Origin of the sequence: Cedecea selenatireducens (assembly GCF_042138895.1) — a bacterium.
Classification (GTDB): Bacteria; Pseudomonadota; Gammaproteobacteria; order Enterobacterales; family Enterobacteriaceae; genus Cedecea; species Cedecea selenatireducens.
The window spans coordinates 57672-115342 of record NZ_JBHIKW010000013.1; the positions used below are offsets into that span (position 1 = coordinate 57672).

At 56.4% G+C, this 57671-nt stretch carries 54 protein-coding genes (2 of these 54 cut by a window edge); 18 read left to right on the forward strand and 36 right to left on the reverse strand.

Features of this window, described 5'->3' with window-relative positions:
- The 4 genes from xylF to xylR form a co-directional block, all read left to right on the forward strand.
- Positions 1-145 carry the final stretch of a D-xylose ABC transporter substrate-binding protein gene (gene xylF, locus ACE38U_RS18570; protein WP_038477433.1) on the forward strand. The gene continues 848 nt to the left of window position 1, outside the view, so 145 of the gene's 993 nt are visible here — the last part of the coding sequence; the start codon falls outside the window, past its left edge; it ends in the stop codon at positions 143-145.
- A 51-nt stretch (positions 146-196) separates the two neighbouring features.
- Complete coding sequence (locus tag ACE38U_RS18575) at positions 197-1738, forward strand: xylose ABC transporter ATP-binding protein (protein ID WP_176981300.1); 1542 nt, start codon at positions 197-199, stop codon at positions 1736-1738.
- Positions 1716-2897, forward strand: a complete 1182-nt coding sequence (gene xylH / locus ACE38U_RS18580) for a xylose ABC transporter permease XylH (RefSeq protein ID WP_038477427.1) — start codon at positions 1716-1718, stop codon at positions 2895-2897. The genes ACE38U_RS18575 and xylH overlap by 23 nt, the downstream gene beginning before the upstream one ends.
- A 110-nt stretch (positions 2898-3007) precedes the next feature.
- Complete coding sequence (gene xylR, locus ACE38U_RS18585; protein ID WP_038477424.1) at positions 3008-4186, forward strand: D-xylose utilization transcriptional activator XylR; 1179 nt, start codon at positions 3008-3010, stop codon at positions 4184-4186.
- 61 nt (positions 4187-4247) lie between these two features.
- Here xylR and ACE38U_RS18590 read toward each other — a convergent pair whose 3' ends face one another.
- Positions 4248-5084: a protein bax gene (locus ACE38U_RS18590; protein ID WP_375530330.1), complete on the reverse strand. Its 837-nt coding sequence runs from the start codon at positions 5082-5084 to the stop codon at positions 4248-4250.
- 347 nt (positions 5085-5431) lie between these two features.
- Between ACE38U_RS18590 and ACE38U_RS18595 the strand changes: the two genes are divergently transcribed.
- From ACE38U_RS18595 to avtA, 3 genes are all read left to right on the forward strand, one after another.
- Positions 5432-6187, forward strand: coding sequence for a hypothetical protein (locus tag ACE38U_RS18595; protein WP_375530331.1), 756 nt, complete (start codon positions 5432-5434; stop codon positions 6185-6187).
- A gap of 118 nt (positions 6188-6305) precedes the next feature.
- Positions 6306-8336 (forward strand): alpha-amylase, encoded by a 2031-nt coding sequence (locus ACE38U_RS18600; protein WP_375530332.1) that lies wholly within the window; start codon positions 6306-6308, stop codon positions 8334-8336.
- A 797-nt stretch (positions 8337-9133) separates the two neighbouring features.
- On the forward strand, positions 9134-10387 hold the full coding sequence (gene avtA / locus ACE38U_RS18605) for a valine--pyruvate transaminase (RefSeq protein WP_038477409.1): 1254 nt from the start codon (positions 9134-9136) through the stop codon (positions 10385-10387).
- A 39-nt stretch (positions 10388-10426) separates the two neighbouring features.
- Here the strand turns inward: avtA and ACE38U_RS18610 are convergent, their stop codons facing one another.
- The 13 genes from ACE38U_RS18610 to hycA form a co-directional block, all read right to left on the reverse strand.
- Positions 10427-11449, reverse strand: a complete 1023-nt coding sequence (locus ACE38U_RS18610) for a HoxN/HupN/NixA family nickel/cobalt transporter (protein ID WP_375530333.1) — start codon at positions 11447-11449, stop codon at positions 10427-10429.
- Positions 11427-13685, reverse strand: a complete 2259-nt coding sequence (hypF, locus tag ACE38U_RS18615; protein WP_375530334.1) for a carbamoyltransferase HypF — start codon at positions 13683-13685, stop codon at positions 11427-11429. The genes ACE38U_RS18610 and hypF overlap by 23 nt, the downstream gene beginning before the upstream one ends.
- 137 nt (positions 13686-13822) lie before the next feature.
- On the reverse strand, positions 13823-15973 hold the full coding sequence (gene fdhF, locus ACE38U_RS18620) for a formate dehydrogenase subunit alpha (protein WP_176981304.1): 2151 nt from the start codon (positions 15971-15973) through the stop codon (positions 13823-13825).
- A 37-nt stretch (positions 15974-16010) separates the two neighbouring features.
- Entirely contained in the window at positions 16011-16556 is a 546-nt protein-coding gene (hydN, locus tag ACE38U_RS18625; RefSeq protein WP_008457677.1) for an electron transport protein HydN, read from the reverse strand.
- Positions 16557-16701: 145 nt separating this feature from the next.
- On the reverse strand, positions 16702-17181 hold the full coding sequence (hycI, locus tag ACE38U_RS18630; RefSeq protein ID WP_375530335.1) for a hydrogenase maturation peptidase HycI: 480 nt from the start codon (positions 17179-17181) through the stop codon (positions 16702-16704).
- The gene (locus tag ACE38U_RS18635) at positions 17174-17584 is read right to left on the reverse strand and encodes a formate hydrogenlyase maturation HycH family protein (RefSeq protein WP_038477394.1); all 411 of its coding nucleotides are present in this window, start codon (positions 17582-17584) and stop codon (positions 17174-17176) included. The genes hycI and ACE38U_RS18635 overlap by 8 nt, the downstream gene beginning before the upstream one ends.
- Positions 17584-18348: an NADH-quinone oxidoreductase subunit B family protein gene (locus ACE38U_RS18640; protein ID WP_038477391.1), complete on the reverse strand. Its 765-nt coding sequence runs from the start codon at positions 18346-18348 to the stop codon at positions 17584-17586. The genes ACE38U_RS18635 and ACE38U_RS18640 overlap by 1 nt, the downstream gene beginning before the upstream one ends.
- Complete coding sequence (locus ACE38U_RS18645) at positions 18348-18890, reverse strand: formate hydrogenlyase complex iron-sulfur subunit (protein WP_038477388.1); 543 nt, start codon at positions 18888-18890, stop codon at positions 18348-18350. Before ACE38U_RS18645 ends, ACE38U_RS18640 begins: the two co-directional genes overlap by 1 nt.
- Before the next feature lie 155 nt (positions 18891-19045).
- Entirely contained in the window at positions 19046-20755 is a 1710-nt protein-coding gene (locus ACE38U_RS18650; RefSeq protein WP_038477385.1) for a hydrogenase large subunit, read from the reverse strand.
- Between the two features lie 17 nt (positions 20756-20772).
- A complete protein-coding gene (locus ACE38U_RS18655; protein ID WP_375530336.1) occupies positions 20773-21699 on the reverse strand; it encodes a respiratory chain complex I subunit 1 family protein in 927 nt (308 codons plus the stop codon).
- 9 nt (positions 21700-21708) lie between these two features.
- On the reverse strand, positions 21709-23517 hold the full coding sequence (gene hycC, locus ACE38U_RS18660) for a formate hydrogenlyase subunit 3 (protein WP_375530337.1): 1809 nt from the start codon (positions 23515-23517) through the stop codon (positions 21709-21711).
- Positions 23514-24119: a 4Fe-4S dicluster domain-containing protein gene (locus ACE38U_RS18665; RefSeq protein ID WP_375530338.1), complete on the reverse strand. Its 606-nt coding sequence runs from the start codon at positions 24117-24119 to the stop codon at positions 23514-23516. The genes hycC and ACE38U_RS18665 overlap by 4 nt, the downstream gene beginning before the upstream one ends.
- A gap of 88 nt (positions 24120-24207) precedes the next feature.
- Positions 24208-24663 (reverse strand): formate hydrogenlyase regulator HycA, encoded by a 456-nt coding sequence (gene hycA, locus ACE38U_RS18670; protein ID WP_038477373.1) that lies wholly within the window; start codon positions 24661-24663, stop codon positions 24208-24210.
- Between the two features lie 367 nt (positions 24664-25030).
- On the opposite strand from hycA, the gene hypA reads away from it, so the two are divergent.
- The 10 genes from hypA (at position 25031) to yiiM (ending at position 33983) form a co-directional block, all read left to right on the forward strand.
- A complete protein-coding gene (gene hypA, locus ACE38U_RS18675) occupies positions 25031-25393 on the forward strand; it encodes a hydrogenase maturation nickel metallochaperone HypA (protein WP_038477370.1) in 363 nt (120 codons plus the stop codon).
- A complete protein-coding gene (hypB, locus tag ACE38U_RS18680; protein WP_176981309.1) occupies positions 25386-26249 on the forward strand; it encodes a hydrogenase nickel incorporation protein HypB in 864 nt (287 codons plus the stop codon). Before hypA ends, hypB begins: the two co-directional genes overlap by 8 nt.
- Positions 26240-26500 (forward strand): HypC/HybG/HupF family hydrogenase formation chaperone, encoded by a 261-nt coding sequence (locus ACE38U_RS18685; RefSeq protein WP_038477365.1) that lies wholly within the window; start codon positions 26240-26242, stop codon positions 26498-26500. Before hypB ends, ACE38U_RS18685 begins: the two co-directional genes overlap by 10 nt.
- Entirely contained in the window at positions 26500-27621 is a 1122-nt protein-coding gene (gene hypD / locus ACE38U_RS18690; RefSeq protein ID WP_375530339.1) for a hydrogenase formation protein HypD, read from the forward strand. Before ACE38U_RS18685 ends, hypD begins: the two co-directional genes overlap by 1 nt.
- Complete coding sequence (hypE, locus tag ACE38U_RS18695; RefSeq protein WP_375530340.1) at positions 27618-28628, forward strand: hydrogenase expression/formation protein HypE; 1011 nt, start codon at positions 27618-27620, stop codon at positions 28626-28628. Before hypD ends, hypE begins: the two co-directional genes overlap by 4 nt.
- Before the next feature lie 109 nt (positions 28629-28737).
- The gene (flhA, locus tag ACE38U_RS18700) at positions 28738-30822 is read left to right on the forward strand and encodes a formate hydrogenlyase transcriptional activator FlhA (RefSeq protein WP_375530341.1); all 2085 of its coding nucleotides are present in this window, start codon (positions 28738-28740) and stop codon (positions 30820-30822) included.
- 46 nt (positions 30823-30868) lie between these two features.
- The gene (gene yajD / locus ACE38U_RS18705) at positions 30869-31213 is read left to right on the forward strand and encodes an HNH nuclease YajD (RefSeq protein ID WP_038477355.1); all 345 of its coding nucleotides are present in this window, start codon (positions 30869-30871) and stop codon (positions 31211-31213) included.
- Between the two features lie 150 nt (positions 31214-31363).
- Positions 31364-32332, forward strand: a complete 969-nt coding sequence (locus tag ACE38U_RS18710; RefSeq protein WP_176981313.1) for a chemotaxis protein — start codon at positions 31364-31366, stop codon at positions 32330-32332.
- Between the two features lie 274 nt (positions 32333-32606).
- Positions 32607-33227 (forward strand): superoxide dismutase [Mn], encoded by a 621-nt coding sequence (gene sodA, locus ACE38U_RS18715; protein WP_038477349.1) that lies wholly within the window; start codon positions 32607-32609, stop codon positions 33225-33227.
- A 78-nt stretch (positions 33228-33305) separates the two neighbouring features.
- Positions 33306-33983, forward strand: a complete 678-nt coding sequence (gene yiiM, locus ACE38U_RS18720) for a 6-hydroxyaminopurine reductase (RefSeq protein ID WP_375530342.1) — start codon at positions 33306-33308, stop codon at positions 33981-33983.
- A 95-nt stretch (positions 33984-34078) separates the two neighbouring features.
- On the opposite strand, the gene phoU is transcribed toward yiiM, so the two are convergent.
- The 20 genes from phoU to asnC form a co-directional block, all read right to left on the reverse strand.
- The gene (phoU, locus tag ACE38U_RS18725; protein WP_008457720.1) at positions 34079-34804 is read right to left on the reverse strand and encodes a phosphate signaling complex protein PhoU; all 726 of its coding nucleotides are present in this window, start codon (positions 34802-34804) and stop codon (positions 34079-34081) included.
- A gap of 12 nt (positions 34805-34816) precedes the next feature.
- Complete coding sequence (gene pstB / locus ACE38U_RS18730) at positions 34817-35590, reverse strand: phosphate ABC transporter ATP-binding protein PstB (protein ID WP_008457722.1); 774 nt, start codon at positions 35588-35590, stop codon at positions 34817-34819.
- A 47-nt stretch (positions 35591-35637) separates the two neighbouring features.
- Entirely contained in the window at positions 35638-36528 is an 891-nt protein-coding gene (gene pstA / locus ACE38U_RS18735; RefSeq protein WP_038477343.1) for a phosphate ABC transporter permease PstA, read from the reverse strand.
- Complete coding sequence (gene pstC / locus ACE38U_RS18740; RefSeq protein WP_038477339.1) at positions 36525-37487, reverse strand: phosphate ABC transporter permease PstC; 963 nt, start codon at positions 37485-37487, stop codon at positions 36525-36527. The genes pstA and pstC overlap by 4 nt, the downstream gene beginning before the upstream one ends.
- A 64-nt stretch (positions 37488-37551) precedes the next feature.
- Positions 37552-38592: a phosphate ABC transporter substrate-binding protein PstS gene (gene pstS / locus ACE38U_RS18745; RefSeq protein ID WP_016538819.1), complete on the reverse strand. Its 1041-nt coding sequence runs from the start codon at positions 38590-38592 to the stop codon at positions 37552-37554.
- Between the two features lie 239 nt (positions 38593-38831).
- Positions 38832-40661, reverse strand: coding sequence for a glutamine--fructose-6-phosphate transaminase (isomerizing) (gene glmS, locus ACE38U_RS18750; protein WP_176981315.1), 1830 nt, complete (start codon positions 40659-40661; stop codon positions 38832-38834).
- A gap of 241 nt (positions 40662-40902) precedes the next feature.
- On the reverse strand, positions 40903-42273 hold the full coding sequence (glmU, locus tag ACE38U_RS18755; protein ID WP_375530343.1) for a bifunctional UDP-N-acetylglucosamine diphosphorylase/glucosamine-1-phosphate N-acetyltransferase GlmU: 1371 nt from the start codon (positions 42271-42273) through the stop codon (positions 40903-40905).
- A 297-nt stretch (positions 42274-42570) separates the two neighbouring features.
- Complete coding sequence (locus ACE38U_RS18760) at positions 42571-42990, reverse strand: F0F1 ATP synthase subunit epsilon (protein WP_038477328.1); 420 nt, start codon at positions 42988-42990, stop codon at positions 42571-42573.
- A gap of 19 nt (positions 42991-43009) precedes the next feature.
- Complete coding sequence (gene atpD / locus ACE38U_RS18765) at positions 43010-44392, reverse strand: F0F1 ATP synthase subunit beta (protein ID WP_038477325.1); 1383 nt, start codon at positions 44390-44392, stop codon at positions 43010-43012.
- 156 nt (positions 44393-44548) lie between these two features.
- Entirely contained in the window at positions 44549-45412 is an 864-nt protein-coding gene (gene atpG / locus ACE38U_RS18770) for a F0F1 ATP synthase subunit gamma (protein WP_038477322.1), read from the reverse strand.
- 51 nt (positions 45413-45463) lie between these two features.
- Positions 45464-47005 carry a F0F1 ATP synthase subunit alpha gene (gene atpA / locus ACE38U_RS18775; RefSeq protein WP_008457747.1) on the reverse strand — a complete coding sequence of 514 codons (1542 nt, stop codon included), beginning with the start codon at positions 47003-47005 and terminating at the stop codon, positions 45464-45466.
- Between the two features lie 12 nt (positions 47006-47017).
- A complete protein-coding gene (gene atpH / locus ACE38U_RS18780; protein ID WP_038477318.1) occupies positions 47018-47551 on the reverse strand; it encodes a F0F1 ATP synthase subunit delta in 534 nt (177 codons plus the stop codon).
- Positions 47552-47565: 14 nt separating this feature from the next.
- On the reverse strand, positions 47566-48036 hold the full coding sequence (atpF, locus tag ACE38U_RS18785) for a F0F1 ATP synthase subunit B (protein ID WP_038477317.1): 471 nt from the start codon (positions 48034-48036) through the stop codon (positions 47566-47568).
- Positions 48037-48097: 61 nt separating this feature from the next.
- A complete protein-coding gene (gene atpE, locus ACE38U_RS18790) occupies positions 48098-48337 on the reverse strand; it encodes a F0F1 ATP synthase subunit C (RefSeq protein WP_000429386.1) in 240 nt (79 codons plus the stop codon).
- A 47-nt stretch (positions 48338-48384) separates the two neighbouring features.
- A complete protein-coding gene (atpB, locus tag ACE38U_RS18795) occupies positions 48385-49203 on the reverse strand; it encodes a F0F1 ATP synthase subunit A (protein WP_038477314.1) in 819 nt (272 codons plus the stop codon).
- A gap of 8 nt (positions 49204-49211) precedes the next feature.
- On the reverse strand, positions 49212-49592 hold the full coding sequence (gene atpI / locus ACE38U_RS18800) for a F0F1 ATP synthase subunit I (RefSeq protein WP_038477311.1): 381 nt from the start codon (positions 49590-49592) through the stop codon (positions 49212-49214).
- A gap of 618 nt (positions 49593-50210) precedes the next feature.
- Complete coding sequence (rsmG, locus tag ACE38U_RS18805; protein WP_176981316.1) at positions 50211-50834, reverse strand: 16S rRNA (guanine(527)-N(7))-methyltransferase RsmG; 624 nt, start codon at positions 50832-50834, stop codon at positions 50211-50213.
- Between the two features lie 56 nt (positions 50835-50890).
- Positions 50891-52780, reverse strand: a complete 1890-nt coding sequence (mnmG, locus tag ACE38U_RS18810; protein WP_375530344.1) for a tRNA uridine-5-carboxymethylaminomethyl(34) synthesis enzyme MnmG — start codon at positions 52778-52780, stop codon at positions 50891-50893.
- Positions 52781-53150: 370 nt separating this feature from the next.
- The gene (gene mioC, locus ACE38U_RS18815) at positions 53151-53600 is read right to left on the reverse strand and encodes an FMN-binding protein MioC (RefSeq protein ID WP_038477302.1); all 450 of its coding nucleotides are present in this window, start codon (positions 53598-53600) and stop codon (positions 53151-53153) included.
- 89 nt (positions 53601-53689) lie between these two features.
- Positions 53690-54148 carry a transcriptional regulator AsnC gene (asnC, locus tag ACE38U_RS18820; protein WP_008457765.1) on the reverse strand — a complete coding sequence of 153 codons (459 nt, stop codon included), beginning with the start codon at positions 54146-54148 and terminating at the stop codon, positions 53690-53692.
- A 155-nt stretch (positions 54149-54303) separates the two neighbouring features.
- On the opposite strand from asnC, the gene asnA reads away from it, so the two are divergent.
- Positions 54304-55296, forward strand: coding sequence for an aspartate--ammonia ligase (gene asnA / locus ACE38U_RS18825; protein WP_375530345.1), 993 nt, complete (start codon positions 54304-54306; stop codon positions 55294-55296).
- Between the two features lie 3 nt (positions 55297-55299).
- On the opposite strand, the gene viaA is transcribed toward asnA, so the two are convergent.
- Both viaA and ravA read right to left on the reverse strand, forming a co-directional pair.
- Complete coding sequence (gene viaA, locus ACE38U_RS18830; RefSeq protein ID WP_176981318.1) at positions 55300-56751, reverse strand: ATPase RavA stimulator ViaA; 1452 nt, start codon at positions 56749-56751, stop codon at positions 55300-55302.
- Positions 56748-57671, reverse strand: the 3' portion of a protein-coding gene (ravA, locus tag ACE38U_RS18835; protein ID WP_375530346.1) for an ATPase RavA. The gene runs 570 nt beyond the window's last position; 924 of the gene's 1494 nt are visible here — the last part of the coding sequence; the start codon falls outside the window, past its right edge; its stop codon occupies positions 56748-56750. The genes viaA and ravA overlap by 4 nt, the downstream gene beginning before the upstream one ends.

Consider the following 57671-nt stretch of genomic DNA (forward strand, 5'->3'; position numbering starts at 1 on the left):
AGGCAAGCAGCCAGCCACGGATGCCAGCTTAAATAATGGCCTGAAGGATGTTCCATCCCGCCTCTTAACCCCTATTGAGGTGGAAAAAAACAATATCGACAGCACCGTTATCGCCGACGGTTTCCACAAAAAGAGCGACCTGTAGCCGCCGGGCCCGCGCGCTTGCGGGCCTTCTCGCTCAACCGGAGGAGAGCTTATGCCTCATTTGTTGGAAATGAAAAACATCACCAAAGCCTTTGGCACGGTGAAAGCCGTGGATAACGTGAGCCTGACGCTTGAAGCCGGGGAAGTGATGTCGCTGTGTGGCGAAAACGGCTCGGGCAAATCCACGCTAATGAAAGTGCTGTGCGGTATTTACCCCCACGGCAGTTACGACGGTGAAATCTGGTTTGCGGGAGAGCTGCTGCAGGCAGGCCATATTCGCGACACCGAGCGAAAAGGGATCGCCATCATTCATCAGGAACTGGCGCTGGTTAAGCATCTTACGGTTCTGGAAAACATTTTCCTGGGGGCAGAGATTACGCATCGCGGCCTGCTCGACTTCGACACCATGACGCTTCGCTGCCAGAAGCTGCTTGCCCAGGTGAACCTGTCTCTTTCCCCGGATACGCGCGTGGGGGATTTAGGTCTTGGTCAGCAGCAACTGGTGGAGATCGCCAAGGCGCTGAACAAGCAGGTCAGGCTGCTGATTCTGGACGAACCCACCGCTTCGCTCACCGAACAGGAAACCGCCGTGCTGCTCGGGATTATTCGCGACCTGCAGGCTCACGGCATCGCCTGTATTTATATTTCCCACAAGCTCAATGAAGTAAAAGCCATTTCAGACACCATCTGCGTTATTCGCGACGGGCAGCCCATCGGTACTCGTGAAGCTAAGCAGATGAGCGAGGACGACATCATTACGATGATGGTAGGGCGGGAACTGACGGCGCTTTACCCTAACGAGCCGCACCAAACCGGCGACGAGATCCTGCGCGTGGAGCACCTGACCGCATGGCACCCGGTCAACAAACACATTAAGCGGGTAAACGATGCCTCTTTTTCCCTGCGCAAAGGGGAAATTCTGGGTATTGCCGGGCTGGTCGGGGCCGGAAGAACCGAGGCGGTTCAGTGCCTGTTTGGCGTCTGGCCAGGCCGCTGGGAGGGCAGAGTCTATATCGACGGTCAGCAAGTGCATATCAATACCTGCCAGCAAGCGATTGCCCATGGCATTGCTATGGTGCCGGAAGATCGTAAAAAAGACGGCATCGTGCCGGTGATGGCCGTGGGGCAAAACATCACCCTTGCCGCATTAAGTCAGTTCTCTGGGGTATTGAGCAGCCTGGACGAGGCTCAGGAGCAAAACTGCATGCTGCAGTCGCTCAAGCGTCTGAAGGTTAAAACCTCATCGCCTGACCTGGCCATTGGCCGCCTCAGCGGTGGGAATCAGCAAAAAGCTATTCTTGCCCGCTGTCTGCTGCTTAATCCACGCATTCTGATACTCGATGAACCCACGCGAGGCATCGACATAGGCGCGAAGTACGAAATCTACAAACTTATTAATCAGCTGGTGCAGCAGGGGATTGCCGTCATTGTCATCTCCTCTGAATTACCGGAAGTGCTCGGCCTGAGCGACCGCGTGCTGGTCATGCATGAGGGCCGCATTAAAGCCGATTTGATTAACCACAATCTGACCCAGGAAAAGGTCATGGAAGCCGCCCTGAGGAGTGACCCCCATGTCGAAAAGCAATTTGTCTGAACTGAAACTGACGCCACCAGGCCGGGCCTTGCCTGGGGCGCTAAAATCGCTGAATCTGCAGGTTTTTGTCATGATTGCCGCTATTGCCGTCATCATGCTGTTCTTTACCTGGCAGACGGAGGGGGCTTATTTGAGCGCCCGCAACGTGTCTAACCTGCTGCGGCAAACGGCGATTACCGGCATCCTGGCCGTCGGCATGGTGTTTGTCATTATCTCGGCCGAAATCGACCTCTCGGTGGGCTCAATGATGGGGCTGCTCGGCGGCGTGGCGGCCATTTTTGACGTCTGGCTTGGCTGGCCATTGCCGCTCACGATTGTCGTCACGCTGGCCCTGGGTCTGGTCCTCGGAGCGTGGAACGGATGGTGGGTTGCCTATCGCAAGGTTCCGTCGTTTATCGTCACGCTCGCGGGCATGCTGGCGTTTCGCGGCATTCTTATCGGCATTACCAATGGCACCACGGTGTCGCCGACCAGCAGCGCAATGTCGCAAATCGGGCAAAGCTATCTGTCAGGCGGCATCGGCTTCACCGTGGGCGTGCTGGGGCTGATGGCCTTTATTGCCTGGCAGTGGCGGCTTCGCATACGCCGCCAGGCGCTCGGCCTTGCTGCGCCGGCATCGGGCGGCGTTGTTGGCCGTCAGGCGATCACCGCCGTGGTCGTGCTCGGTGCAATCTGGCTGCTGAACGATTATCGCGGCGTTCCGACGCCGGTGCTGCTCCTTGCTCTGCTGCTGCTCGCCGGGATGTTTATGGCCACCCGCACCGCGTTTGGTCGCCGTATTTACGCCATCGGCGGCAATATCGACGCGGCGCGGCTGTCGGGGATAAACGTTGAACGCACCAAGCTGGCGGTATTTGCGATAAACGGCCTGATGGTGGCGATTGCCGGGCTGATCCTAAGCTCACGCCTCGGCGCGGGTTCACCTTCCGCCGGTAATATCGCCGAACTGGATGCCATTGCCGCCTGCGTCATCGGTGGAACCAGCCTGGCGGGCGGCATCGGCAGCGTCGCCGGGGCGGTCATGGGGGCGTTTATTATGGCCTCTTTGGACAACGGCATGAGCATGATGGACGTGCCCACCTTCTGGCAGTACATCGTGAAAGGGGCCATTTTGCTGCTGGCGGTATGGATGGATTCCGCGACCAAACGCCGGGCCTGATGCGCAAGCGGCGCAAAACGTGCAAACGGTCACAATGCCGGGGCGACGTTCCCCGGCTGGCTCGCAGCTGTGGTATTCAGGTATCTGGCTAGCTACGGGAAACTTTCAGCATGTTTGAGAAACGTCATCGCATCACGCTGTTATTCAACGCCAATAAAGTCTATGACCGGCAGGTGGTCGAAGGCGTGGGGGAATATTTGCAGGCGTCTCAATCGGAGTGGGACATTTTTATCGAAGAAGACTTTCGCGCCCGCATCGATAACATCAAAGAGTGGCTGGGCGACGGCGTGATTGCCGATTTTGACGATCGGGAAATTGAACGCCTTCTGGAAGGCGCCGAAGTCCCGATTGTGGGCGTTGGTGGCTCCTACCACTCGCCGGAGCATTATCCGCCGGTCCACTATATCGCCACCGACAACCATGCGCTGGTAGAAAGCGCTTTTCTGCACCTGAAAGAGAAAGGCGTCCAGCGCTTTGCTTTCTATGGGCTTCCCGGCTCGAGCGGCAAGCGTTGGGCCACAGAGCGCGAGCACGCTTTTCGACAGCTGGTTGCGAAGGAGAAGTACCGGGGCGTGGTTTATCAGGGCATCGAAACGGCGCCAGAGAACTGGCAGCACGCACAGAATCGCCTCGCCGACTGGGTACAAACGCTGCCGCCGCAAACCGGTATTATTGCGGTAACGGACGCTCGAGCCCGCCACCTGCTGCAGGTCTGCGAGCATCTGCATATTCCCGTCCCGGAAAAGCTGTGCGTGATCGGCATCGATAACGAGGAACTGACCCGCTATTTATCGCGGGTGGCGCTTTCGTCGGTGGCGCAGGGCACGCGCCAGATGGGCTATCAGGCCGCCAAACTGCTGCACCGCCTGCTGGACCACGAAAACCTGCCGCTGCAGCGCGTGCTGGTGCCGCCGGTCAGGGTTGTGGAGCGCAGCTCTACGGATTATCGCTCGCTGCATGACCCGGCGGTGATCCAGGCCATGCACTACATTCGCAATCACGCCTGCAAAGGCATAAAAGTCGAACAGGTGCTGGATGCGGTGGGGATCTCGCGCTCAAACCTGGAGAAACGTTTTAAGGAAGAAGTGGGAGAGACGATTCACGCGGTGATTCATGCGGAGAAACTGGAAAAGGCAAGAAGCCTGCTTATCTCAACGTCTTTATCTATCAATGAAATATCACAGATGTGTGGCTACCCGTCTTTGCAATATTTCTATTCGGTATTTAAAAAAGAGTACGACGCCACGCCAAAAGAGCATCGCGATAGATTTAGCGAAATTTTAGTTTAAAGCCATAAATAACAATGCCCTCCGAAGAGGGCATTGTTTAATTTCATTCAGACAATGAAAATTAATTCGGCAGCATGAAACGCTGGTTACTCTGATACATCGCGAACAGGAAATTATTATAGCTGGAGCCTCGGGTTGAATACCCTTTCAGCTTATGGATCATATTGTTGGCCGTCACTTCCTGATCCGCTTTACGCAGCTTAGCGCGCTCTTTACGGAATGAAGAATAGGCCGGATGGGTATTCAGATTCGCCACGTACGCATTAACGCCTTCATTCACAGAACCGTAATGCAGGTAGCCTTTGACCTTGCCCGGCTCGCTGTTGCAGTGGCGCCTGGTACACTTCATGCCAAACAGGTTGTTGTTGCTGCGGGCAAGCTTAGAAGTCCCCCAGCCGCTTTCCGCCGCCGCCATCGTCGCCACCATATTGGTAGGGATAATGTCGACTTTCTCCAGCAGGGTGTTCCACGGCACGCGGTTGGTGTTGCCGCGCCATGCTACCTTATACCGCTGGGTGATTTCTTTCAGGCGTGTGCGCTCACTCGGCGACCAACGCTTCTCGTACTGTTTTGAAATCAACCAGTTACGATCGGCAGTTATCACTGCATTTTGGCGGGTAATATATGGCATGACCGTCCGGAGAAACGCTTTTTTCCTTGGTGTCCCGGAAGGGTATTTTCGCAAATCAGGAAGCGAACCATTTTCACTATTGCGAGAATACTCTTTTTTACTACTTGCCAGCTTACTACTTACCGCTTTTTTACTGCTTATTTTCGTTATATGGGCCTTGCTGTGCGATTTAGGCTCATGTTTACTGGCGAACGCGTGACTTGAAAAGCCCACGGTCAGCAGCATGAGTATCGCGGCCCCGAATCGTCGGAATGGGGGTGATATCATTAGCTCTCCTGGTCGGATCGATCGTTTCCAGTGCCTTATTTTTTAAAAGGTTTTAGAAAAATAGGTGCGAATTATATCAAAATTAACCGCTCAGAGCACCTTTAGAAATAGTACTATTCCGAAACAATGTCACCTATGAACTTCTTATAGTGATAAAAAGTATTGTAAAATTCGGGAGTTAATCACAGTTCATGATGCAGGAAAAAAATGAACTGCTGAGGGCTGTTCCCGCGTTTAGAGAGTGAGATTATTGGTTATATTTTTAAGGTGGCGGCGGCAATAACCTGGCAGAGGTGCAACCGGGGTTAAGGCGCTCAGATAACATTTGATACAGGAAAACTGGCAACATGAGCCTGGTGCAGAACCTGATAAAAAAAGCCTTTGCGACGGCGAATGCCAACGAAGCCGCCAGCTTCCTGGCCAGCGCATGCAACCGCATGAAATCGCATAACAAAGAGCAGATTCAGGCCGAGGTTAGCGCGGCATTAGTCAACGTTAATCTTGTTCGCATCAGTGAAAAACCGCCGCAGACCAAAACGGTTTACCAGGACTCGCCGGAAACCCTCCGTCGCTTGAAAGACGCAGAATCTCTCTCTGCCAGCCTGCTTGCCCAGTTGCGTGAAGCCCAGCAGCGTTCCGCTCAGGGCGACACCGCAGAAACCACCACCCGCCTGCAAAGATATGAAAAACAGGTCGCAGAGCTCCAGAAAGCGCTGAATATCAGCCAGGAAATGCACCTCAAAGAATCAGCCCTGGTACGCAGCGTGATGCAGCGGGAAATTGACGAGCTTAAAAGCCTGCTAAACCGCCAGAAAGAGTCCGGGTCCGGGCTGGCGGAGACTCACCAACGCGAAAAAAACGAGCTGTATCAGCGCCTGGAAGCCGCGGACGAGCTGATAAAAACCCAGCAGGAGGCGCGCTACAAAGCGGAAGAGGAAGTCACCCAGCTACACGAAAAGCTGGCAAACCTGCAGGCAGATAACCACTACAGTTTTGAGCAGTGTGAAACCCTGAACGCCAGGCTCACCAAAACGATCGATGAGCTACTGGCCACCCGCAATACGCTGACCGCGCACTTCGGCCACTGGCTGACGAATAAATAAAAACGTTAACGCCGTCACTCACCCTTGCGGCTCCACCCTGCATAACGTAGGCGCAGGATGAGCGCCCCCCGTCTGAACGGTGGCAAACTGCGCAATAAATCCCCACAGGATGATGCGTATGAAACGGTTCTCCCTCTGTCTTTTACTCACGCCTTACCTCGCTTACGCAGGCTGGACCGCACCGGGACTTCCTGCTTTTCAGGAAACGGGTCCGGGCCAGTTCATCAGCACCGCTCATCTGGCCAAAGGCTCGCTGCCGCTTAATCTGAAGCTAGATAACCAATGCTGGCAGCCTGCAGAAACCATCAAGCTTAATCAGGCTCTTTCACTCAGGCCGTGCTCAGGCGATGCGCCTGCGTGGCGACTTTTCCGAGCCGGAGAATACCAGGCACAGATAGATACCCGCAGCGGTACCCCCACGCTGATGCTCAGCATTAAGCCCGAGGCCAGCAGCCAGCCTCAACAGACGGTGGCGCAGTGCCCTAAATGGGATGGAAAGCCACTCACCGTCGACGTTAGCAGTACTTTCCCGGAAGGTTCACTGGTGCGTGATTTCTACAGCGGAGGCACGGCAAAAGTTGAGCAAGGCCATATCACGCTGATGCCTGCCGCCGGAAGCGACGGTTTATTGCTGCTGGAATCCGCAGCCGTAGAAAAACCAGCGCCGTTTAGCTGGCACAATGCGACGGTCTACTTCGTTCTGACCGATCGTTTTGAAAACGGCAACCCTGCAAACGATAGCAGCTATGGCCGCCACAAAGACGGAATGCAGGAGATAGGCACCTTCCACGGAGGCGACCTCGCGGGGCTCACCAACAGGCTGGATTACCTGCAGCAGCTTGGTGTTAACACGCTCTGGATAAGCTCCCCGCTGGAGCAAATTCACGGCTGGGTGGGCGGCGGCACCAAAGGCGACTTCCCACACTACGCCTACCACGGTTACTACACCCTGGACTGGACGAAGCTTGACGCCAACATGGGTAACGAAGCCGAGCTCCGCAAACTGGTGGATGAAGCCCACAGGCGCGGGATCCGCATTCTGTTTGACGTTGTCATGAACCACACAGGCTATGCGACGCTCGCCGACATGCAGGAGTACCAGTTTGGCGCGCTGTATCTCAAAGGGGATGAACTCAGGAAAACGCTCGACGAGCGCTGGACTGACTGGCAGCCAGCGGCGGGCCAAAGCTGGCACAGCTTTAACGACTACATCAACTTTAGCGACAAAGCCGCGTGGGATAAGTGGTGGGGCAAGGCCTGGATCAGAACGGACATTGGCGATTACGACAACCCTGGCTTCGACGACTTAACTATGTCGCTCGCCTTCTTGCCCGATTTGAAAACCGAAGCGACCGCTCCGGCAGAACTCCCGATATTTTACCGGCACAAGCCCGATACCGCCGCGAAGGTGATACCTGGCTACACCGTTCGCGACTACCTGAGCCACTGGCTTAGCCAATGGGTACGTGACTATGGCATTGATGGTTTCAGGGTAGATACCGCAAAACACGTTGAAAAAGCGGCCTGGCAGCAATTAAAAACGCAGTCCAGCGCGGCATTAGCCGAATGGAAGCAGGCCAACCCGGACAAAAAAATCGATGATGCACCGTTCTGGATGACGGGCGAAGCCTGGGGCCACGGCGTGATGAAAAGCGATTACTACGCGAACGGCTTCGACGCGATGATCAACTTCGACTACCAGGAGCAGGCGGCCAAAGCGGTGGAATGCCTGGCCACGATTGCCCCTACATGGCAACAAATGTCGGACAAACTCCAGCAATTTAACGTGCTGAGCTACCTGTCCTCCCACGACACCCGCCTGTTCCGGGAAGGCGGACAAAAAGCGGCGGAGCTGCTGTTGCTCACGCCAGGCGCGGTACAGATTTTCTACGGCGATGAAACGCAAAGACCATTTGGCCCAACGGGGTCTGACCCGCTGCAGGGCACCCGCTCGGACATGAACTGGCCGGACGCCACAAGCAAGCAGGCCGCAACGCTTGCTCACTGGCAGAAGCTGGGCCAGTTCCGCGCCCGCCATCAGGCCATCGGCGCAGGAAAACAAACGACGTTAAGCGTCAAACAGGGCTATGCCTTTAGCCGGGTCAGCGGCAATGACAAGGTGATGGTGGTGTGGGCGGGGAATCGATAGTCGTCATATCGACTATTTAAGTTCGGCTAAGGTTCCGTTCACTTCCAGTTCGGTTTCATATGTCACCACCGAACCGGTGAACGACTCGGGGAAGTCACCGTCACTTCCCCGAGACCCCGGACTCCCGGCCAAATAAATCGACCGCTAAAGCGGCAGACCTCCGTTTTATCTCCCAGTCCTGGGTCGGCTGAGATGCGTTCCCGACGCTCTCAGCCTCCGGCCGTTCCCGACGTCCGGACCCTGGCCAGTCGGAGAGAAAACGGAGGCGATTTAAGCCGGAACCGTGCCTCGCTTTTTGTTCCCAGCCACGCTGAACATCCCTGTCGCTTCAAGACTTACAGCCACTCCCTTGTTCCCGGCTCTTATCGCCCCCGGTTATGACCCAACTCAGGCGGGGTTGAGCTGCCGGGAGCAGCGAAAGAGAGCGATCGTCGGGAACGAATCGGGAACGACCCCGAATGTTTGGGTGATAGCCGGTGGGTTTACCGCTTTAGCGGCGATGAGCTCGCCGGGCGCCGGGGCTGTTCGGGGGATGGCGTTATCCCCCGGACACGTTCACCGTGCGCTGAAAGTGCAGGGGAAGCAGATCTCAAGGTGAACGGAACTTCATCCGTTTTCCCATAGAAAATATCATATGAGCCAGCATCAATGATGCCGCCGCCATTCAACATATCCTGCTACACAGCACGAATCCCACAGCATATTCGCCAACAGTGGCCAGGCTTACCGGGTTTGCACGGCGTTATTTGTAGCGCTATGGTTAGCCTCTTTTCAAAAGCATTCAGCAGACCCACGTTATGACGTTTTCACTTTTCGGCGACAAATTTACCCGCCATGCAGGCATTACCCGCCTGATGGAGGATCTCAACGACGGCCTGCGCACGCCCGGCGCTATCATGCTTGGCGGCGGTAACCCTGCGCAAATCCCGGCGATGAACGACTACTTCCAGCAGCTGCTTTCCGAGATGCTGGCCAGCGGCAAACTGACCGACACGCTATGCAACTACGACGGTCCGCAGGGGAAAAGTGAACTGCTAAAATTGCTTGCCGGAATGCTGCGCGATGAATTGGGTTGGGACATCGAACCACAGAATATTGCACTAACAAATGGCAGTCAGAGCGCGTTTTTCTACTTGTTTAACCTTTTCGCCGGACGTCATGCGGATGGCCGCACCAAAAAGGTGCTTTTCCCGCTGGCGCCGGAGTACATCGGCTACGCGGATGCCGGGCTTGAAGAAGATCTGTTTGTCTCCACTCGCCCGAACATCGAACTGCTGCCGGAAGGCCAGTTTAAGTACCACGTTGACTTCGAACATCTGCATATCGGCGAAGATACCGGCATGATTTGCGTATCACGCCCGACTAACCCGACCGGCAACGTGATAACCGATGAAGAGCTAATGAAGCTGGACGCGCTGGCCAACCAGCACGGTATTCCGCTGGTTATCGATAACGCTTACGGCGTACCGTTCCCCGGCATTATCTTTAGCGAAGCCCGCCCGCTGTGGAACCCGAACATCATCCTGTGCATGAGCCTGTCCAAGCTCGGCCTGCCGGGCAGCCGCTGCGGAATCATTATCGCGAACGAGAAAATCATCTCCGCGATCGGCAACATGAACGGCATTATCAGCCTGGCGCCGGGCGGGATTGGCCCGGCTATGGCCTGCGAAATGATTAAGCGTAACGATCTGCTGCGCCTGTCCGAGACGGTTATCAAGCCGTTCTACTACCAGCGCGTGCATGAAACTATCGCCGTTATTCGCCGCTACCTGTCGCCGGAGCGCTGCCTGATTCACAAACCGGAAGGCGCTATCTTCCTGTGGCTGTGGTTTAAAGACCTGCCTATCACCACCGAACTGCTGTACCAGCGCCTGAAAAAGCGCGGCGTGCTGATGGTGCCGGGCGATTACTTCTTCCCAGGCCTGGATAAGCCGTGGCCGCACACTCACCAGTGCATGCGCATGAACTATGTGCCGGAGCCAGAAAAAATTGAGGCGGGGGTGAAAATCCTGGCCGAAGAGATTGAGCGAGCCTGGGCGGAAGCCGGGTAACGAGCAGCAATAGAAAACGGGGCTCAAGGCCCCGTTTTTTTATCTCACCACTAAAGCGTCGTACCCTTTCCAGCGGTAGTTCAGCATCGAAATTCCCCAGCAGGCGATAAACAGCCCGACGACGACAAATCCTGCGTTGCCGAGATTATCGTTGAGCGCGCCAACCCACGACCAGATACCGTCCTCAAGCCCGAACTTGTCCGCCAGCAGGCCCAGCGCCTCGAGGCCGCCGATAAACAACGCCACCACCACAGAAGTGCCGGTAATCGTCATGTTGTAGTAAAGCTTGCGCTGCGGCTTGTTGAAGGCCCAGCCGTAAGCGCCAACCATAATCACGTTGTCGAGGGTATCCACCAGCGCCATGCCGCTGGCAAACAGCGCCGGGAACACCAGAATCGACCAGATAGACATCCCGCTGGACGCGCTGGCGGCAGAAATGCCCAGCACGCCGATTTCGGTGGCGGTATCAAAGCCCAGGCCGAACAGGAAACCAACCAGGTACATGTGCCAGCTTTTGCCGATCAGGCGGAAAACGGAGTTAAACAGCCAGCTCATCATGCCGCCGCCGGTCATTTCCGTCGCGTCTGCCGCCAGCGGCTCGCCGCGTTTAAGCTGGCGGAAGTTGCGCCACACGCCGCGTAAAATAACGAGGTTCACCAGCGCCATCGCCAGCAGGAAGCAGGCTGAAACAGCGGTGCCGATCACGCCGCCAACGTCGTGAAACCAGTCCATTCTTTGCTGGAAGGCCGCCGCCGTGGCCGCAATAGCGACAGAAGCCAGAATCACAATGCTGGAGTGGCCCAGCGAGAACCAGGCCCCCACGCCAAACGGGCGTTTTCCCTGCTGCATCATCTTGCGGGTCACGTTATCAATCGCGGCAATATGATCGGCATCTACCGCGTGACGCAGGCCATAACACCAGGCCAGCAGGCTGGCCGCCATCAGCGCCGAGCTGTGGTTAAACGCCACCAGCGCCCAGGCCCATGCGGCAAAGTTAGCCGCCACTAAAACCGCCAGCAGCAGGCCGGCTCGTGGATTGTCACGAAGAACACGCATTAACATCTTTTTTATCCTTGTGGTGATTCAAATAGCGGGCAGCGGCAACCACTGCCTGCCCCAGGGAAAGCGCCCCGTCGCCGGCCGGAAGCCGCATCGGGAAGAGAGTTTTAAAATCGGAGAGGTAGAACGCGAGACGCTCGCGCAGCAGACGGTTGTGCAGCACGCCGCCACAACAGGCCACGTTGGTTACGCCGGTCAGCAACGCATGATGGCGAACCAGCTCAGCAAGCCCTTTCGCCAGCGCATCGTGGAAAGCCCAGGCCCGCGCGCCGTCCTCGACCTGCCAGCCAAACCACTGCCGCCAGAACGCCGCGAAATCGAGATGACCGTTCACCAACGGCAGCGTGACCGGATGCGAACAGGGGCCCGCCTCCAGCGCCAGCACCTCAAGGCGGCAGGCGGCTTCGCCTTCGTAGCTTTGCTGGTGGGGGGCACAGTTAAGCGCGGCGGCAACCGCATCAAACAGACGTCCGCAAGAAGAGGCCAACGGAGCGTTAACCCCGCGCGCTACGGCTCTAGCCAGCGGCTGCCAGTTCTGCGCCCTGATAGCTTCCGTTTCGGGATAGCGCTGCCAGCCGGGCACAAACGCCTCGCATTGCGCCAGCAGGTTGCGCCACGGCTGCACGGCCGCCAAATCGCCACCCGGTAGAGCCACGGCAGGCAGTCCGCCAAGGTGTACGCAGCGGCGGTAATTCACCAGCAGGCATTCCCCGCCCCAAAGCCTGCCGTCCTCGCCATAACCAATACCGTCCAGCGCGAGAGCAATCACCTTGCCGCCGTTCAGCGGCCAGCCGTGTTCGGCCAGGCAGGCCGCCGCGTGGGCGTGGTGATGCAGCACTTCGCTGACCGGCAGCGCCATTTCACGCCCCAGCTGCGAGCTGCAGTAGCCGGGGTGAGCGTCGAGCGCGACATGTTCAGCTGTAAAGCCGTAGATCTCGCTCATCAGCGCCAGCGAACGCTGCCATTGAGCCTCCACGCCTTCCTGAGCCAGATCGCCAAGGTGCTGGCTGAGCACCGCCTGCCCGCCGCGAACCAGGCAGAAGGTATTTTTAAGATCGCCGCCCAGCGCCAGAATCGGCGGCAGGTCTTTAAAACCCGCAGGCAAAGGCAGTGCATCGGGCACAAAGCCCCGTGCACGACGCAGCATTTCGCCGCTGGGGCGCACAACGGAGTCGTCCATGCGCTGAAGAATGTCGCGGTTATGCAGCAGAAAGCCGTCGGCAATAGCCTCAAGATCCTGAAGAGCCCGGGCATTATCAACAGCTGGCGGTCTGCCGTTCAGGTTTCCGGAGGTCATCACCAGCGGGCCGCCGAAGTCCTGCGCCAGCAGGTGCTGGAGGGGATTGGCGGGCAACATCACGCCGATTTCATTCCGCCCCGGCGCCACGGCAGCGCTCAGCCCATGCAGGCAGTTGCTTGCCACCAGCACTACCGGCGCAGCGGGAGTTGAAAGCAGCGCCACGGCCTGCTCGGGCAGCCCTTCGGTCGTGGCAATCATCACCGCCAGCGGTTTGGCAGGCCGCTGCTTACGCGCCCGGAGGCGTTCAACGGCGGCATCGTTACGGGCATCCACGGCAAGATGAAAACCGCCGAGGCCTTTCACCGCAACGATTTTGCCCTCGTGCAGCGCGGCAACGGCCTGTGCAAGCGCCAGCTCGCCCTCGAGTCGTTGCTCTCCCTGCTGCCAGAAAATCTGCGGCCCGCAGTCCGGGCAGGCTACCGGCTGAGCGTGAAAACGCCTGTCCATCGGGTTGCGATATTCCTCATCGCAAGCCTTACAGAGCGGAAACGCCGCCATCACCGTGGACGGACGGTCATAAGGCATCGCGCGGATGATGGTGAAGCGCGGCCCACAGTGGGTGCAATTGATAAACGGGTAGCGGTATCTGCGGTCGGCGGGATCGTTCAGCTCACGCAGGCATTCGGGGCAGGTGGCGGCATCCGGCACGATTTGGGTGTCCATCGCGCCGCTGCCGCTGTGGCGAATGCTAAAGTCCGCAGGCAAAACGTCCCAGGTCATGGGCTGCTGCACCACGCTGTCGATGCGAGCCAGCGGCGGGCAATGTGCGTAAAGCTCGGCCAGAAACACTTCCGGGCTGGCCGCCAGGCGAACCACAACACCTTCGCCGTCGTTGCAGACGTCGCCCACCAGCTTAAGGCGCTGTGCGATTTGCCAGACAAACGGCCGAAAGCCAACGCCCTGCACTTTGCCGCGAATGCGGAGTACGGTGCCCCTCACCCTAACCCTCTCCCCATAGGGGCGAGGGGACAGATCGAGTTCAACCACAGCTTCTCCCACTTCTGAACGAGGAGAGACATCAGACTCAGATCTTCCCCCTCTCCCTTCCAGGGAGAGGGCCGGGGTGAGGGTAAAAATCACGCTTCCACCGCCTCGCGCAGCCGCGCCTTCATGCTGTTGTAGGTCGTTTGCGCGTAGTTCTCGGCCCAGGCCTGATCCTCAATCGCGCTAACCTTCACCGCGCAATACTTGGTTTCCGGCGTTTTGGAGATCGGGTCGAGATTATCCTGCGTCAGTTCGTTACAGGCGCCAATCCACCACTGATAGGTCATGTAGACGGAGCCTTTGTTAATGCGCTCGCTCACGTCGGCTCGGCTGATAACCTTGCCGCGACGCGAACTTACCCAAACCAGCTGCCGGTCTTTAATACCTAACGCATCCGCATCCAGCGGGTTGATTTGCACAAAGCCGGGCTCGTCGGCGAGAGTTTGCAGCGCGGCACAGTTGCCGGTCATCGAGCGGCAGGAGTAATGCCCGACCTCACGCACGGTGCAAAGCACCAGCGGGTAGCTGTCGTCGGGAACTTCGGCTGGCGCGCGCCATGCGGCGGCAAACAGCTGACCTTTGCCTGTCGGCGTGTCGAATTTGCTCCCCTTGTAGAGATACGGCGTGCCGGGATGATCGAGCGTCGGGCAGGGCCACTGCACGTGCCCCATATCGCCCATTTTTTCGTAGGTTACGCCGTAAAACAGCGGGCACAGTTCGCGCAGCTCATCCCAGATTTGCTGGTTGTTTTCGTAGCGCATCGGGTAGCCCATCGCCGTCGAAAGCAGGCTGATGATTTCCCAGTCGCGCTTCACGTTGTACTTCGGCTCAATCGCTTTTTCAAAACGCTGGAAGCCCCGGTCGGCGCAGGTAAAGACGCCGCCGTGCTCGCCCCATGAGGTCGCCGGCAGCAGCACGTCCGCCACTTCGGCCGTTTTAGTCATGAAGATGTCCTGCACCACCACGAAGTCGAGCGCCTCAAACCCTTTGCGCACCAGGCCCAGGTCCGCTTCGGTCTGGAGCGGATCCTCGCCCATGATGTAATAGGCTTTAACCTTGCCCTCTATCGCCAGGTGCGGCACTTCGGTAATGCGCACGCCAACTTTGTCATCCATCACCGCCGGGTCGATGCCCCAGGCTTTGGCAAACTTCGCGCGAACCTCGGGATCGACCACATCCTGGTAGCCGGGGAACTGGTTAGGCAGCACGCCCATATCGCAGGCGCCCTGCACGTTGTTCTGTCCGCGTACCGGACCAACGCCGACGTTTTCGCGGCCCAGATTGCCGGTGAGCAGCGCCAGGCTGGACAGTCCTTTAACCACGTCTACAGCCTGGCCAAACTGGGTCACGCCCATGCCCCACATAATGGTGGCAGAAGGGGCCGCGGCGAAGGTGCGCATCGCCTGGCGAACCTGCTGCGCGGGAATGCCGGTCAGGTGCTCGACGTCCTCTGGCGCATACCCCTTCACGGTTTCGCGGTAGGCATCCAGCCCTTCGGCATATTTGGCGACGTACTCTTTGTCGTACAGCTGCTCTTCCAGCAGCACGTAGCCAAAGGCGTTTACCAGCGCCATGTTGCAGCCGTTTTTGATTTGCAGATGCTGGTCGGCAATGCGGGCGGTTTCAATGCGGCGCGGGTCGCAGACGATAATTTTGGCGCCGTTGCTTTTGGCCTTAATTACCCGGCGCGCCACGATAGGATGCGAGTCGGCGCAGTTGTAGCCCACCACCAGCAGGCATTTGGAGTTTTCGATATCGCCGATGGAGTTGCTCATCGCCCCGTTACCCAGCGTCGCCTGCAGCCCGGCAACGGAAGGGCCATGGCACACGCGGGCGCAGCAGTCGACGTTGTTAGTGTTCAGCACCGCGCGGGCAAATTTCTGCATCACGAAGTTGGTTTCGTTCCCCGTTCCGCGCGAGGAACCGGTGGTCATAATGGCGCGTGGGCCAAACTGCTCTTTGATCGCCTTCAGGCGCGCAGCGGTATAGCTAATCACCTCTTCCCAGCTGACAGGCTGCAGCTTGCCGCCCTTCTCGTAGCGGATCATCGGCTGCGTAAGACGAGGGGTCAGCAGCTTGGTGTCGTTAAGAAAATCCCAGCCGTAGTAGCCTTTCAGGCAGAGTTCGTTTTGGTTAGTCACGCCCTCGGCCGCTTCGGCGCGAATGATTTTGTTGTTCTCGACGACCAGTTTCAGTTTGCAGCCTGCGCCACAGTAAGGGCAGACGCTGGTAATTTTTTTCATCAGTAACAGACCTGTTAAAAGTTGAAATGCATAGGGATTAGAAGGTCAGGGCCGCAGGGGCATCTAACGCAGCGCGGCGACGTTTTTCCGCGCTCATTTGTTCCAGCCGGTTACGGTCAACGCACAGAATGGCGTTGGTCGGACAGGCTTCCAGACAGGCCGGGCCAGCCTCGCGGTGGTAGCAAAGGTCACATTTGTTGGCCTCGGCTTTTTCCGCCATCACGTTCAGCCCGGCACCGCTGTTGCGAATCACCGGCCGCACGACGACCTCCATCGCGCCATAAGGGCAGGCGACGACGCAGGTTTTGCAGCCGATGCAGCGTTCCTGCATCACGTGCACAAAGCCCTGGTCCCGGCTGATGGCGCCGTTAGGGCAGACGTTCGCGCAGGGCGCGTCCTCGCACTGGCGGCACATGGTGGCCGTAGATACGTTCACGCCTTTGATGACGTGAATGCGCGGCAAGAAAGTTTGTGGGGTCAGCGCCGAGCAGTCCTGGTTCTCCTGGTGGGAGACGACGCAGGCCACCTCACAAGTGCGACAGCCGATGCATTTGCTCGAATCGGCAATGATGAAGCGGTTCATCATAAACTCCTGCAATAAGTGTGTTATCGCAGGGGCTTATTCACAAACCGTGCCAGAAATTAAAAACCAATAATTTCAATGCATTGAATTGAAAGGATCAATAAAAGTAGATGACATCGACACTAATGACGATGTCATTAGTGACTTACAGACCTTCTGTTTCTTCCGCCGTCAGCTGGGCATACCCACCGTAACCGGACCACGTCGCCAGCCGCTGGTAAACCTGCTCCACTGCCGCTTTCACCGCCTCCGTCATCGGATAGTAAAAACCGACGATATCCGGCTGAATGCCAAGGAACACCACTTCGCCGACATCCTCTTGAAGCTGATCGACCAGATAATTAAGCGGCATGTTGTGGGTGGTCATCATAAACATCTCGGCGATGTCGTCCGGGTCGATGACGCGGATCTCGCCGGGATTGAGCATCATGTCGGTGGCATCGACAATCAGCAGCAGTTCCGGGCGCAGTTCGCGGATGGCAACCACGTCGTTTTCCGGCGCGCTGCCGCCGTCGATCACCACCCAGTCCCCCTGCGGAGAAGCCTGACACTTCTCGGCCAGCAGCGGGCCAGCCCCATCGTCACCCATCATGCTGTTGCCTACGCAAAGCAGTACCTTAGTCATAGCGTCTCCTTACCATCAGGTAGATGGCGGGTTCTTGTTGAATGGCCTGCAGCATGTCGAGCAGCGCCTGGCTCCAGCCCTGCTGTTCAGCCGTTTGCGTCGGCTTAGCGGCATCAAACGCGCGGGCCAGCATCACCACGTGGTTCTGATCGATAACGATTTCACCGTAGCGCGGCACGCCGTTCATTTTGCGCCGGGCCTCGCCGTCGGCCTCAAGCGTAGCTATCCACGCCTGATAAGCTTCAAGCGGGCAAACCAGGCTCTCTTTCAGGCAGTCGATCACCCCCAAATGGTGGCCAATCGCCAGGCTGTAGTAGACCACCTGCTGGGCGTCAGCCGGGGTGTTGTCGTTCTCGTCGACAAACTTGCGGCTGAGCTGACAGAACACCACCGACTCGCTCATTACGCGCGCTCCTGATGAACCAGATGCTCAAGGTTAGTGACGATTTCCGTCAGGCGTGGGTCGTTTTCCGCGCTCAGCCACTGCTGAACAGCATCGCCTCCGGCCGTCAGGTTTGTCATGTAGCTGTCGGCAATCTGGCGACCATAGCGGTAACCGGCCAGGCGACGAGCGGCGCGGTCAATGCGCACGCGCAGCGGCTGCACCATATCCGGATGCAGGATTTTTGCCGGTTCTACGTCCAGCTCGCTTGCCGGGCGGGCGTGAATTTTTTGCTCCAGCAGGCCAAGCGCCATCGCGAAGCCGTACAGCGTGGCGGCTGGGGTTGGCGGGCAGCCAGGGATGTAAACGTCGACCGGTACGATTTTGTCGGTGCCGCCCCACACGCAGTAAAGGTCGTGGAAAATCCCACCGCTGTTGCCGCAGGCACCGTACGAGATGCAGATTTTAGGATCGGGTGCCGATTCCCAGGCACGCAGCGCCGGAGAGCGCATCGCGCGGGTTACCGCGCCGGTAAACAGCAAAATATCGGCATGGCGCGGTGACGGAACAACTTTAATGCCAAAACGTTCTGCATCGAACAGCGGCGAAAGCGTAGCGAAAATCTCGATTTCACAGCCGTTACAGCCGCCGCAGTCCACGCGGTAAACGTAGGCGGAGCGTTTGATGTTTTTCAGCAGCGACGCCTTCATGCTGGCGATAGATTCGTCCACCGTCATCGGCACCGGAATGCCATTGTGGTCGCGCGGCCCCAGTAGGTTACTCATTAGCTGGCCTCTCTCATCTGACGGCTAAAGTCGATCCGGTCGGACGACACCAGGCTTTGCTGGCGCTTGCAGTCCGGGCAGGTTTCAAATGCCCCACGGCGGCTTTCCGCGCGGGAATCGCCGTTGTGCTCAAGCAGCGCAATGGCGTAGTCGATCTCTTTTTGCACGGCGAACGGACGGCCACACTCGCGGCAGTTGCACAGCGGGAAGCTGGCCTGCTGCAGGAAGTCGGCTTTATTCCATACCGCCAGCTCGTACTGCTGCGAAAGCTTGATGGCGGCAGTCGGGCAAACCTCTTCGCAGCGCCCGCAGAAGATGCAGCGCCCGAGGTTAAAGCTCCACTGCAGTTGCCCGGCGGCAAGATCGGTCTCAACGCTCAGCGCATTGGACGGGCAGGCGTTAACGCAGGCGGCACAGCCGATGCACTGCTGCGGGTTGTGTTCGGGCTTGCCGCGAAAATTCGGGTCCACGGCAATGGGCTGGAGCGGATAAGACTCGGTTGCAACGCCGCCCTTGATGGCTTTTTTGATGAAGTTAAACATGCGTTTTCCTTGTTTGCCTGGTCTTAGTGATTGACCCTCTCCCCGGCCCTCTCCCTGGAAGGGAGAGGGGGGAAAGCTAGCTCGATCCAGTTCCCTCTCCCCTTTGGGGAGAGGGTTAGGGTGAGGGGCTGCTCATCACCGACCAGACATCAAAATTATTTCAGCGGCGAATTGGTGCGCTCAATGCTGTAGCGCTCCAGCTCTTTGTACGGCACCACCTGGCTTTTCTTCTTGCGCACGTCCACCACCGTCATGCGGTCGGTGCAGGAGTAGCAAGGGTCAAGGCTGCCGATAATCAGCGGGGCATCTGACACCGTGTTGCCGCGCAGCATGTAGCGCAGCGTTGGCCAGTTGGCGTAGGTCGCCGCCCGGCAGCGCCAGCGGTAAAGCTTCTGGTTGTCGCCGGTCATGCTCCAGTGGATATCGTCCCCGCGCGGCGCTTCCGAGAAGCCAAGCGCAAAGCGGTTTGGAATGTAGGTAAAACCATCCACGGCGAGCGGGCCACCCGGCAGGTTATCCAGCCCGAAATCAATCATGTTCAGCGCGGTGAAGACTTCGTTGATGCGCACTTTCAGGCGGGAAAGCACGTCGCAGCCGTCGAGGCTGTGTACTTCCATCGGCAGCAGGCCGTAACCCACAAACGGGTGATCGGCGCGGGTATCGCGGGCGTGGCCGCTGGCGCGAACCATTGGGCCGACGTTGCTGAAGTCGCGGGCGATTTGCGGGTCAAGGCGGCCAATGCCCACGGTGCGCTGCTCGATGTTCGGCGTGCTCAGCAGAATATCTACCAGATCTTTCACTTCCCGACGCATCTGCTGGGCGAGCTGGCGGGTCTGGATCATGTCGTCTTTCAGCAGGTCGCGGCGGATGCCGCCGATCAGGTTCAGGCCGTAGGTTTTACGCGCCCCGGTCAGGATCTCCGCCATTTTCATCGACATTTCGCGCACCCGGAAGAACTGCATAAAGCCGGAGTCGAAGCCCACGAAGTGACAGGCCAGGCCGAGGTTCAGCAGGTGGCTGTGCAGGCGCTCAACCTCCAGCAGGATGGCGCGAATCATCTGCGCACGTTCCGGCACCACAATACCCATCGCGTTTTCGACCGAGGTGGTATAGGCGGTGCTGTGGGCGAAGCCGCAAATGCCGCACACGCGGTCGGACAGGAAGGTGACTTCGTTGTAGCCCATGCGGGTTTCCGCCAGCTTCTCCATGCCGCGGTGGACGTAGAACAGGCGATAATCGGCGTCGATAATGTTTTCGCCATCGACGAACAGGCGGAAGTGGCCCGGTTCGTCAGAAGTGACGTGCAGCGGGCCAATCGGCACCACGTTGTTCTTTTTCGTGCCCAGTTCGTTAATGAACTCGTAGGTCTCTTTGTCGGTGGTCGGCGCCGGGCGCTGGCGGTAATCCATGCTGTCTTTACGCAGCGGATAAAGATCGTCCGGCCAGTCGTCCGGCAGCACCAGGCGGCGTTCATCGGGCAGGCCAACCGGCTGCAGGCCGTACATATCGCGGACTTCGCGCTCGCCCCAAACGGCGGCAGGCACACGAGGCGTGACGGACGGGAACTCCGGTTTGTCGGCGTCTACTTCCACACGCACGGTGATCCAGCACTTCACGCCGCTTTCCATCGACAGCACGTAATACACCGCATAGCTGCCGCACAGCTGGCGTTCATCGTTCCCAAACAGCACCGAAAGCCAGCCACCCTGCTGGTAGTAAAGCCATTCCACCACGTCCGGCAGCATGTTGAGCTTCACGGTGACGGTGATTTGATCTTTCGTCTGCCAGGCTTCGTCGAGCACGGCATTCGGGAATTGCTGATGCAGCGCGGCGAGATACTGTTGACCAATTTTTTCTTCAGACATCGATAAATTCTCTTAAATCACGCCGCCAGCAAGGAGACGAAGGCTAAAAAGGCAAAGCCAAAACCGGCCCAGGTAATGCGCGAGGTTTCCAGCATCCGCAGGCGCGCCATGCTGTTTTCAAACAGCGCGATAATCAGTACGCCCACCACCAGCTTGACGACGGCCAGCGCTACGGCGAGAACAAGTCCACCCCAGCTAAAGGCGCTCATTTGCCCCCACGGCAGGAACACGCCGACAAACATTTGCAGAACAACCAGCTGCTTGAGGGAAATACCCCACTTCAGCACCGCAAAACCCGCGCCGCTGTATTCAGACAGTGGCCCTTCCTGCAGCTCCTGTTCGGCTTCGGCAAGGTCAAACGGCAGCTTGCCCATTTCAATGAAGGTCGCAAAAGCGCAGGCGACGAAGGCCAGTATCAGCGTCAGGCTTTGCGCCACCGGCCAGGCGTGAATAGCCCCGGCGATATTGCTGATGTGCGTGCTGCCCGCAACCTGAGCGGCCACCCACAGGCTAAGCAGCAGAATCGGCTCGACCAGCACGCCGAGCATCGCTTCACGGCTCGCGCCAATCCCGGTGAACGGGCTGCCGGTGTCTAACCCGGCGATGGCGAAGAAGAAGCGGGCGATGGCGAACAGGTAAATTAAGGTGATCAGGTCACCTAATGACGGCAGCGGCGAGGCAATAGTCACCACCGGCAGCGCGGTGGCGATGGTCAGCATCACGCCAACCATCACGAACGGCATCAGGCGGAAAACCCAGCCGGACGCGGCGGGCGCCACGCTCTGGCGACCCAGCAGCTTGAACAGATCCCGGTATTCCTGCAGCACGCCGGGGCCACGGCGGTTATGCAGGCGGGCTCGCGTCACGCGGGTAATGCCGGACAGCAGCGGCGCGGCAAAAAACAGCGCCAGCGCCTGGATCAGGGCAAATAAAAACGTAGTCATATCAGTTCCTCAGGCAACCATCGCCACCAGTAAGACCGCCAGCTCAACCATCGCCAGGCGGCGGAACGTGCCGGACAGGCACTCGCACTGCCAGCCGGGCATCCATTTCCCAGGGTTCAGGGTGTGGCGCAGCTTAAGCAAAGGCGCGAACGCCGCTTTTACCGGCTGGGCAAAGCCCGTCGCGGTGATCACCATCGCCTGTTCATGGTCGTAGCCGCAGACCCATGCCGAGCCGCGAGAGCGGTTTGGCAGGCGCTCGCCACGGAAAACGATCGTCAAAATAAACGGCAGCAGCGGAGAGGCGACCAGCAGCAGCGTCATCATTGGCTGAGAAACAGCGGTATGCGCCGTTTGCAGCGGCAGCGGAACGGCGTGCTGAAGCAAAGGCAGCAGCCACGGCGAAGCCACACCGGCCACAACGCAGCACGCGGCCAGTAACGCTACGCTCACGTTCATCAGCCACGGCGCAGAGCTCGCGTTTTCTGCTTCTTTGGTACGCGGCGCGCCCAGGAAAGTGACGCCATAAACTTTCGCCATGCACATCACCGCCAGCGCGCCGGTAATCGCCAGCCCAACGGCCAGCAGCGGGCCGATAAAGCGGCCGACAAACAGCGGCAGGCTGCCGAGACGGAAGAATGACTGATAGATAACCCATTCCCCGGCAAAGCCGTTCAGCGGCGGCAACGCGGCCATCGCCATCAGCCCGACCAGCATCGCCAGCGAGATAACCGGCATGCGTTTACCGATCCCGCCCAGTTTCTCGATGTCACGGTGTCCGGTACGGAACCAAACCGCGCCAGCGCCGAGGAACAGCGTGGTTTTAAACAGGCTGTGGTTGAACAGGTGATAAAGGCCGCCGGTCATGCCCAGCGCCACCAGCACCGGCTCATTCAGCGCGATACCGATCAGGCCGCAGCCCAGGCCCAGCAAAATAATGCCGATGTTTTCAAGGGAGTGATAAGCCAGCAGGCGGTTGATGTTGTGCTCCATCAGCGCGTAAAGCCCGCCGATAAACGCCGTGATCATGCCGACCACCACCACCAGCACGCCCCACCACAGCGGCAAAACGTTGCTGATAAGCGAGAAGCACATGATGCCGTACAGGCCAATCTTCAACACCACGGCGGAGAACAGCGCGGCTGCCGGAGCAGAGGCATTCGCATGCGCCTGCGGCACCCAGCCGTGCAGCGGAATAATCCCGGCCAGCAGCCCAAAGCCGAGCAGCGCGAGGATCAGCACCGGCGTAGGCAGCGGCGCACCGGCGACAAGATGGCGCAGTTCGCCGTAGCCCAGGGTGCCGTAGCGCTGCCACATCAGCCAGCAGGCGATGACCAGCAGCGCGGTGCCGAGGCGGCCCAGCGCAAACCACAGCTGCCCGGACTTCTGGCAGCCGGTCAGGAAGTAGCCTGCCAGAGAGATGATTTCCGCCATCGCCACCAGGGTGACGAAGTTGTCGGCCACCAGCGCCGCCACGCTAGCCGCCAGGATTAAATTAATCAGCAGGCCGTTGGCTTTTATTTCAGGATGACGATGCCACGCGCAGTTAAACAGGGAGATGAACAGGCCGCTGAGCGCCACGGTGACCAGCCAGACGCCGTTAAAGGCGTTAAGCTGAAGGTGCCAGTGCCAGATTTGCGCGTCGCCGTTAAAGCCCAGCAGCGCCTGAGCGCCCGCGACCAGCAAAAGCACCGAGCTGATTGCGCCGCCAACGCCGGCGAAAAATCCGCTAATCGGCTTAGAAAATGCCAGAACTCCGGCTAACACGGCGCTAACGACAAACCCCAAAAGCGCCCAGTGAATCAGTAGAAAAGCATTCATTTTCTCGCCTCTGGCTGGGTAAACAGGGTCAGGTCGCCGAGCGACGCACCAAGCGTCAGCTCACGCTTACGTTTGCTGGCCTGGGCGATGTCTTTGTTGTCGATAAGGCGCAGCGCCTTGGTCGGGCAGGTGCGAACGCAGGCCGGGCCGTTTTCATCGAAGCTGCACAGGTCACATTTGACCGCGATAGCGCGAACGCCGGGCACCCAGTCGAGCAGCGGGCTAACGCGAGCCGGGGCCGGAGGTGCAGGCGGCGCTTTCGGGCTGTTAACGTTGGCGGGAATATGCAGCGGGCGGCTGCCGGAGAATTCAATGGCGCCGAACGGGCAGGCAATACCGCAAAGTTTGCAGCTTACGCACAGGCTTTCATTCAGCTGTACGGCCCCGTCCACGCGGGTAATAGCGTTAACCGGGCAAACCCCGGCGCAGGGTGCGTCTTCGCAGTGGTGGCACATCTGCGGCGCAGATTCATTCAGGTTGCGCATGACTTTCAGGCGCGGCAGGGACTGCAGGCCGTGCAGACGGTGCGTCTCGGCGCAGGCCGCTTCGCAGGTATGGCAGCCCATACACAATTTTGAGTCAGCGATTACAAAACGGTTCACCAGCTCTTCCTCAGGTGACGATCGTCATTTTTGACGAAAACATGCCGAAAAGCTGCCGGTTCGACAGTTCTCGACACCCCAAATCTCTTCATGCCACGGCGGACTGCTGAAGCAGCGTCATGGACAGCGGGGTGTTTTGCTGCACGGCCAGATAAAGGCTGTCGTACACCGGGCGGATAAGCTCCAGGTAGTGGTCGAGCACTTTCTCGCGGTCGCGGTTGCTGATGGCGTTATCAATCAGCCCGTCATCGTCGATAGTCGCCTTTGCAATCAGCACCTTATCGCTGCCGTCACGCAGTTCGATGGCGTACTCGATGGTGTGGCTGTTAAAGCCTTCGGCGAGGTTGATTTGAATGACGAAGTGGTCAAACAAGAAGAAGCGCAGGCTTTCGTCCGGGTTGCAGCCCACGGCGTGATGCAGCTTCGCTTTCGATAAGGTGATCCCCTGAATCAGGGTGTTGCCGTAGTGATGCCACTGCGAAAGCAGGCGTTGGTGCTTGTCGGCGATATACTCGGCTTTCTCGCTCAGTTCCCAAATGTTCATGTTTTGTTCACTCTGTTAATGCTTGTCCCTCCGTAAGGCACATTTCGTGCCATGTTTTTAATTAATTGTATTTAAATGCTTTTTCGTTAAATGGTTGGCGGAAAAATGACGGGTGACGTGTCATTTCGTCATCTTTGACTTTTCGTGTCGGGATTTTTTTACCCTCACCCTAACCCTCTCCCTGGGAGGGAGAGGGAATAAAAAGCAGGGCTGGAGAACCCTCTCCCTGCAAGGGTGAGGGGATAAATCATTCCCTTTCCTTTAAAGAATTCTCCCTCGCCCCTTCGGGGAGAGGGCCGGGGTGAGGGGCAAAAAAAGGCCTGGCACCGTCTTTGCATTACCAGCCCCAGTTAACCCCGGAGGCCCCATGCACGAAATCACCCTTTGCCAGCGCGCAGTCGAACTTATCGAAAGCCATGCCCGCCAGAACAACGCCCGCCGCGTCACCGGCGTCTGGCTGGAAGTCGGCGCCTTCTCGTGCGTGGAAACCAGCGCCCTGGAGTTTTGCTTTGATCTGGTCTGCCGCGGCACGCTGGCGGAAGGCTGCGAGCTTCATGTCCACCAGCAGGAAGCCGAATGCTGGTGCCATGACTGCCAGCAGTTCGTCACGTTGCTGACCCAGCGCGTGAAGTGCTGCCCCAACTGTAACGGCAGCAACCTGCGCATCGTGGCGGATGACGGCATGCAGATTAAGCGTCTGGAAATCGATCAGGAGATAGCTCATGTGTAGCACTTGCGGTTGCGGTGAAGGCAACCTGTATATTGAAGGGGACGAGCGTAATCCTCACTCAGGCTTTCGCAGCGCCCCGTTTGCCCCGGCGGCACGCCCGCTGCAGCAGATAACCGGCGTCAAGTTCGCCCCGACGGCCGACGAGCAGGGCGACCTGCATTACGGCCACGGCGCGGCGGGCACCCACGCGCCGGGCATGACGCAGCGCAAAATGCTGGAGATTGAGCTGAACGTGCTGGATAAAAACAACCAGCTCGCCGCCCATAACCGCGAACGCTTTGCCAGCCAGAATCAGCTGGTGCTGAACCTGGTGTCCAGCCCCGGCTCAGGCAAAACTACCCTGCTCACCGAAACGCTAAAACGTCTGAATACTAAAGTGCCGTGCGCGGTTATCGAAGGCGATCAGCAAACGGTGAACGACGCGGCGCGCATCCGCGAAACCGGGACGCCGGCCATTCAGGTGAATACCGGTAAAGGCTGCCACCTTGATGCCCAAATGATCCGCGATGCCATGCTGCGCCTGCCGCTTGAGCAGGACGGCGTGCTGTTTATCGAAAACGTCGGCAACCTGGTCTGCCCGGCGAGCTTTGATTTAGGCGAACGCCACAAGGTCGCGGTGCTGTCGGTCACGGAAGGGGAAGACAAGCCGCTCAAATACCCGCATATGTTCGCCGCCGCGTCATTGATGCTGCTGAACAAAATCGATCTGCTGCCGTACTTGCAGTTCGACGTCAACAAATGCCTGGCCTTTGCCCGCGAGGTCAATCCGGACATCAAAATTATTCTGGTTTCTGCGACCAGCGGCGAAGGAATGGACGAGTGGCTTAGCTGGCTGGAGGCGGAACGATGTGCATAGGCATTCCCGGCCAGATAGTCGAGCGGCTGGCCGACGGTAGCGCAAAAGTGGACGTCTGCGGCGTACAGCGCGACGTGAATTTAACCCTGGTCGGCGACGCCGCCGTGGGGCAATGGGTGCTGGTCCACGTCGGGTTTGCCATGAGCATCATTGATGAAGCCGAAGCGCGCGACACGCTCGATGCCCTGCAAAACATGTTCGAGGTGGAGCCGGACGTCGGCGCCCTGCTCTACGGCGAGGAGCATCGCTGATGCGCTATGTCGACGAATACCGAGATCCGGAACGCGTGATGCAGCTGATTGAGACGCTGAAAGTACGCGCCCCGCTGCTGGACTACACGGCAGCCCGCCCGTTGCGCATCATGGAGGTTTGCGGCGGCCATACCCACGCTATTTTTAAATTCGGCCTCGACCAGCTGCTGCCGGAAAACATCGAGTTTATCCACGGCCCAGGCTGCCCGGTTTGCGTGCTGCCGATGGGGAGAATCGACAGCTGCATTGAGATAGCCAGCCATCCGAAGGTGATTTTCTGCACCTTTGGCGATGCGATGCGCGTGCCGGGAAAAAACGGTTCGCTGATGCAGGCGAAGTCGCGTGGCGCGGACGTCAGGGTGATTTACTCACCAATGGACGCGCTGACTCTGGCACGTCAAAACCCGGAACGGAAAGTGGTGTTCTTCGGGCTCGGCTTTGAAACGACTATGCCCGCCACGGCGATTACCCTGCAGCAGGCAAAGTCGCAGGGCATCGATAACTTCTATTTCTTCTGCCAGCACATCACGCTGATCCCGACGCTGCGTAGCCTGCTTTCCCAGCCCGATAACGGCATCGGCGCTTTCCTCGCGCCGGGGCACGTCAGCATGGTGATTGGCACCGAAGCCTATGACTTTATCGCCTCTGAGCACCAGCGGCCGCTGGTTGTAGCCGGCTTTGAGCCGCTCGATCTGCTGCAGGGCGTGCTGATGCTGGTGGAGCAAAAAATCCAGCAGCACAGCGAGGTAGAAAACCAGTACCGCCGCGTAGTGCCGGAAGAAGGCAACAGGCTTGCACAAAAAGCGATAAGCGAAGTGTTTACCGTACGCGGCGAAGCCGAATGGCGCGGCCTGGGGGTTATCAGCGATTCCGGCGTCCAGCTCACCGAAGCGTACCGTCAGTTTGACGCCGAAGACCATTTCCAGCCCAAACCTCAGCGTGTTTACGACGACCCAAACGCCCGCTGCGGCGACGTCCTTACAGGGCGCTGCAAGCCGCAGCAATGCCCGCTGTTCGGCAGCGGCTGCAACCCGCAAAACGCTTTCGGCGCGCTGATGGTCTCCTCCGAAGGAGCCTGCGCGGCGTGGTATCAGTACCGTTCTCAGGAGTGTGAAGTATGAAAACCGTTGAGCTGGCCCACGGCAGCGGCGGCCAGGCGATGCAGCAGCTGATCGCCAGCCTGTTTATGCAGGCCTTCGATAACCCCTGGCTCGCAGAGCAGGAAGATCAGGCCCGACTTTCCCTGGCGGAGCTTACCGCCGGCGGCGACCGGCTGGCATTTTCCACCGACAGCTACGTTATTGACCCGCTGTTTTTCCCCGGCGGCGACATCGGCAAGCTGGCCGTGTGCGGTACGGCGAACGACGTCGCGGTGAGCGGCGCTACGCCTCGCTGGCTGTCGTGCGGATTTATTCTCGAAGAAGGCTTGCCGTTTGAAACGCTTGAGCGCGTGGTCACCAGCATGGCAAACGCCGCCCGTGCGGCAAATATCGCCATCGTGACCGGCGACACCAAAGTGGTGCCTCGCGGCGCGGCGGACAAACTGTTTATCAACACTGCCGGGATCGGCGCTATTCCTGTCGGCATCAACTGGGGCACGGCTCAGATTAAAACCGGGGATTTGCTCATCGTCAGCGGCACGCTCGGCGACCACGGTGCAACCATCCTTAATTTGCGCGAGAAGCTTGGCCTGGACGGCGATCTACAGAGCGACTGCGCGGTGCTGGCGCCGATGATTGCCCCACTGCTTCATATTCCCGGCGTAAAAGCCTTGCGGGACGCCACGCGCGGCGGCGTAAACGCCGTTCTGCATGAGTTTGCAGACGCCAGCGGCTGCGGCATGGAAATCAGCGAAAACCAACTGCCGCTGAACCCGGCGGTGCGCGGAGTTTGCGAGCTGCTTGGGCTGGATGCGTTAAATTTTGCTAATGAAGGCAAGCTGGTTATCGCCGCTTCCCCCGAGTCTGCCCCTGCGGTTCTACACGCTTTGCAGCAGCATCCCTGCGGCAAACAGGCCACGATCGTAGGTGAGGTCGTGGAGCGTAAAGGCGTGCGCGTGACGGGGCTTTACGGCGTAAAACGCACCCTCGACCTGCCGCACTTTGAACCCTTACCGCGCATTTGTTGACCTGCGCCAGTACGCAATCACCTCACGCCGACTAAACTTAAAAAATATTTATATTAATAAAATCTTTTAGCCCTGCGCCCGCCGCGGGGCATTTCAATGGAAAGCAAACATGTCATACACGCCGATGAGCGATCTCGGGCAGCAGGGGTTATTTGATATTACCCGTACGCTGCTGCAGCAGCCCGATCTCAACGAACTCGCCAGCAGCCTGACGCAGCTGGTGAAACAGGGCGCGCTGGCCGATCGCGTAAATATCCTGCTTTACCATCCCCAGCACCAACGGGTGAGTTTTTACGGTAAGGATAAACACGGCAAGGGACTGCACTACGAAGATGAAATGGCGCTGGCCAACGGCCCGGTGCGCCGCATGCTGTCGCGCCCGGAGGCGCTAATTTGCAGCCAGCAGGAGTTTGATGAAACCTGGCCGCAAATGGCGAGCCTTGATTTGTACGCCCCTTTTGGCCGCTACGGCCTGCTGCCGCTGGCTTCAGAAGGCAAGATTTTCGGCGGCTGCGAATTTATTCGCGACAGGACGGATGCCTGGACCGAAAAAGAACTTAACCGACTTTACACCCTGGCGCAGATCGTAGGCCTGGTGACCGAGCAGATCCAAACCCGCCTTAACTCGAGCCACGATCATCAGCTGCTGTGCCGCGAACGCGACGACTTTCGCATTCTGGTGGCCGTCACCAACGCCGTGCTGTCGAAGCTGGATCTGGACGAGCTGATAAGCGAGATTGCCCGCGAAATTCACTACCACTTCGCCATTGATTCCATCAGCATTGTGCTGAAAAGCAGCCGCAAGTCGCGGCTCACGCTCTACTCCACCCACTTTGTTGATGAAGCCTCGCCGATTCACGATCAGAGCGATGTCCTTGAGACCGGCACCCTTTCGGAGCGGGTCTTTAAAAGCGGCGAGATGCTGCTGCTCAACCTTTGCCCCGGCGACAAGCTGGCACCGTATGAGAGGATGCTGCTCGAGATGTGGGACAACAAACCGCAGATGCTTTGCCTGCTGCCGCTGAAGTTTGGCAACAATATGCTGGGCGTGCTGAAGCTTGCCAGGTGCAGCGAACAGGGCTTTACGCCGGCCAACCTGAAGCTGCTGCGCCAGATTGCCGAACGTATCGCGATTGCGGTGGATAACGCCCTTGCCTATCAGGAAATCAACCGCCTGAAAGAAAACCTGGTGGATGAAAACCTCTATCTCACCGAGCAAATTAATAACGTCGACAGCGATTTTGGCGAAATTATCGGCCGCGGCGAGGCGATGTCTATCGTGCTCAAACAGGTAGAGATGGTCGCCAGCAGCGACAGCACCGTGCTGATCCTCGGCGAAACCGGCACCGGTAAAGAGCTGATTGCCCGCGCGATCCATAACCTGAGCGAGCGCAACGGCCGCCGGATGGTGAAGATCAACTGCGCCGCAATGCCCGCCGGGCTGCTGGAGAGCGATTTGTTCGGCCACGAGCGTGGGGCGTTTACCGGAGCCAATAATCAGCGAATCGGCCGCTTTGAGCTGGCGGACAAAAGCTCGCTGTTCCTGGACGAAGTCGGTGATATGCCGCTTGAGCTTCAGCCCAAGCTGCTGCGCGTGCTGCAGGAGCAGGAATTCGAGCGCCTCGGCAGCAATAAAGTCCAGGAAGTGGACGTGCGCCTGATAGCCGCCACCAACCGTAACCTGAAAGAGATGGTGGCCGACCGCGAGTTCCGCAGCGACCTTTACTATCGGCTGAACGTTTTCCCTATCACCCTGCCGCCGCTGCGCGAGCGCCCGGAGGACATCCCTCTGCTGGTGAAATCCTTCACCTTTAAAATCGCCCGCCGCCTGAACCGCAACATCGACAGTATTCCGGCGGAAACGCTGCGCGCCCTGAGCCGCATGGAGTGGCCGGGTAACGTGCGTGAGCTGGAAAACGTGATTGAGCGCGCCGTGCTGCTGACGCGCGGCAACGTGCTGCATCTTTCGCTGCCGGAGGTGGACTACCATCCGTCAGTTGAGCGAACGCTGTCTGGCCTCGCCAGTGAAGAGATACGTGAAGATGAAGACGAGTATCAGCGCATCCTGCGCGTGCTGAAAGAGGCAAACGGCGTCGTTGCCGGGCCTCGCGGCGCGGCTCAGCGTTTAGGGCTGAAGCGCACCACGTTACTTTCGCGGATGAAGCGTCTGGGGATTGATAAAGACGCGCTTTAGCCGGAAACTGGGCATAACCCTACATTTTTTGTCTGGAACCTGAATCATGGCAATTATTCCCAAGAACTATACGCGGCTGGAAAGCGGCTACCGCGAAAAGGCGCTGAAGCTTTTCCCGTGGGTGTGTGGCCGCTGCTCCCGCGAGTTTGTGTATTCCAATCTGCGCGAGCTGACCGTTCATCATATGGATCACGATCATACCAATAATCCGGAAGATGGCAGCAATTGGGAGCTTTTATGCCTGTATTGCCACGATCATGAGCATTCGAAATACACCGAAGCAGACCAGTACGGCTCGAGGGTGATTGCCGGCGAGGATGCGCAAAAGGACGTGGGCGAAGCGACCTATAATCCATTTGCCGACCTGAAAGCGATGCTGAACAAGAAGTAGTAAGCGCTATCCGTTGAGAGGGAGTCACTTCCCTCTAAACGAAATCATTTCACCTTCTCCCTTCATTTTTTCCTGCTGCTGCCGATAACTTATACAAGCATTCACTCCGTACGGTTGGGTTCTGAGGCCGGGTTATCACTTGAGGTTAAAATGGATAGTTTTCAGAAAGATATCGATGAAAGGGCCAACCTGGCGTTATCCAACAAGTTCGAGCTGCTGCTGTTCCGCTTAGGCACAGGCCAGCACGACAGCAAGTCCGAGCTGTACGGCATCAACGTCTTTAAGCTGCGTGAAATTGTGCCCATGCCGAAGATTAACCGTGCCGCAGGCATGGAGTCGCCGCTGCTGGGGATGGCCAATATTCGCGACCAGATTATCCCGGTCATCGACCTTCCCGCCGTGACCGGCTGCACGCCTAAGACTGGCTTAAATTTATTACTGATCACCGAATACGCCCGCAGCACCCAGGCTTTTGCCGTGGAGTCCGTGGAGAATATTATTCGCCTCGACTGGAGCCAGGTGCACGCCGCCGAAGCCGGGGTCAGCAGCCGCAATATCACCAGCATCGCCAATATTGACGATCCGCTGACCGGTAAAGACCTGGCGCTGGTGCTGGACGTGGAGCAGATCCTCTATGACATCATCCCGTCCGGGAGAGATGTGAACATTGCCGCGATTGAAGAGAAAACCTATACCCTGAAGCCGGGCGCGGTGGCTATCGTTGCCGAAGATTCCAAAGTCGCGCGTTCGATGCTGGAGCAGGGCCTGAAGGGGATGGGCATTCCGGCCATCATGCACGCCACCGGCCTGGAGGCCTGGGAAAAAATCAAAGCTATTGCCGCCGATGCCAAAGCTTCCGGCACGCCGATAACCGATAAAATCGGCCTGGTGCTGACCGATATCGAGATGCCGGAAATGGACGGTTTTACCCTGACCCGCAACATCAAAACCGAGCCAACGCTTAAGCATATCCCGGTGGTGATTCACTCCTCGCTTTCCGGCAGCGCCAACGAAGATCACGTGCGTAAAGTCGGTGCCAACGGCTACGTTGCGAAGTTCGACGTGGTCGAGCTTTCTGCCGTGATCCACAAAGCGCTGGAAGACGCCGCCCGTCAATAATAAAGATTCCGGCTCTGCCTAAAGGTGGAGCCGTTATGCCTCTTTTTATTCCCCCGTCATGCTCGGGTAACACGTTTCACTTACCCTCAGCACAAAGCTTTTTACCCGCTGCGTTATAGCCGTAAGCCGTGGTTTCATGAAGAAAAGTTATAACCACACGCTAAGTACGGCATTGATAAACATTTTCAATATCATTTAATTAACTATAATGAACCGACTGATTACGCGGCGTTAACAGCACTACAGCCGCTCTACGTTAATGGAGACGATGAATATGAGCTATACACTGCCATCCCTGCCTTACGCTTACGACGCGCTGGAACCGCATTTCGATAAAGAAACCATGGAAATCCACCACAGCAAACACCACCAGGCCTACGTTAACAACGCGAACGCCGCGCTGGAATCCCTGCCTGAGTTTGCCAGCCTGTCTGCTGAAGAGCTGATTACCAAACTGGATCAGCTGCCTGCTGATAAGAAAACCGCGCTGCGTAACAACGCCGGCGGCCACGCTAACCACAGCTTCTTCTGGAAAGGCCTGAAAAAAGGCACCGAGCTGAAAGGTGACCTGAAAGCCGCTATCGAGCGTGATTTCGGCAGCGTTGACGCGTTCAAAGCTGAGTTCGAAAAAGCTGCAGCTACCCGTTTCGGCTCCGGCTGGGCGTGGCTGGTGCTGAAAGGCGACAAACTGGCCGTAGTGTCTACTGCAAACCAGGACAGCCCGCTGATGGGCGAAGCTATCTCCGGCGCTTCCGGCTTCCCGATTGTGGGCCTGGACGTTTGGGAACACGCTTACTACCTGAAATTCCAGAACCGTCGCCCGGACTACGCAAAAGAGTTCTGGAACGTGGTTAACTGGGACGAAGCAGCAGCCCGTTTCGCCGCTAAAAAATAAGGTTGCAATACGACCTTAGAGAAGCGAGCCTGATGGCTCGCTTTTTTTATGTCCGTAGCACAACGCAGGGAGTCGCTTATGCACCGCTATCCGCTTCAGGTTTACGCTGGCCAGATTCGTGATTACGAAGGGAGCCGGCCCAGCGCCATCGCCAAGGTTCAGGTGGACGGCGAGCTTCGCTTAACCGAGACTGGGCTTGAGGGCGATCAACAGGCGGAGAAGGTGATTCACGGCGGGCCAGACAGGGCGCTGTGCCACTATCCGCGCGAGCATTATCAGCATTGGGCGCAAATCTTCCCGGATAAGGCGGATCTGTTTAATGCCCCGGCCTTCGGCGAAAACCTGTCTACGCAAGGGATGACGGAAAAGAACGTCTATATGGGCGATATTTACCGCTGGGGTGAGGCGCTGATTCAGGTGACCCAGCCTCGCTCGCCGTGCTTTAAGCTTAACTACCATTTTGGCGTAGAGGATATGGCGGCACGGATGCAGGAAGCAGGCTACTGCGGCTGGCTTTATCGCGTGATTCTGGCGGGGAGCGTTTCTGCCGATGCGCCGCTGGAGCTGGTTTCACGCGTTAGCGACGTGACGGTGGCAGAAGCTATCGCCATTGCCTGGCATATGCCGTTTGATGATTCGCAATATCATCGGCTTTTGTCGGCGGCTGGGTTGTCGGTGAGCTGGAGCAGAACGATGCAGAAAAGGCGTATTTCAAGAAAGATAGAGGATAATTCGCGGCGTTTGCTCGGGAAGTAACTGCCCCTCACCCCAGCCCTCTCCCCAAAGGGGCGAGGGAGAAAAAAGATGTGCCGGCCCTCTCCCCAAAGGGGAGAGGGGGGAAAGAAGTGCACTTACTCTTTCGGGTCTTTACCCGCCAGCAGCTTGTCCAGCTCATCGCCGCCCACGTGACGGAAGTCCTGTCCCTTCACGAAGTAGAAGATGTATTCGCAGATGTTCTGGCAACGGTCACCGATACGCTCGATGGAACGGGCGCAGAACAGCGCGGTCAGCACGCTTGGAATGGTGCGGGAGTCTTCCATCATGTAGGTCATCAGCTGACGCACGATACCTTCATATTCCTGGTCAACTTTCTTGTCTTCGCGGTAGATACGTACCGCTTCATCCAGATCCATACGCGCGAAAGCGTCCAGCACGTCGTGCAGCATTTGCACGGTGTGGCGCCCCAGCGACTCGAGGCTGACCAGCAGTGGCTGGTGCTGCTGGGAGAATTTCTCCAGCGCGGTGCGGCAGATTTTATCCGCTACGTCACCAATACGTTCCAGCTCGGCGATGGTTTTGATGATGGCCATCACCAGGCGCAGGTCGCTGGCGGTTGGCTGGCGTTTGGCGATGATGCGCACGCAGGCTTCATCGATCGCCACTTCCATCATGTTGACCTTTTGGTCACCGGCGATAACGCGCTTCGCCAGCTCGCTGTCCTGGTTGTGCATCGCGGTGATCGCGTCGGAGAGCTGCTGTTCCACCAGCCCGCCCATCGTCATCACCTGAGTACGGATGTACTCCAGCTCGGCGTTGAACTGACCAGAAATATGTTTGTTTAAGTTGAGGTTATCCATCGCGCTCTCCAATCAACCGTAGCGGCCAGTAATGTAATCTTCGGTTTGTTTCTTCGCTGGCGTAGTAAACAGCGTATCGGTCTCGCTGAATTCGATCAGCTCGCCGAGGTACATAAACGCCGTGTGGTCAGAACAACGCGCCGCCTGCTGCATGTTGTGGGTCACGATCACTACGGTATAGTCTTCTTTCAGCTCGGTGATCAGCTCTTCAATACGCCCGGTTGAAATCGGGTCAAGCGCCGAACACGGCTCGTCCAGCAGCAACACTTCCGGGCGAATCGCGATCCCGCGAGCAATGCACAGACGCTGCTGCTGACCACCGGAGAGGCTGTAGCCGCTCTGGTGCAGTTTATCTTTAGTTTCGTTCCACAGCGCGGCTTTCGTCAACGCCCACTGTACGCGCTCATCCATGTCGCTCCGGGACAGCTTTTCAAACAGACGCACGCCAAAAGCGATGTTGTCATAGATGGACATCGGGAACGGCGTCGGCTTCTGGAAGACCATGCCGACTTTGGCACGCAGCAGGGCGATGTCCTGGCTCTGGGTGAGGATATTTTCCCCATCCAGCAGGATTTCGCCTTCTGCACGCTGCTCCGGGTAGAGCGAGTACATTTTGTTAAAGGTACGCAGCAGGGTGGATTTACCACAGCCTGACGGCCCAATGAAGGCGGTAACCTGGTTCTTCGCGATATCCAGATTGATGTTCTTCAGGGCGTGGAACTTACCGTAGTAGAAGTTCAGGTCACGAACCTGGATTTTGCCTGGGGCTAAATCAACCTTACTCATCTGTGTCTTAATCTCCGTCCGGCGCCGCGAGGGCCGCGCCGTAAAATTTAACCGTGTTTACTCTTCGAGAAAATCACGCGCGCCAGAATGTTCAGCAGCAGTACGCAGAGGGTAATGATCAGCACCCCCGCCCAGGCCAGCTGTTGCCACTCGGCAAACGGGCTCATAGCGAATTTGAAAATGGTCACCGGCAGGTTGGCGATAGGCTGCATCATGTCCGTGCTCCAGAACTGGTTGGAGAGGGAGGTGAAGAGCAGCGGTGCGGTTTCGCCCGCGATACGGGCAATCGCCAGCAGCACGCCGGTGATAATCCCGGAGACGGACGCTTTCAGCGTAATCGCGGAGATCATCTTCCATTTTGGTGTTCCCAGCGCGTAGGCCGCTTCGCGCAGGCTGTCAGGCACCAGTTTCAGCATGTTTTCGGTGGTACGAATGACGATTGGCACCTGCAGCAGCGCCAGCGCAATCACGCCTGCCCAGCCGGAGAAGTGTTCCATTTTCGCCACCACGATGGTGTAAACGAACAGGCCGACCACAATCGACGGCGCGGACAGAAGAATGTCGTTAATAAAACGAATCACTTCGGCCAGCGCAGATTTACGCCCGTACTCCGCCAGATAAATCCCGGCCATGATGCCCAGAGGCGTGCCGATAACCGTCGCCCACAGGATCAGCAGGCCGCTGCCCGCCAGGGCGTTCGCCAGGCCACCGCCCGCGGTATTTGGCGGAGGCGTCATTTCGGTAAACAGCGCCAGCGACATGCCGTCGATACCACGGGTCACCGTCGAGAACAGGATCCATACCAGCCAGAACAGACCGAACGCCATCGTCGCCATAGAGAGCGTCAGGGCAATGCGGTTTTTCATGCGGCGACGAGCCTGCATTTTACGGCGCGATTCAGCCAGCGCCGCGCTGCTTTGCATTTCCATCGTGGTCATGAGCGAGCCCCTTCGTTTTTCGCCAGGCGCATAATCATGAACTTAGAAATAGCCAGTACGATAAAGGTAATCACAAACAGGATTAAGCCAAGCTCCATCAGCGCGGCGGTATGCAGGCCAGACTCCGCTTCGGCAAATTCGTTAGCCAGCGCGGAGGTAATGCTGTTGCCCGGCATATACAGCGAGGCGCTGTCGAGCTGGTAGGTGTTACCGATAATAAAGGTCACCGCCATGGTTTCACCCAGCGCACGGCCAAGGCCGAGCATCACGCCGCCGATCACGCCATTTTTGGTGAACGGAAGAACGATGCGCCAGATAACTTCCCAGGTGGTGCAACCGATGCCGTAGGCCGACTCTTTCATCATCACCGGCGTTTGCTCGAAAACATCGCGCATTACGGAGGCGATGTACGGGATGATCATAATCGCAAGGATCACACCGGCGGCAAGAATACCGATACCAAACGCAGGGCCAGAGAACAGCGCGCCAACGATAGGCACGGCAGACAGCACGTCGCCTACCGGCTGCTGGAAGTAAGTCGCGAACAGCGGAGCAAAGATAAACAGGCCCCACATGCCGTACACGATACTTGGAATGGCCGCCAGCAGCTCAATGGCGATACCCAGCGGGCGCTTCAGCCAGCCAGGCGCAAGTTCTGTCAGGAACAGGGCGATACCAAAGCTCACCGGCACCGCAATCAGCAGCGCGATAAACGAGGTCACGAGGGTTCCGTAAATCGGCACCAGCGCGCCGAAGACTTCATTAGGGGCATCCCACTCTTTGGACCAGAGGAAGGAGAAGCCAAACTTCTCAATGCTCGGCAGCGAGGAGATAAACAGCGAGATGATAATCCCACCCAGCAGAAATAGCACAATCAGCGCAGCCAGTCTTACTAGCGCACTGAAAATTACATCGCCTTGTTTGCCGGGGGCTTTAAACGTCGGCTTAGTCACAGCCATAGCGTACTCTTCGTGGTTGCTGAATAAACCGGGGTAACATACCTGTTACCCCAGATTTTTGCACTTAGTACAGCGCCTTACCGGAGCTGTCTTTTACATTGGTCTTCCATGCAGCGCGAACTTGCTCAACCACAGAGGCCGGCAGCGTTGCGTAATCCAGGGCGTTAGCTTCTTTCGCGCCAGATTTGTATGCCCAGTCAAAGAACTTCAGCACTTCTGCGCCCTGCTCAGGGTTTTTCTGCTCTTTGTGGACCAGGATGAAGGTGGTGGAGGTAATTGGCCACGCTTCGTCACCTTTCTGGTTGGTCAGATCCTGTGCGAAGGATTTGCTCCAGTCAGCGCCTTTAGCCGCGTTAGCAAAGTTTGCTTCGGTCGGGCTAACCGGCTTACCGTCAGCGGACAGCAGCTTGGTGTAAGTCAGGTTGTTTTGCTTAGCGTAAGCGTATTCAACGTAGCCGATAGAGCCAGGCAGACGCTGTACGAAGGCCGCGATGCCGTCGTTACCTTTACCGCCCAGGCCGGTTGGCCAGTTAACGGTAGAGCCTGCGCCGATTTTGGTTTTCCACTCTTCGTTCACTTTAGCCAGGTAGCTGGTGAACACGAAGGAAGTACCGGAGCCGTCAGCACGACGAACAACCGCGATGTTCTGATCCGGCAGCTTGTGGCCTGGGTTCAGCTTAGCAATCGCCGGGTCGTTCCATTTTTTGATGGTGCCCAGGTAGATGTCACCCAGGGTTTTGCCGTCCAGCACCAGTTCGCCAGACTTGAAGCCCGGCAGGTTAACCGCCAGCACCACGCCGCCGATCACGGTAGGGAACTGGAACAGGCCTTCTTGCTGTAATTTGTCATCCGCCAGAGGGGCGTCAGAAGCGCCGAAGTCAACGGTGTTAGCAATGATTTGCTTCACGCCGCCGGAGGAACCGATACCCTGGTAGTTCACCTTGTTACCAGTTTCTTTCTGGTAGGTATCTGCCCACTTGGCATACACCGGCGCAGGGAAAGTTGCACCAGCGCCAGTCAGGCTTGCAGCTGCAAACGCAGTAGAAGCGCTCAGAGATAAGGTCGCGGCGACAACAGTTGCGACAGTGGTACGCATAACGTTCATAATGTCTCCTGCCAGATGTTCGTAAATTGTTGTTTAATTAAATACAGGGTAGAAAATAGGACAGTTTGGTGACAGTTAAATGTACGAATTATGACGGTTTTATGACAATGCAGACCTGCAATAATACCTAAGCCAAACCCACTTATTATTCGAATAAAAATCAAATAGTTAAACTCAACAAGCGGGCAATAAAAAAGCTGCCCGTAGGCAGCTTATTCTTCAACATTTATGACAACAGCTTATTCCACTGTTACCGATTTCGCCAGGTTACGCGGCTGGTCCACGTCGGTGCCTTTGATCAGCGCCACGTGGTAGGACAGCAGCTGCAGCGGCACGGTGTAGAAGATTGGGGCAATCACCTCTTCCACATGCGGCATCTCGATGATGTGCATGTTGTCGCTGCTGGTAAAACCTGCGTCACGGTCGGCAAAGACATACAGCTGGCCGCCGCGGGCGCGAACTTCTTCGATGTTGGATTTCAGTTTTTCCAACAGCTCGTTGTTCGGCGCCACAACGATAACCGGCATATCAGCGTCGATCAGCGCCAGCGGGCCGTGCTTCAGCTCGCCGGCCGCATAGGCTTCGGCGTGAATGTAGGAGATCTCTTTGAGCTTCAGCGCGCCTTCCATGGCGATCGGGTACTGATCGCCACGGCCAAGGAACAGCGCATGATGTTTGTCGGAGAAATCTTCTGCTAATGCTTCAATGCGTTTGTCCTGGGACAGCATCTGCTCGATACGGCTTGGCAGCGCCTGCAGGCCATGCACGATATCTTGCTCAATCTTAGCGTCAGCACCCTTCAGACGGCTCAGCTTCGCCACCAGCATCAGCAGCACGGTGAGCTGGGTGGTGAACGCTTTGGTTGAAGCCACGCCGATTTCCGTGCCGGCATTGGTCATCAGCGCCAGGTCGGATTCGCGCACCAGAGAAGAGCCAGCCACGTTACAAATCGCCAGTGAACCAAGATAGCCCAGCTCTTTGGAGAGGCGCAGCGCCGCCAGGGTGTCCGCCGTTTCGCCAGACTGGGAAAGGGTGATCATCAGGCTGTTGCGGCGCACGGCAGATTTGCGGTAGCGGAATTCAGAGGCGATTTCGACATCACAAGGCACGCCGGCCAGCGATTCAAACCAGTAGCGGGAAACCATACCTGAGTTATAGGAGGTGCCGCAGGCTACGATTTGAATATGCTCGACCTGAGAGAGCATTTCATTGGCTTTTGGCCCCAGCTCCGTCAAATCCACTTCGCCGTGGCTGATACGCCCGGCAAGGGTGTTTTTGATGGCGTTCGGCTGCTCGTAGATCTCTTTCTGCATGTAGTGACGATAAATGCCTTTGTCGCCAGCGTCATACTGCAGATTAGATTCGATGTCCGGGCGCTTAACCTGCTCGCCTTTGGTATCAAAAACAGTGACCGCGCGGCGGGTCACTTCGGCGATATCGCCCTCTTCCAGGAAGATAAAGCGACGGGTCACCGGCAGCAGCGCCAGTTGGTCAGAAGCGATAAAGTTTTCGCCCATGCCCAGGCCAATCACCATCGGGCTACCGGAACGAGCGGCCAGCAGAACCTCCGGGTTACGGGTGTCCATGATAACGGTGCCGTAAGCGCCGCGAAGCTGTGGGATAGCACGAAGTACCGCCTCGCGCAGCGTGCCGCCCTGTTCCAGCTCCCAGTGCACCAGGTGAGCAATAACTTCGGTATCGGTCTGTGAAACAAACGTGTAGCCGCGAGATTGCAGCACTTCGCGCAGCGGTTCATGGTTTTCGATGATACCGTTGTGTACCACTACGATGTGGTCGGAAACATGTGGGTGAGCGTTAATTTCTGAAGGTTCGCCGTGCGTTGCCCAGCGAGTGTGAGCGATACCGGTCCCGCCATGCAGAGCGGTTTCTTCCGCGGCTTCCGCCAGCTTCTGCACCTTACCCAGACGGCGAAGACGGGTCATCTGACCTTTGTCGTCCACGACCGCCAGGCCCGCCGAGTCATACCCGCGGTATTCCAGACGACGTAGTCCTTCAAGAAGGATTTCAGCGATATCGCGTTGCGCTACTGCGCCAACAATTCCACACATAATTTTTAAGTCCTGATAATGGCGTTAGCCATGTGTTGTCGCTGACCTGTTTTTTCCGGTTTTCCGGAGCCCCGAGCCTTGTAGAGAGTGGGGTTATTTTTATGGTTACTGCCTTGGGGGGGAGGATTATGTTATCCCCTCACCCCGACCCTCTCCCCAAAGGGGCGAGGGAGAAAAACACCGCACCGAACGATCCCCTCTCTCCTGTGGGGAGAGGGTTAGGGTGAGGGGTATAAATCCGTTACTTTTTCTTCACCGGACGCTGCCAGCCCTGGATGTGCTTCTGTTTTACGCGACTGATCACCAGTTCATTTTCAGCCACGTCACGCGTGACGGTCGTCCCGGCACCAATCGTAACGCCACTTGCCACGGTAACCGGAGCCACCAGCTGGGTATCAGAGCCCACAAACACATCGTCACCGATAATGGTTTTATGTTTGTTTGCGCCGTCGTAGTTACAGGTGATTGTACCTGCGCCAATATTCACGTTGTCGCCAATTTCGGCATCACCGAGGTAGCTCAGATGGCCCGCTTTAGAGCCTTTACCCAGCCGCGCTTTCTTCATCTCGACGAAGTTGCCAACGTGAGCACCTTCCGCCAGTTCGGCACCAGGACGCAGGCGGGCAAATGGCCCGATGGTACAGGCGGCTTCAAGCGTCGCATCTTCGATAACCGTATATGGGCTGATTTCGCAGTCATCGCCGATAACCGCGTTTTTAATCACGCAGCCGGTCCCGATCTTCACGCGGTTGCCCAGCGTCACGCGGCCTTCCACAATGACATTAGTATCGATTTCAACATCGCGCCCGTGCGTTAATTCACCGCGCAGATCGAAACGAGCCGGATCGCGCAGCATCACGCCAGCCAGCAGCAGCTTATCGGCCTGTTCCGTTTGGAAGACACGTTCCAGACGAGAGAGCTGCAGGCGGTTATTTACGCCTTCGACTTCACTCAGGCGATCCGGATGAACGGCGGCGATTTCGCGCCCTTCTCCGTGGGCCAGGGCAATAATGTCCGTGATGTAGAACTCGCCCTGGGCGTTGTTGTTATCCAGCTTACCAAGCCAGCGCTTCAGGTCTGCGCCGTTAGCCACCAGAATCCCGGTGTTGATTTCGTTGATTTTACGCTGCTCTTCGCTGGCGTCTTTATGCTCAACGATGCCAACGACCTTGCCATTTTCCCGCGCAATGCGGCCATAGCCGGTAGGGTCGTCCAGCTTAACGGTCAGCAGGCCGATGCCACCCTGCGGTTTGGCTTCACGCAGGCGCTGCAAAGTCTCCACCGAGATCAGCGGCACATCGCCGTACAGCATCAGAATATCTTCGTCATCGGCAAAGAACGGGGCCGCCATCTGCATGGCGTGGCCGGTTCCCAACTGCTCAGCCTGCAGCACCCAGTTGAGGGCCTCATCGTTCAGGGTCTGTTTGAGCAGATCGCCGCCGTGGCCATACACCAGGTTAACCCGCTGGGCGCCTAATTTATTCGCGGCATCAATGACATGTTGAACCATTGGCTTCCCGGCCAGCGTGTGCAGCACCTTAGGAAGATCTGAGTACATGCGGGTCCCTTTGCCTGCGGCAAGGATAACCACGCTCATTGCGCTGTTTGACATACGTGTCCTGAATCTGTTTAGTGTGTGAAGTAAAGCGATTTAGCCTTGAAAATTCTACATATTTTGCACCAAAAAATACGTTGCTGCTAATTTAACCGCCATAATGTTATCTGAGTCTTTTATAGCAGTAACGGCGGCAGAATCCATGGGATTTAAGGTCAAAATGGTGCCAACACACCCCGCAGACCACGCTATCTCGCTGGTTTTACAATTATTTTGAAGGCGGAATAAAGTTGAAAGATAAAAAAAATGCCAGTCAGGTTTCCCGGACTGGCATTTGTCTTTTCAAGCAGGTAGTTACATCGCTTTTTTGGTTAACTCGATAACGCGCAGTTTGGCGATCGCTTTAGCCAGTTCAGCAGAAGCCTGAGCGTAATCCACGTCACCGTGGGAGCTATGCATGTGCTCTTCAGCTTTGCGTTTCGCTTCCAGGGCACGCGCTTCGTCGAGATCCTGGCCGCGAATCGCGGTGTCAGCCAGGACGGTTACGTTACCCGGCTGCACTTCCAGAACACCGCCGGACAGGTAGATAAACTCTTCATGTCCGTGCTGCTTAACGATGCGAATCATACCAGGCTTAATGGCGGTGAGCAGCGGCGCGTGGCCTGGGAAAATACCCAGCTCGCCTTCGCTACCCGTTACCTGGATCTTCTCGACCAGACCGGAGAACATTTGCTGCTCCGCGCTGACGACGTCCAGGTGGTAAGTCATAGCCATGTCACCCTCCGATTAGGCGTTAAAGTTTTTTCGCTTTCTCAACGGCTTCGTCGATGGAGCCAACCATGTAGAACGCCTGCTCTGGCAGATGGTCGTATTCGCCGTCCATGATGCCTTTAAAGCCACGGATGGTGTCTTTCAGCGAAACGTATTTGCCTGGAGAACCGGTAAAGACTTCTGCTACGAAGAACGGCTGAGACAGGAAGCGCTGGATCTTACGCGCACGTGCTACAACCAGTTTGTCTTCTTCGGACAGTTCGTCCATACCCAGAATCGCGATGATGTCTTTCAGTTCCTGGTAACGCTGCAGGATGGACTGAACGCCACGCGCGGTGTCGTAGTGCTCCTGACCAACAACCAGCGGATCCAGCTGACGGCTGGTGGAGTCCAGCGGGTCTACTGCCGGGTAAATACCCAGAGATGCGATCTGACGGCTCAGCGTAACGGTTGAGTCCAGGTGCGCAAAGGTGGTCGCCGGAGACGGGTCAGTCAAGTCATCCGCAGGAACGTAAACGGCCTGTACGGAGGTGATAGAACCGGTCTTGGTGGAGGTAATACGCTCCTGAAGAACACCCATCTCTTCTGCCAGCGTAGGCTGGTAACCTACCGCAGAAGGCATACGACCCAGCAGCGCAGATACTTCGGTACCGGCCAGGGTATAACGGTAGATGTTATCAACGAACAGCAGAACGTCGCGGCCTTCGTCACGGAATTTTTCCGCGATGGTCAGACCGGTCAGCGCTACGCGCAGACGGTTACCTGGTGGCTCGTTCATCTGGCCGTAAACCAGCGCTACTTTGTCCAGAACGTTGGAGTCGGTCATTTCGTGGTAGAAGTCGTTACCCTCACGAGTACGCTCACCCACGCCTGCAAACACGGAGTAACCGGAGTGCTCGATCGCGATGTTACGGATCAGCTCCATCATGTTTACGGTTTTACCTACGCCCGCACCACCGAACAGACCTACTTTACCGCCCTTAGCGAACGGACAAATCAGGTCGATAACTTTGATGCCGGTTTCCAGCAGTTCCTGAGAGCTGGACAGCTCTTCGTAGGAAGGTGCTGCACGGTGAATCGCCCAACGGTCTTCTTCGCCGATGTCGCCTTTCATGTCGATCGGCTGACCCAGCACGTTCATGATACGGCCAAGGGTCGCTTTACCTACCGGGACTTCGATCGGGTGCTCGAGGTCTGTCACTACCAGACCACGACGCAGACCGTCGGAAGAACCCATTGCGATGGTACGCACGATACCACCACCGAGCTGCTGCTGAACTTCCAGCACCAGCTTCTCACTGTTGTTCTGTACCTCAAGCGCGTCATAAACGCGCGGTACGCCGTCCTGAGGGAACTCGACGTCCACCACGGCGCCGATTACCTGGACAATCTTTCCAGTAGCCATCTTGAATCCTCTACGTAATTCGTTTACCCGTCATATTTCAATTTGCAGATGCGTTGACTGCCTTCCCTCACCCCGGTCACTTACTTAAGTAAGCTCTTGAGGATTCGCTCAGTTGCCGCCTTTCTGCAAACCGAACTATTTAGGGTAATAACCTGGTTAAACCGCGGACGCGCCACCGACGATTTCGGTAAGTTCCTGAGTAATGCTTGCCTGACGAGCTTTGTTGTAGACCAACCGCAGCTCTTTAATCAGGCTACCGCCGTTATCGGTTGCGGCTTTCATCGCCACCATACGCGCGGCCTGCTCACTGGCCAGGTTTTCTACGACGCCCTGATAAACCTGCGATTCGACATAACGACGCAGCAGGGTGTCCAGCAGCGCTTTCGGATCCGGTTCGTACAGGTAGTCCCAGGATTTACGCTTCAGATCCTCATCTTCTGATGCCGGTAACGGCAGCAGCTGAGTGATGGTCGGAACCTGAGACATGGTGTTGACAAATTTGTTGCTGACAACGTACAGCTTGTCCAGACGACCTTCGTCGTAGGCTTGCAGCATCACTTTCACCGGGCCGATCAGTTCAGACAGGGAAGGGTTATCTCCCATGCCGGTAACCTGAGCAACCACGTTGCCGCCAACGGAGTTGAAGAAAGATACGCCTTTAGAGCCGATCATTGCGAGTTCGCTCTGAACGCCCTTATCGGACCACTCTTTCATATCCGCCAGCACTTTTTTGAACAGGTTAATGTTCAAACCGCCGCACAAACCACGATCGGTCGACACCACCAGGTAGCCCACGCGCTTAACGTCGCGTTCTTCCAGGTATGGGTGCTTATATTCCAGATTACCGTTCGCAAGGTGACCAATCACTTTGCGCATGGTATCTGCATAAGGACGGCTGGCCGCCATGCGATCCTGCGATTTACGCATTTTGGAAGCGGCGACCATCTCCATCGCTTTGGTGATCTTCTGCGTGTTCTGGACGCTTGCGATCTTACTACGTATCTCTTTTGCGCCGGCCATGAGCTTCTCCTCAATGCCTCGCGGCCTGTCCTAAGACAGGCCGCTAAGACGTTACCAGGACTGGGTTGCTTTAAAGGAGTCGAGGATGCCTTTCAGCTTGCCTTCGATCTCGTCGTTATAGCCACCGGTCTGGTTAATTTCTTGCATCAGCGGAGCGTGATCACGGTCAGCGTAAGCCAGCAGAGCGGCTTCGAAGCTACCGATTTTCGCCAGTTCCACGTCTTCGAGGTAACCGCGTTCAGCCGCGAACAGCACCAGGCCCTGCTGTGCAACAGACATTGGGGCATACTGTTTCTGTTTCAGCAGCTCGGTCACTTTCTGACCGTGGCTCAGCTGTTTGCGGGTTGCTTCGTCCAGATCGGATGCGAACTGAGAGAACGCAGCCAGTTCACGATACTGTGCCAGCGCGGTACGGATACCACCGGACAGTTTCTTGATGATCTTAGTCTGAGCAGCACCACCAACACGAGATACCGAAATACCTGGGTTAACCGCCGGACGAATACCGGAGTTAAACAGGTTGGTTTCCAGGAAGATCTGACCATCGGTAATGGAAATTACGTTGGTCGGAACGAACGCAGAAACGTCACCCGCCTGGGTTTCGATGATCGGCAGAGCGGTCAGGGAGCCGGTTTTACCTTTAACTTCACCTTTGGTGAAAGCTTCCACGTATTCCGCGTTAACGCGGGATGCGCGCTCCAGCAGACGGGAGTGGAGGTAGAACACGTCGCCTGGGAATGCTTCACGACCTGGTGGACGACGAAGCAGCAGGGAAACCTGACGATAAGCAACAGCCTGTTTGGACAGGTCATCGTATACGATCAGCGCATCTTCACCGCGGTCACGGAAGTATTCGCCCATTGCGCAACCGGCATATGGTGCCAGGTATTGCAGTGCAGCAGATTCAGACGCAGTCGCCACAACAACGATAGTGTTGGACAGTGCACCGTGCTCTTCCAGTTTACGAACCACGTTAGAAATGGTGGACGCTTTCTGGCCGATAGCCACGTACACACATTTGATGCCGGAGTCACGCTGGTTGATGATGGCATCGATTGCCATCGCGGTTTTACCGGTCTGACGGTCACCGATGATCAGCTCACGCTGGCCACGGCCGATTGGAATCATCGCATCGACGGATTTATAACCGGTCTGAACCGGCTGGTCGACGGACTGACGTTCGATTACGCCCGGTGCGATAACTTCGATTGGCGAGAAGCCATCGTTATCAACTGGACCTTTACCGTCGATTGGTGCACCCAGGGTGTTCACCACACGGCCCAGCAGGCCGCGGCCGACCGGTACTTCCAGAATACGGCCAGTACACTTAACTTTCATGCCTTCGGCAAGGTCAGCGTATGGACCCATAACTACAGCACCTACGGAGTCGCGCTCCAGGTTCAGTGCGATAGCGTAACGGTTTCCCGGCAGGGAAATCATCTCACCCTGCATACAATCGGCCAGGCCGTGAACGCGGATAATACCGTCACTTACAGAAACAATTGTACCTTCGTTGTGAGCTTCACTCACAACATTGAACTGAGCAATGCGCTGCTTGATCAGTTCGCTGATTTCGGTGGAATTCAGTTGCATGCTCCAGTCCCCTTAAGACTGCAAGACGTCTGCAAGGCGTTCAAGACGGCCGCGTACGCTACCGTCAATGACCATATCACCCGACTGGATGATAACGCCCGCCATAACAGACTTATCGATTTTGCAATTCAGCTTAACTTTGCGTGACAGACGTTTTTCCATTGCGGTCGTGATGTTCGCGAGTTGCTCATTACTCAGTTCAGCAGCAGAAGTTACCTGAACCTCTGCAATCGCTTCACTCAGCGCGCGTAAATGCGCAAACTGCTCGAGAACATCCGGGAGCGCTTTTAGACGACCATTATCAGCCATCACCTTAATCAGGTTCTGGCCGTTGGCGTCCAGTTGCTCGCCGCAAATGGCGATGAACGAATCTGCGAGCGTTTCGGGTGCCAATGCACCGGAAAGGAGCTCTTCCATTTGTTCGTTTTTCGTTACCTCGGCAGCAAACGCCAGCATGTTCTGCCAGCGATCAATGCTCTGGTGTTCGACGGCAAAGTCAAAAGCTGCTTTGGCGTAGGGGCGAGCTACAGTAACAAATTCAGACATCAGCCCCTCCCTCCTTACAGTTCAGCGACCAGTTTATCGACGATGTCGCTGTTAGCAGCTTCATCTACGGAACGTTCGATTATCTTCTCGGCACCGGCAATAGCCAGCAGAGCGACCTGCTTACGCAGCTCTTCACGAGCGCGTTTACGCTCAGCGTCGATTTCTGCCTGAGCCTGTACAACGATTTTATTACGTTCCTGCTCTGCCTCAGTTTTCGCTTCATCAAGGATCTGGGCACGGCGTTTGTTCGCCTGCTCAATGATCACCTGAGCTTCCGCTTTGGCTTTTTTCAGCTGGTCGGTCGCGTTGGCCTGTGCAAGGTCAAGGTCCTTGTGAGCACGTTCAGCAGAAGCAAGACCGTCAGCAATTTCTTTTTGACGTTTCTCAATGGCTGCCATTAAAGGCGGCCATACATACTTCATGCAGAACAGAACAAACAGGACAAACGCGATGGCCTGGCCGAGGATTGTTGCGTTAATGTTCACAGCACAATGCCTCTTTGTTAGTTAACGTTCTGATATAGCTAGATGACTCAAACATCGCTCACTAAGCGACGGCGAACATCACGTACAGACCCAGACCAACAGCGATCATTGGGATTGCATCCACCAGACCCATTACGATAAAGAACTGAGTACGCAGCAGTGGAATCAGATCTGGTTGGCGTGCAGCGCCTTCCAGGAATTTGCCCCCGAGGATGCCGATACCGATCGCAGCACCGATTGCCGCCAGACCCATCATCACAGCGGCAGCCATGTACAGCAGATCCATATTCAGGTTTTCCATGACAGTCTCCAAGTTTGTTTCAGTTAAACGCAGTAGTGGTAAGTAAATTAATGTTCTTCAGACGCCATCGACAGATAGACGATCGTCAGAACCATGAAGATGAAGGCTTGCAGCGTAATAATCAGGATGTGGAAAATGGCCCAAGGCACATTCAGAATCCACTGTGACCACCACGGCAGCAGGCCAGCAATCAGAATGAAAATCAGCTCACCGGCATACATGTTGCCGAAAAGTCGCAGACCCAGTGATACAGGTTTGGACAGCAGGCTTACCCCTTCAAGGATTAAGTTGAATGGAATAAATGCCCAGTGATTGAACGGCTGCAGCGTCAGCTCTTTCGTGAAGCCGCTAATGCCTTTCATTTTGATGCTGTAGAACAGAATGAGGACAAACACGCCCAGCGCCATAGAGAGGGTGATATTCACGTCCGCAGACGGCACCACACGCAGGGCTGGCAGGCCAAAGATGTGCTCACCAATGTATGGCAGCAGATCGATAGGCAACAGGTCCATCACGTTCATCAGGAAGACCCAGACGAAAATCGTCAGAGCCAGTGGAGCGATAACCTTGCTTTTGCCATGGTACATGTCTTTCACGCTGCCATGCACAAAGCCAATAATCAGCTCTACAAAAGTCTGGAATTTACCCGGGACGCCGCTGGTTGCGGTTTTCGCCACTTTACGGAACAACACCAGGAACACCAGACCCAGAAATACTGAGAAGAACATGGAGTCGATGTTGAGCGTCCAGAAGGTAGCCGGGGGGTTATGCGGATCCACCAGCGAGAAAGTACGCAGGTCCAACTGAAGGTTATTCAGGTGGTGACCTATATACTCCTGCGGTGTAGAGATTTCTCCTGCAGACATGATGCCTCTTACCCTTTGTTGTTAATTACAGCTGGTGCGAGTATCTGCACAACCAGCACCGAAACCCACGTCACTATTAGCGGCAATACCACCGCCTTAAAGTACGCCAGCGCCACCACCAGAATGATAAAGGTCGCAATCACCTTCAGCACTTCGCCGAAGGCGAATGTCCAGGCCACACGGCCTTTTGAGGGTGTATGCGCCTGATGGCGCCAGGCAAAAATCATAAACAGCACGTTTGGCAGCCAAACCGCCATGCCCCCGCCGATGGCAGAAGCGCCCCAAGCGAGGCCTTTAAGGCAAAACAGCAGTCCAATTGCTACTACAGCCAGAAGTTGGATGAACAGAAGCTTGCGGGCTACGTTCTTACTCAAGAGCGACACAGACATGACGTTTCTAACTCCTGCTACCTATGAGGTATGTCGCGTGTCGTATAAAACTGTCTTTGCGACGCTGAGTCAAGCCTCAAAAAGCGAGCAAATTATACGGTGCGGCCCAGTGATTTCAAACAATAAGTAGCGAAAAGGTGAACAAATGTTTAAATAATTTTCTGCACAGCCATTTTCTGACTTTTGGTGAATCGCATCGGCTTCCTCAAAAAGTGCAAATAAGCCGAAATCCCAGACAGCAAAGCGTGCACACGATCACAAATTAGACATCTTATCGTCAGACGTTATTTTGCAGCCTAAGAAAGCACTAATTACAGATGACTGATAATTAAGCTGATTAATGTGCACTCTGTTTAAAACACGCAGAAACATCATTAAAACCTTTCATTGACATTCCAGTTAAACTTTTAACATCCGAAGCAGGCCGTTTTTCGGCGTATTTTTAGTCGGATGATATTTTCAAATAAAATTATTACCCTGGTAATCAATTACCGTGAGGTTAAAAGCAGGATAATTCCGAGTTAAATTTTGGTTAAATGTAACCAGGCATTTCATCGGCACCCCCCTCATTTTTTAACCTCAGTGAAACATTTCAATCGCGCCGTTTTTTGATAAATATTAAGTTTTGTTTGCCTTAATCAGCACCAAATGCCTCTCCCCTTCCAGGCTCGGCACGTTGAGTTTGACGATATTTTCAACAGAAAATCCGACAGGCAGTTCGGTAATCTCTTCATCCGGACGTACCCCTTTCAGCGCATAGAACCTTCCGTTTTCCGCAGGCAGGTGGTGACACCAGTTCACCATGTCGCTTAGCGAGGCAAAAGCACGGCTGATGACGCCGTCAAACGGCGGCTCGGCCGGGAAATCTTCGACCCGGCTTTGGACCGGCGTGATGTTCTCAAGCTTCAGCTCGTGCTGCACCTGGCGAAGGAACCGGACGCGCTTGCCGAGGCTGTCCAGCAGGGTGAAATGCGAATCAGGGCGAACAATGGCCAGCGGGATGCCCGGCAGACCAGGGCCTGTGCCCACGTCGATAAACCGGCTTCCCTGCAAATGCGGTTCAACCACAATGCTGTCAAGAATGTGGCGCACCAGCATTTCATCGGGATTACGCACCGAAGTGAGGTTGTAGGCCTTGTTCCATTTGTCGAGCAGCGAAACATAGCCCACCAGCTGCTGCTGCTGATTTTCAGGAAGGGTGATGCCCGCTTCTTTCAGCAGGCGAGATAATTTAGTCAGCACGTCGTAAACCCATCAAAAAAAGAGGCCAGGAATGCCTGGCCTGTTGTTTTCTGTTTTTAGGCGCTGCGTCGCAGCAGCCCTTGTTTTTTAAGCCAGACAAGCAAAATAGAGATTGCCGCAGGGGTAATACCCGAAATGCGCGATGCCTGGCCAATAGAAACCGGTTTGTGATCGTTAAGCTTGGCGATCACTTCGTTAGACAGCCCGCTCACCTGACTATAGTCGAGCGTTGCAGGCAGCACAGTATTCTCATTGCGCTGCTGTTTTTCAATCTCATCCTGCTGGCGCGCAATGTAGCCTTCGTATTTAACCTGGATCTCAACCTGCTCTGAGGCCTGAGGATCTTCCAGCCCTGGTGCGAAAGTGGAGAGCTGCATCATCGAAGCATAGGTCATTTCCGGCCGGCGCAGCAGATCTTCGCCGTTGGCTTCTTTCGAAAGCGGTGCGCTAAGTTGAGCATTCACTTCTTCCACCTGCTCAGAGTGCGGATGCAGCCAGATGTCTTTCAGGCGCTGACGTTCACGCTCGATCATCTCAAGCTTGTCGTTGAAGCGAGCCCAGCGGGCATCATCCACCAGCCCAAGTTCACGACCTGCCGCAGTCAAACGCAGATCGGCGTTGTCTTCACGCAGCATCAGGCGGTATTCAGCCCGAGAGGTAAACATGCGGTACGGTTCTTTGGTGCCCAGCGTACACAGGTCGTCCACCAGCACGCCAAGATATGCCTGGTCGCGACGTGGGGCCCAGCCCTCTTTCTCCGCTGAGAAGCGGGCGGCGTTCAGACCGGCAAGCAGGCCTTGAGCAGCCGCTTCTTCGTAACCGGTGGTGCCGTTAATCTGGCCAGCAAAGAACAGGCCCTGAATAAACTTACTTTCCAGCGTCGGCTTCAGATCGCGCGGATCGAAGAAGTCGTACTCAATCGCGTAGCCAGGACGAACGATCTTCGCATTCTCCATGCCCTTCATCGAGCGGACGATCTGCATCTGAACGTCGAACGGCAGGCTGGTGGAGATCCCGTTAGGGTAAATCTCATTGCTGGTCAGCCCTTCAGGCTCCAGGAAGATTTGGTGCGCGTTACGATCGGCGAAACGCATCACTTTGTCTTCGATAGAAGGGCAGTAGCGAGGACCAATACCTTCGATAATCCCCGCATACATTGGGCTGCGGTCGAGATTATTGCGAATAACCTCATGGGTCTGCTCGTTGGTATGGGTGATATAGCAAGGTACCTGCTCTGGGTGCTGGTTCACGTTCCCCATGAACGAGAAGACCGGCATTGGGTTATCCCCATGCTGTGGAGCAAGTACGCTGAAATCTATGGTGCGGGCGTCAATACGCGGAGGCGTACCTGTTTTCAGGCGGCTTACGCGCAGAGGCAGTTCACGTAAGCGACGTGATAGCGGGATCGACGGGGGATCGCCTGCCCGGCCACCGCTGTAGTTATCCAGCCCGATGTGGATCTTACCGTCCAGGAAGGTCCCTACGGTGAGCACAACCGCTTTTGCACGGAATTTAAGGCCCATCTGGGTCACTGCGCCGACAACGCGATCGTTCTCAACGATAAGATCTTCAACCGCCTGCTGGAAAATCATCAGGTTGGGCTGGTTCTCCAGCGCGGTGCGAACGGCCTGGCGGTAAAGCACGCGGTCTGCCTGAGCACGAGTAGCGCGGACTGCCGGGCCTTTGCTAGCGTTTAGTATCCTAAACTGAATACCTGCATGATCGATCGCGGTTGCCATCAGGCCACCGAGGGCGTCCACTTCCTTAACCAAATGTCCCTTGCCAATACCGCCGATAGCCGGGTTACAGGACATTTGTCCCAGCGTGTCGATATTGTGTGTCAGAAGCAGGGTCTGCTGACCCATACGAGCTGCGGCCATTGCCGCCTCTGTGCCTGCATGACCCCCGCCGATGATGATGACGTCAAAAGGATCTGGATAAAACATGGTAACTGCCTCGGTTTCGCGAATGAGGGTTTGTGACTTCCCGGGCTGGGGATTCTACTCAACTTTAGTCTTTCGAGAAAGCGTCGGGATCTTCGGTAATTAAAAGAAGATCTTTTTTATTTAAAGATCTCTTTATTATGATCTCTTATTAGGATCGACCACCTCTGTGGATAAGCCATTTATCCATTTTAGGATCAATAACCTGGAAAGGATCGTTTGCTGTGTACTTCCGGTGATCCCACGCCGTATAAGCTGGGATCAGAATAGGGGTTTATGCACAACTCAAAAAGTGAACAGCAGTTGTTATTGGGATAACTACCGCTTAACCCAAGCTTTTAACCAGACTTATCCACATCTGATCGCGCAATCTTTACACTTCAGGGAGTAAATTAATCCATGAACCGACCCAAATCTCGGCCGGATCCTCAGGAATGTCGTGATCGAGGATGTTAATTTTGAGCAAGGATCCTAATCGAGAGGCGCCGCATTCGGTCAGCAGCAGGTCGATCTTCTCTATTGCACCGCAAAAGGTGTCGTATTCACGGCTGCCGATCCCGATCGCACCATAGCTTACTCCGCTCAGATCCGGGCGCTGTTCATTTATAGCGTCATAGAAAGGCTGAAGGTTGTCCGGCAGATCGCCAGCACCGTGCGTAGAGGAGACCACAAGCCAGATACCGCTGGTTTTAAGATCGTCTAAAAGAGGGCCGTGCAGCATTTCGGTGCCATGCCCTGCTTCTTCAAGCTTCTCTGCCAGATGTTCTGCTACATATTCGGCACTACCGAGCGTACTGCCGCTAATCAGAGTGATATCAGCCATTGTGTCCCGCCTTTTCAAATCGTCGCGTATTGTACGCTGTGAAAGAGCGGGGATCTACCTGTGGATAATATGGGTATTAAAATTAGGCCTCAGGGGCGGATGGTGCGCATGATCGGGTTCTGCAGTGAGATCAGCGTCTCGGTGGACTGAATTTCATCGATTGTTTGGATCTTGTTGATAAGTACCTGCTGGAGGGCATCAATGGATCGGCACATCACCTTAATAAAGATGCTGTAGTGGCCCGTGGTGTAGTAAGCCTCGGTCACCTCATCCAGGTTTTCCAGCTTGGTCAGGGCGGAGGGGTAGTCTTTCGCGCTCTTTAAAATAATGCCGATAAAGCAGCAGACGTCATAGCCAAGCTGCTTCGGGCTGATATCGATGCGCGCGCCGGTAATAATCCCGGCCTGCTTCATTTTCTCTACGCGAACGTGAATGGTGCCGGGGCTGACGCCAAACTGCTTGGCCAGTTCCGCATAGGCGGTGCGCGCATTTGCCATTAATGCTTCAAGTATCCCGCGATCGAGATTGTCGATTTGATAATTATCCATCACTTTTTCCTATGATAAATGCCGATTCTCCATTTTTTATAGCCTTAAATTCGTCGATTAAAAAGAGGCTGGCCTTTTTTATTGTTGATTATTGAATATGGTGGCGTTTCTGTTGCTTAATCGATGACAGAAACAACACAACAAAGAGAAAAGCCATGAAAACCGCCTGGATTGCTAAACAACGTCAGATTAGTTTTGTGAAAACCCATTTCTCCCGTCAGCTGGAAGAGAAGCTTGGCCTGATTGAAGTCCAGGCGCCGATCCTCAGCCGCGTGGGCGATGGTACACAGGACAACCTTTCTGGCAGCGAGAAAGCAGTGCAGGTAAAGGTGAAAACCTTGCCGCAGGCGCAGTTTGAAGTGGTGCATTCGCTGGCCAAATGGAAAAGAAAAACGCTAGGCCAGCATGACTTCAGCGCGGGCGAAGGGCTTTACACGCACATGAAAGCCCTTCGCCCCGATGAAGACCGTTTATCCCCTATTCACTCGGTCTATGTTGACCAGTGGGACTGGGAACGCGTGATGGGCGATGGCGAACGCCACACCGGCACGCTAAAACAAACCGTAGAGAGCATCTGGGCGGCAATTAAAGCTACCGAGGCTGAGGTTAGCGAACGGTTTGGCCTGGCCGCCTTCCTGCCGGAGAAAATCCATTTTGTTCATAGCGAAACGCTGCTGCAGCGCTTTCCGGGCCTGGATGCGAAAGGCCGCGAGCGCGCTATCGCTAAAGAGCTTGGCGCCGTCTTCTTGATAGGTATCGGCGGCAAGCTGTCGGACGGGAAGCGTCATGACGTTCGCGCCCCGGATTATGATGACTGGTCAACGAGCGGTGAAGGCGGGCTGGCGGGTCTGAACGGCGATATTCTGGTCTGGAACCCGGTGCTGGAAGATGCGTTAGAGCTCTCTTCTATGGGGATCCGCGTGGATGCAGAAACCCTGAAGCGCCAGCTGGCGACCACCGGAGATGAAGACAGGCTCCAGCTGGAGTGGCACCAGTCGCTGGTAAAAGGCGAGATGCCGCAAACCATCGGCGGCGGTATCGGCCAGTCTCGCCTGACAATGTTGCTGCTGCAGCTGCCGCACATCGGCCAGGTTCAGTGCGGCGTCTGGTCACCAGAAGTTCAGGCTAAGGTGAGCGACCTGCTGTAAGCCTTAGCGCCGCCAGCGACGCAGCAGGCGGCTTCTCATCCCGGTGTCAAAGCGCCAGATATGGTCGAAAATGCGCATGATGCCGGGCTTGCCGTGCCCCGACATAGCGACGGCGTGAAAACGGTTCTGATACTGCCGCTGCAGCGCCTTCACGCTGCTGACGACATCATCCGGCAAGCGCTGGGCGATAAAATCAGAGATAACCACGGCATCGGCATCGTGCCAGTCTCCGGTCTGCATTTTCTCCAGGATTGAACGGAAGCAGCTGGCCAGATCCGTCCCACCGCTGAAATGCTGGCTTAAAAAGCGGATCGCCTGATCGATCCCGTCCCGCCCGCTCACCTCATAGCGCACGACTTCGCTGGAAAACAGCATAATAAAGCAGCGCCGGTTATCGGCGAGGGCAATACGCATCAGCGCGAGGCAAAAGGCTTTGGCGCATTGTTCGTTGAACCCGCCCATTGAGCCGGAAGTGTCCACGCAGACAATAAATGGCCCGCGGGGCTGCTCGTCAAAATCCTGATGGGCGACCGGACGTTCGATAATTTTTTCACGCCATGAATCACCGTGCAGGCGGTAAGTGAGCAGTTGCTTCTCCACCAGCCTGCGGTAGAACTCAAACTCCAGCTCGGTAATGCCCAGCGTTGCCAGCTCCGGCGGCAACAGACGCAGGATATCGTCGCTGCGCTGCAGGCCATCAACCTGTTCAGGGACGGTGGCTGGCTCCCGGACCAGCATACGCCATGGCTCGGTGGGGGAATCTTTACGCGGCACGGATTTCGCCTCGCGAGAGCGCCCCAGCTGCTCGGCAAGCTGCATCAGTTCCGGCTGGCCGGTAAGAAACTCACCGTATTGCACAATCAGCTGATAGTCTCCGCGCTTTAAAGCGCCGCCGCTCATATCCCACAGCTTGCCGGCGGCCTTGTCGTTTTCCGCCAGCGCCGGGTCCAGCTGCCCGCTGAGCGCCAGCCGCGCCTGAATCTCGGCCAGAAGTTTATCGCGTTCATCTTCCAGCAGTTGCTGGTTAAGCGACGTGGCCTGTACAACCAGGCTTAGCCGCCAGCGCTGCAGAAACAGCGTATGCTGCGCCGGGGTGAAGTGCGGGTTCTCGGCCACCAGCGTTTTGGCCTGCTCATAGAACGGCGAGCCGAGTTTGTGCAGCAGCTGAATAATCTCCGGTAACCGGGTAATAAGCTGCCCGGTGCTGAGCAGCTGGCTTTGCTGGTAGCAAAGGACTTCCTGCGCCAGCTCATCCGGGACATGGCCGTCCTTCAGGCGGCCTTTGAGCTGGTCTCGCCAACGAGGTAAGTCTTCACTAACTGCTTTTTTCAAACGCGGGAATTTTTCGAAAAATACCGCCAGCTGCGGCGCAGCCAGCAGGGTAATGATTATTTCTTCTATCAGTTCACCTTCACCAATGGCGAGGATCATATCCAGCGTTTCAACGCTTATCATTGCCGCGCCTGTTTCAGCTGCGCGGCCACGTCCTGCAGGCTGGCTTCAATTTTCCCCAGCCAGTCGCTTTCTATAAACAGGCACTTTTGCTGATCGTTAAAGCGCTCGTGCTGCTGGTGCAGCGCAGCATCAAGATCGTCGAACTGCTTTTTGATCTCATCAGGCACGCCTTGTTGCTGGTGGCCCGGCAGCGCAAGCCTGGTGGCCTGAAGGCTGACATCGCGAATAGTCAGGTGCAGGCCGTTGTCTACCTCCAGATTAAGCAGCTGCGCAAAGCCAATCCCATTGAGCTTACCGCGGATCTCGCCTCCTTTATTAAGCCACTGAGCCAGCGCCTCACGTGCAAGGGTGATATGAATCACTTCGATATCGTGCAGTTTCAGCGGCTTTTGCAGTAAAAGCGTCAGCGTTTCGCCGGTTATCTCATCCGGTAGCTGATACTGCGGTTTGCGGCTGAACATGCCGGTCTGTTTGAGTACGGTAAAGGCATCCCGGTCGCTGCTTTGCTGCTGGAGCTGAAGGCGCCGCTGCACGATAGCGCTGAGTTTGCTGAGAATAGCCTGCTGCTGCCACGCGTGTCCGGTCATCAAAACTTCAATCTGCTGCTGCATTAAATTCATCGTCGCCGTGTCGTGCCACAGGCAGTCTTTCAGCAGGATAAGATCGATAGGTGCCACGGTATCGCGGCCGTTAAAGAAGGCGCTGGCCTGCAGCAGGCGAATGGCTTTTTTCCAGCGGCGGTCAGAAACATAAGGCGCCCCCGGCGTGGCCTCAAGCAGCTGTCTCAGGGTGAAGATAAGTTCAAAAACGTCCTCCGGCAGCGCGATGCTGCCAATTTGCTGCTGCCAGCTGAAATATTCTTCATCGGTAACCTGCAGGCTTTCGGTAACCGGATTAAAATTCTCGTCGTGCTGGCTGAT

Excerpts from the sequence above, each read along its gene's own strand:
- ACE38U_RS18575 (WP_176981300.1), top strand. The coding sequence starts at position 197 with ATGCCTCATTTGTTGGAAATGAAAAACATCACCAAAGCCTTTGGCACG.
- xylH (WP_038477427.1), top strand. The coding sequence starts at position 1,716 with ATGTCGAAAAGCAATTTGTCTGAACTGAAACTGACGCCACCAGGCCGG.
- xylR (WP_038477424.1), top strand. The coding sequence starts at position 3,008 with ATGTTTGAGAAACGTCATCGCATCACGCTGTTATTCAACGCCAATAAA.
- ACE38U_RS18590 (WP_375530330.1), bottom strand. The coding sequence starts at position 5,084 with ATGATATCACCCCCATTCCGACGATTCGGGGCCGCGATACTCATGCTG.
- ACE38U_RS18595 (WP_375530331.1), top strand. The coding sequence starts at position 5,432 with ATGAGCCTGGTGCAGAACCTGATAAAAAAAGCCTTTGCGACGGCGAAT.
- ACE38U_RS18600 (WP_375530332.1), top strand. The coding sequence starts at position 6,306 with ATGAAACGGTTCTCCCTCTGTCTTTTACTCACGCCTTACCTCGCTTAC.
- avtA (WP_038477409.1), top strand. The coding sequence starts at position 9,134 with ATGACGTTTTCACTTTTCGGCGACAAATTTACCCGCCATGCAGGCATT.
- ACE38U_RS18610 (WP_375530333.1), bottom strand. The coding sequence starts at position 11,449 with ATGTTAATGCGTGTTCTTCGTGACAATCCACGAGCCGGCCTGCTGCTG.
- fdhF (WP_176981304.1), bottom strand. The coding sequence starts at position 15,973 with ATGAAAAAAATTACCAGCGTCTGCCCTTACTGTGGCGCAGGCTGCAAA.
- hydN (WP_008457677.1), bottom strand. The coding sequence starts at position 16,556 with ATGAACCGCTTCATCATTGCCGATTCGAGCAAATGCATCGGCTGTCGC.
- hycI (WP_375530335.1), bottom strand. The coding sequence starts at position 17,181 with ATGACTAAGGTACTGCTTTGCGTAGGCAACAGCATGATGGGTGACGAT.
- ACE38U_RS18635 (WP_038477394.1), bottom strand. The coding sequence starts at position 17,584 with ATGAGCGAGTCGGTGGTGTTCTGTCAGCTCAGCCGCAAGTTTGTCGAC.
- ACE38U_RS18640 (WP_038477391.1), bottom strand. The coding sequence starts at position 18,348 with ATGAGTAACCTACTGGGGCCGCGCGACCACAATGGCATTCCGGTGCCG.
- ACE38U_RS18645 (WP_038477388.1), bottom strand. The coding sequence starts at position 18,890 with ATGTTTAACTTCATCAAAAAAGCCATCAAGGGCGGCGTTGCAACCGAG.
- ACE38U_RS18650 (WP_038477385.1), bottom strand. The coding sequence starts at position 20,755 with ATGTCTGAAGAAAAAATTGGTCAACAGTATCTCGCCGCGCTGCATCAG.
- ACE38U_RS18655 (WP_375530336.1), bottom strand. The coding sequence starts at position 21,699 with ATGACTACGTTTTTATTTGCCCTGATCCAGGCGCTGGCGCTGTTTTTT.
- hycC (WP_375530337.1), bottom strand. The coding sequence starts at position 23,517 with ATGAATGCTTTTCTACTGATTCACTGGGCGCTTTTGGGGTTTGTCGTT.
- hycA (WP_038477373.1), bottom strand. The coding sequence starts at position 24,663 with ATGAACATTTGGGAACTGAGCGAGAAAGCCGAGTATATCGCCGACAAG.
- hypA (WP_038477370.1), top strand. The coding sequence starts at position 25,031 with ATGCACGAAATCACCCTTTGCCAGCGCGCAGTCGAACTTATCGAAAGC.
- hypB (WP_176981309.1), top strand. The coding sequence starts at position 25,386 with ATGTGTAGCACTTGCGGTTGCGGTGAAGGCAACCTGTATATTGAAGGG.
- ACE38U_RS18685 (WP_038477365.1), top strand. The coding sequence starts at position 26,240 with ATGTGCATAGGCATTCCCGGCCAGATAGTCGAGCGGCTGGCCGACGGT.
- hypD (WP_375530339.1), top strand. The coding sequence starts at position 26,500 with ATGCGCTATGTCGACGAATACCGAGATCCGGAACGCGTGATGCAGCTG.
- hypE (WP_375530340.1), top strand. The coding sequence starts at position 27,618 with ATGAAAACCGTTGAGCTGGCCCACGGCAGCGGCGGCCAGGCGATGCAG.
- flhA (WP_375530341.1), top strand. The coding sequence starts at position 28,738 with ATGTCATACACGCCGATGAGCGATCTCGGGCAGCAGGGGTTATTTGAT.
- yajD (WP_038477355.1), top strand. The coding sequence starts at position 30,869 with ATGGCAATTATTCCCAAGAACTATACGCGGCTGGAAAGCGGCTACCGC.
- ACE38U_RS18710 (WP_176981313.1), top strand. The coding sequence starts at position 31,364 with ATGGATAGTTTTCAGAAAGATATCGATGAAAGGGCCAACCTGGCGTTA.
- sodA (WP_038477349.1), top strand. The coding sequence starts at position 32,607 with ATGAGCTATACACTGCCATCCCTGCCTTACGCTTACGACGCGCTGGAA.
- yiiM (WP_375530342.1), top strand. The coding sequence starts at position 33,306 with ATGCACCGCTATCCGCTTCAGGTTTACGCTGGCCAGATTCGTGATTAC.
- phoU (WP_008457720.1), bottom strand. The coding sequence starts at position 34,804 with ATGGATAACCTCAACTTAAACAAACATATTTCTGGTCAGTTCAACGCC.
- pstB (WP_008457722.1), bottom strand. The coding sequence starts at position 35,590 with ATGAGTAAGGTTGATTTAGCCCCAGGCAAAATCCAGGTTCGTGACCTG.
- pstA (WP_038477343.1), bottom strand. The coding sequence starts at position 36,528 with ATGACCACGATGGAAATGCAAAGCAGCGCGGCGCTGGCTGAATCGCGC.
- pstC (WP_038477339.1), bottom strand. The coding sequence starts at position 37,487 with ATGGCTGTGACTAAGCCGACGTTTAAAGCCCCCGGCAAACAAGGCGAT.
- pstS (WP_016538819.1), bottom strand. The coding sequence starts at position 38,592 with ATGAACGTTATGCGTACCACTGTCGCAACTGTTGTCGCCGCGACCTTA.
- glmS (WP_176981315.1), bottom strand. The coding sequence starts at position 40,661 with ATGTGTGGAATTGTTGGCGCAGTAGCGCAACGCGATATCGCTGAAATC.
- glmU (WP_375530343.1), bottom strand. The coding sequence starts at position 42,273 with ATGTCAAACAGCGCAATGAGCGTGGTTATCCTTGCCGCAGGCAAAGGG.
- ACE38U_RS18760 (WP_038477328.1), bottom strand. The coding sequence starts at position 42,990 with ATGGCTATGACTTACCACCTGGACGTCGTCAGCGCGGAGCAGCAAATG.
- atpD (WP_038477325.1), bottom strand. The coding sequence starts at position 44,392 with ATGGCTACTGGAAAGATTGTCCAGGTAATCGGCGCCGTGGTGGACGTC.
- atpG (WP_038477322.1), bottom strand. The coding sequence starts at position 45,412 with ATGGCCGGCGCAAAAGAGATACGTAGTAAGATCGCAAGCGTCCAGAAC.
- atpA (WP_008457747.1), bottom strand. The coding sequence starts at position 47,005 with ATGCAACTGAATTCCACCGAAATCAGCGAACTGATCAAGCAGCGCATT.
- atpH (WP_038477318.1), bottom strand. The coding sequence starts at position 47,551 with ATGTCTGAATTTGTTACTGTAGCTCGCCCCTACGCCAAAGCAGCTTTT.
- atpE (WP_000429386.1), bottom strand. The coding sequence starts at position 48,337 with ATGGAAAACCTGAATATGGATCTGCTGTACATGGCTGCCGCTGTGATG.
- atpB (WP_038477314.1), bottom strand. The coding sequence starts at position 49,203 with ATGTCTGCAGGAGAAATCTCTACACCGCAGGAGTATATAGGTCACCAC.
- atpI (WP_038477311.1), bottom strand. The coding sequence starts at position 49,592 with ATGTCTGTGTCGCTCTTGAGTAAGAACGTAGCCCGCAAGCTTCTGTTC.
- mnmG (WP_375530344.1), bottom strand. The coding sequence starts at position 52,780 with ATGTTTTATCCAGATCCTTTTGACGTCATCATCATCGGCGGGGGTCAT.
- mioC (WP_038477302.1), bottom strand. The coding sequence starts at position 53,600 with ATGGCTGATATCACTCTGATTAGCGGCAGTACGCTCGGTAGTGCCGAA.
- asnC (WP_008457765.1), bottom strand. The coding sequence starts at position 54,148 with ATGGATAATTATCAAATCGACAATCTCGATCGCGGGATACTTGAAGCA.
- asnA (WP_375530345.1), top strand. The coding sequence starts at position 54,304 with ATGAAAACCGCCTGGATTGCTAAACAACGTCAGATTAGTTTTGTGAAA.
- viaA (WP_176981318.1), bottom strand. The coding sequence starts at position 56,751 with ATGATAAGCGTTGAAACGCTGGATATGATCCTCGCCATTGGTGAAGGT.